The sequence below is a fragment of the Corynebacterium sp. BD556 genome (genome assembly GCF_038452275.1).
In the GTDB taxonomy this organism is placed as follows: domain Bacteria; phylum Actinomycetota; class Actinomycetes; order Mycobacteriales; family Mycobacteriaceae; genus Corynebacterium; species Corynebacterium mayonis.
This window is the reverse complement of sequence record NZ_CP141643.1, coordinates 860131-917092: the sequence shown is the minus strand read 5'-3', so window position 1 is coordinate 917092 and position 56962 is coordinate 860131. Positions and strand designations below refer to the sequence as shown.

At 60.2% G+C, this 56962-nt stretch carries 53 protein-coding genes and 7 tRNA genes (2 of these 60 running past the window's edge); 32 read left to right on the top strand and 28 right to left on the bottom strand.

All coding sequences use genetic code 11. From position 1 onward, the window contains the following. The 5 genes from hrpA to VLL26_RS04335 all read right to left on the bottom strand — a co-directional run. On the bottom strand, positions 1–307 hold the 5' end (the start) of the coding sequence (gene hrpA, locus VLL26_RS04355; RefSeq protein ID WP_342319889.1) for an ATP-dependent RNA helicase HrpA. 3596 nt of this gene lie to the left of the window's left edge; only the first 307 of its 3903 coding nucleotides appear in the window; it begins with the start codon at positions 305–307; its stop codon lies beyond the left edge, outside the window. A 43-nt stretch (positions 308–350) separates the two neighbouring features. Then, a complete protein-coding gene (locus tag VLL26_RS04350; RefSeq protein WP_342319888.1) occupies positions 351–1304 on the bottom strand; it encodes a LysR substrate-binding domain-containing protein in 954 nt (317 codons plus the stop codon). A gap of 79 nt (positions 1305–1383) precedes the next feature. Then, on the bottom strand, positions 1384–2631 hold the full coding sequence (locus VLL26_RS04345; RefSeq protein ID WP_342319887.1) for an NAD(P)/FAD-dependent oxidoreductase: 1248 nt from the start codon (positions 2629–2631) through the stop codon (positions 1384–1386). Between the two features lie 87 nt (positions 2632–2718). After that, on the bottom strand, positions 2719–5292 hold the full coding sequence (locus tag VLL26_RS04340) for a DEAD/DEAH box helicase (protein ID WP_425292289.1): 2574 nt from the start codon (positions 5290–5292) through the stop codon (positions 2719–2721). 8 nt (positions 5293–5300) lie between these two features. Next, positions 5301–6395 (bottom strand): PAC2 family protein, encoded by a 1095-nt coding sequence (locus tag VLL26_RS04335; RefSeq protein WP_342319885.1) that lies wholly within the window; start codon positions 6393–6395, stop codon positions 5301–5303. Between the two features lie 360 nt (positions 6396–6755). Between VLL26_RS04335 and VLL26_RS04330 the strand changes: the two genes are divergently transcribed. Next, complete coding sequence (locus tag VLL26_RS04330; protein ID WP_342319884.1) at positions 6756–7862, top strand: DUF4192 domain-containing protein; 1107 nt, start codon at positions 6756–6758, stop codon at positions 7860–7862. 606 nt (positions 7863–8468) lie between these two features. On the opposite strand, the gene VLL26_RS04325 is transcribed toward VLL26_RS04330, so the two are convergent. The 5 genes from VLL26_RS04325 to VLL26_RS04305 all read right to left on the bottom strand — a co-directional run bounded on the left by VLL26_RS04325 (position 8469) and on the right by VLL26_RS04305 (position 12992). Beyond that, positions 8469–9158 carry a metal-dependent transcriptional regulator gene (locus VLL26_RS04325; RefSeq protein ID WP_342319883.1) on the bottom strand — a complete coding sequence of 230 codons (690 nt, stop codon included), beginning with the start codon at positions 9156–9158 and terminating at the stop codon, positions 8469–8471. A gap of 180 nt (positions 9159–9338) precedes the next feature. Then, positions 9339–10334 (bottom strand): sigma-70 family RNA polymerase sigma factor, encoded by a 996-nt coding sequence (locus tag VLL26_RS04320; protein ID WP_342319882.1) that lies wholly within the window; start codon positions 10332–10334, stop codon positions 9339–9341. Positions 10335–10420: 86 nt separating this feature from the next. Next, entirely contained in the window at positions 10421–10855 is a 435-nt protein-coding gene (gene dtd / locus VLL26_RS04315; RefSeq protein WP_342319881.1) for a D-aminoacyl-tRNA deacylase, read from the bottom strand. Then, complete coding sequence (locus VLL26_RS04310; protein ID WP_342319880.1) at positions 10852–12402, bottom strand: DUF7059 domain-containing protein; 1551 nt, start codon at positions 12400–12402, stop codon at positions 10852–10854. Before VLL26_RS04310 ends, dtd begins: the two co-directional genes overlap by 4 nt. A 74-nt stretch (positions 12403–12476) precedes the next feature. Further along, positions 12477–12992, bottom strand: a complete 516-nt coding sequence (locus VLL26_RS04305; protein ID WP_342319879.1) for a DUF3099 domain-containing protein — start codon at positions 12990–12992, stop codon at positions 12477–12479. Positions 12993–13054: 62 nt separating this feature from the next. On the opposite strand from VLL26_RS04305, the gene VLL26_RS04300 reads away from it, so the two are divergent. Next, positions 13055–13309: a DUF3039 domain-containing protein gene (locus tag VLL26_RS04300; protein ID WP_342320145.1), complete on the top strand. Its 255-nt coding sequence runs from the start codon at positions 13055–13057 to the stop codon at positions 13307–13309. A gap of 59 nt (positions 13310–13368) precedes the next feature. After that, complete coding sequence (locus VLL26_RS04295; protein WP_425292300.1) at positions 13369–15063, top strand: DEAD/DEAH box helicase; 1695 nt, start codon at positions 13369–13371, stop codon at positions 15061–15063. A gap of 43 nt (positions 15064–15106) precedes the next feature. Here the strand turns inward: VLL26_RS04295 and VLL26_RS04290 are convergent, their stop codons facing one another. Then, the gene (locus tag VLL26_RS04290; protein ID WP_342319877.1) at positions 15107–16624 is read right to left on the bottom strand and encodes an RNA polymerase sigma factor; all 1518 of its coding nucleotides are present in this window, start codon (positions 16622–16624) and stop codon (positions 15107–15109) included. A 263-nt stretch (positions 16625–16887) separates the two neighbouring features. Next, positions 16888–17670 carry a polyphosphate--glucose phosphotransferase gene (ppgK, locus tag VLL26_RS04285; protein WP_342319876.1) on the bottom strand — a complete coding sequence of 261 codons (783 nt, stop codon included), beginning with the start codon at positions 17668–17670 and terminating at the stop codon, positions 16888–16890. A gap of 72 nt (positions 17671–17742) precedes the next feature. On the opposite strand from ppgK, the gene VLL26_RS04280 reads away from it, so the two are divergent. Together VLL26_RS04280 and VLL26_RS04275 are read left to right on the top strand one after the other, a co-directional pair. Further along, positions 17743–18621 carry an inositol monophosphatase family protein gene (locus VLL26_RS04280; protein ID WP_342319875.1) on the top strand — a complete coding sequence of 293 codons (879 nt, stop codon included), beginning with the start codon at positions 17743–17745 and terminating at the stop codon, positions 18619–18621. A gap of 166 nt (positions 18622–18787) precedes the next feature. Next, positions 18788–19081 carry a DUF4193 domain-containing protein gene (locus tag VLL26_RS04275; protein WP_342319874.1) on the top strand — a complete coding sequence of 98 codons (294 nt, stop codon included), beginning with the start codon at positions 18788–18790 and terminating at the stop codon, positions 19079–19081. A gap of 27 nt (positions 19082–19108) precedes the next feature. On the opposite strand, the gene VLL26_RS04270 is transcribed toward VLL26_RS04275, so the two are convergent. Next, positions 19109–19603: a DUF3093 domain-containing protein gene (locus VLL26_RS04270; protein ID WP_342319873.1), complete on the bottom strand. Its 495-nt coding sequence runs from the start codon at positions 19601–19603 to the stop codon at positions 19109–19111. A 161-nt stretch (positions 19604–19764) separates the two neighbouring features. Between VLL26_RS04270 and dut the strand changes: the two genes are divergently transcribed. From dut to dxs, 4 genes are all read left to right on the top strand, one after another. Continuing rightward, positions 19765–20232 carry a dUTP diphosphatase gene (gene dut / locus VLL26_RS04265; protein WP_342319872.1) on the top strand — a complete coding sequence of 156 codons (468 nt, stop codon included), beginning with the start codon at positions 19765–19767 and terminating at the stop codon, positions 20230–20232. Between the two features lie 97 nt (positions 20233–20329). Then, on the top strand, positions 20330–21226 hold the full coding sequence (locus tag VLL26_RS04260) for a DUF3710 domain-containing protein (protein ID WP_342319871.1): 897 nt from the start codon (positions 20330–20332) through the stop codon (positions 21224–21226). A 4-nt stretch (positions 21227–21230) separates the two neighbouring features. Beyond that, the gene (locus VLL26_RS04255; RefSeq protein ID WP_342319870.1) at positions 21231–22472 is read left to right on the top strand and encodes a class I SAM-dependent RNA methyltransferase; all 1242 of its coding nucleotides are present in this window, start codon (positions 21231–21233) and stop codon (positions 22470–22472) included. Between the two features lie 137 nt (positions 22473–22609). Next, positions 22610–24541 (top strand): 1-deoxy-D-xylulose-5-phosphate synthase, encoded by a 1932-nt coding sequence (gene dxs, locus VLL26_RS04250; RefSeq protein ID WP_342319869.1) that lies wholly within the window; start codon positions 22610–22612, stop codon positions 24539–24541. On the opposite strand, the gene VLL26_RS04245 is transcribed toward dxs, so the two are convergent. Both VLL26_RS04245 and VLL26_RS04240 read right to left on the bottom strand, forming a co-directional pair. Then, on the bottom strand, positions 24538–25725 hold the full coding sequence (locus VLL26_RS04245; RefSeq protein ID WP_342319868.1) for an HRDC domain-containing protein: 1188 nt from the start codon (positions 25723–25725) through the stop codon (positions 24538–24540). The genes dxs and VLL26_RS04245 overlap by 4 nt on opposite strands. Before the next feature lie 3 nt (positions 25726–25728). Continuing rightward, positions 25729–26373, bottom strand: coding sequence for a DUF3000 domain-containing protein (locus VLL26_RS04240; RefSeq protein ID WP_342319867.1), 645 nt, complete (start codon positions 26371–26373; stop codon positions 25729–25731). 133 nt (positions 26374–26506) lie between these two features. Here VLL26_RS04240 and hemQ point away from each other — a divergent pair, with 133 nt between their 5' ends. After that, complete coding sequence (gene hemQ / locus VLL26_RS04235; protein ID WP_342319866.1) at positions 26507–27229, top strand: hydrogen peroxide-dependent heme synthase; 723 nt, start codon at positions 26507–26509, stop codon at positions 27227–27229. A 40-nt stretch (positions 27230–27269) separates the two neighbouring features. Here hemQ and msrB read toward each other — a convergent pair whose 3' ends face one another. From msrB to VLL26_RS04190, 9 genes are all read right to left on the bottom strand, one after another. After that, positions 27270–27689, bottom strand: coding sequence for a peptide-methionine (R)-S-oxide reductase MsrB (msrB, locus tag VLL26_RS04230; RefSeq protein ID WP_342319865.1), 420 nt, complete (start codon positions 27687–27689; stop codon positions 27270–27272). Then, positions 27580–28929, bottom strand: a complete 1350-nt coding sequence (locus VLL26_RS04225; RefSeq protein ID WP_342319864.1) for a glycosyltransferase family 87 protein — start codon at positions 28927–28929, stop codon at positions 27580–27582. The genes msrB and VLL26_RS04225 overlap by 110 nt, the downstream gene beginning before the upstream one ends. A gap of 31 nt (positions 28930–28960) precedes the next feature. Beyond that, positions 28961–29623: a dihydrofolate reductase family protein gene (locus tag VLL26_RS04220; RefSeq protein ID WP_342319863.1), complete on the bottom strand. Its 663-nt coding sequence runs from the start codon at positions 29621–29623 to the stop codon at positions 28961–28963. Between the two features lie 64 nt (positions 29624–29687). Beyond that, a tRNA-Gly gene (locus VLL26_RS04215) sits at positions 29688–29763 on the bottom strand. Positions 29764–29800: 37 nt separating this feature from the next. Continuing rightward, positions 29801–29872: transfer RNA gene (locus VLL26_RS04210), tRNA-Val, on the bottom strand. A 31-nt stretch (positions 29873–29903) separates the two neighbouring features. Beyond that, a tRNA-Cys gene (locus VLL26_RS04205) sits at positions 29904–29977 on the bottom strand. 48 nt (positions 29978–30025) lie between these two features. Next, positions 30026–30101 (bottom strand) — tRNA-Gly (locus VLL26_RS04200). Between the two features lie 36 nt (positions 30102–30137). Continuing rightward, positions 30138–30209 (bottom strand) — tRNA-Val (locus VLL26_RS04195). Positions 30210–30231: 22 nt separating this feature from the next. Next, positions 30232–30307, bottom strand: a tRNA-Gly gene (locus VLL26_RS04190). A 250-nt stretch (positions 30308–30557) separates the two neighbouring features. Here VLL26_RS04190 and VLL26_RS04185 point away from each other — a divergent pair. The 20 genes from VLL26_RS04185 (at position 30558) to VLL26_RS04090 (ending at position 51433) form a co-directional block, all read left to right on the top strand. Beyond that, a tRNA-Val gene (locus VLL26_RS04185) sits at positions 30558–30629 on the top strand. Positions 30630–30955: 326 nt separating this feature from the next. Further along, positions 30956–31555, top strand: coding sequence for a copper resistance CopC family protein (locus VLL26_RS04180; protein WP_342319862.1), 600 nt, complete (start codon positions 30956–30958; stop codon positions 31553–31555). Between the two features lie 74 nt (positions 31556–31629). Next, positions 31630–32268, top strand: coding sequence for a copper chaperone PCu(A)C (locus tag VLL26_RS04175; protein ID WP_342319861.1), 639 nt, complete (start codon positions 31630–31632; stop codon positions 32266–32268). Between the two features lie 41 nt (positions 32269–32309). Next, positions 32310–33578, top strand: a complete 1269-nt coding sequence (locus VLL26_RS04170) for a Dyp-type peroxidase (RefSeq protein ID WP_342319860.1) — start codon at positions 32310–32312, stop codon at positions 33576–33578. Between the two features lie 109 nt (positions 33579–33687). Beyond that, positions 33688–35772, top strand: a complete 2085-nt coding sequence (gene thrS / locus VLL26_RS04165) for a threonine--tRNA ligase (protein ID WP_342319859.1) — start codon at positions 33688–33690, stop codon at positions 35770–35772. Beyond that, on the top strand, positions 35753–36337 hold the full coding sequence (locus VLL26_RS04160) for an HIT family protein (RefSeq protein ID WP_342319858.1): 585 nt from the start codon (positions 35753–35755) through the stop codon (positions 36335–36337). Before thrS ends, VLL26_RS04160 begins: the two co-directional genes overlap by 20 nt. Continuing rightward, positions 36330–36974, top strand: a complete 645-nt coding sequence (gene pgsA / locus VLL26_RS04155) for a phosphatidylinositol phosphate synthase (RefSeq protein ID WP_342319857.1) — start codon at positions 36330–36332, stop codon at positions 36972–36974. Before VLL26_RS04160 ends, pgsA begins: the two co-directional genes overlap by 8 nt. A 1-nt stretch (position 36975) precedes the next feature. Continuing rightward, a complete protein-coding gene (locus tag VLL26_RS04150) occupies positions 36976–37878 on the top strand; it encodes a phosphatidylinositol mannoside acyltransferase (protein WP_342319856.1) in 903 nt (300 codons plus the stop codon). Continuing rightward, positions 37879–38982 (top strand): glycosyltransferase family 4 protein, encoded by a 1104-nt coding sequence (locus VLL26_RS04145; protein WP_342319855.1) that lies wholly within the window; start codon positions 37879–37881, stop codon positions 38980–38982. Further along, positions 38983–39450, top strand: coding sequence for a hypothetical protein (locus VLL26_RS04140; RefSeq protein WP_342319854.1), 468 nt, complete (start codon positions 38983–38985; stop codon positions 39448–39450). It abuts the gene before it with no gap. Between the two features lie 48 nt (positions 39451–39498). Then, complete coding sequence (locus VLL26_RS04135; RefSeq protein ID WP_342319853.1) at positions 39499–40389, top strand: acyl-CoA thioesterase; 891 nt, start codon at positions 39499–39501, stop codon at positions 40387–40389. A gap of 159 nt (positions 40390–40548) precedes the next feature. Further along, positions 40549–41301: a YebC/PmpR family DNA-binding transcriptional regulator gene (locus VLL26_RS04130; protein WP_342319852.1), complete on the top strand. Its 753-nt coding sequence runs from the start codon at positions 40549–40551 to the stop codon at positions 41299–41301. A gap of 141 nt (positions 41302–41442) precedes the next feature. Continuing rightward, a complete protein-coding gene (ruvC, locus tag VLL26_RS04125) occupies positions 41443–42018 on the top strand; it encodes a crossover junction endodeoxyribonuclease RuvC (protein WP_342319851.1) in 576 nt (191 codons plus the stop codon). After that, the gene (gene ruvA, locus VLL26_RS04120) at positions 42011–42619 is read left to right on the top strand and encodes a Holliday junction branch migration protein RuvA (protein WP_342319850.1); all 609 of its coding nucleotides are present in this window, start codon (positions 42011–42013) and stop codon (positions 42617–42619) included. The genes ruvC and ruvA overlap by 8 nt, the downstream gene beginning before the upstream one ends. A 17-nt stretch (positions 42620–42636) precedes the next feature. Beyond that, positions 42637–43713 carry a Holliday junction branch migration DNA helicase RuvB gene (gene ruvB / locus VLL26_RS04115; RefSeq protein ID WP_342319849.1) on the top strand — a complete coding sequence of 359 codons (1077 nt, stop codon included), beginning with the start codon at positions 42637–42639 and terminating at the stop codon, positions 43711–43713. A gap of 193 nt (positions 43714–43906) precedes the next feature. Next, on the top strand, positions 43907–45703 hold the full coding sequence (gene secD / locus VLL26_RS04110; protein ID WP_342319848.1) for a protein translocase subunit SecD: 1797 nt from the start codon (positions 43907–43909) through the stop codon (positions 45701–45703). Between the two features lie 2 nt (positions 45704–45705). Then, complete coding sequence (gene secF / locus VLL26_RS04105; protein WP_342319847.1) at positions 45706–46878, top strand: protein translocase subunit SecF; 1173 nt, start codon at positions 45706–45708, stop codon at positions 46876–46878. 35 nt (positions 46879–46913) lie between these two features. Further along, positions 46914–48530 carry an ABC transporter substrate-binding protein gene (locus VLL26_RS04100; protein WP_342319846.1) on the top strand — a complete coding sequence of 539 codons (1617 nt, stop codon included), beginning with the start codon at positions 46914–46916 and terminating at the stop codon, positions 48528–48530. 10 nt (positions 48531–48540) lie between these two features. Then, positions 48541–49101, top strand: coding sequence for an adenine phosphoribosyltransferase (locus VLL26_RS04095; RefSeq protein WP_342319845.1), 561 nt, complete (start codon positions 48541–48543; stop codon positions 49099–49101). Positions 49102–49156: 55 nt separating this feature from the next. Further along, positions 49157–51433 carry a RelA/SpoT family protein gene (locus tag VLL26_RS04090; RefSeq protein ID WP_342319844.1) on the top strand — a complete coding sequence of 759 codons (2277 nt, stop codon included), beginning with the start codon at positions 49157–49159 and terminating at the stop codon, positions 51431–51433. A 141-nt stretch (positions 51434–51574) separates the two neighbouring features. Here the strand turns inward: VLL26_RS04090 and VLL26_RS04085 are convergent, their stop codons facing one another. Next, positions 51575–51895, bottom strand: coding sequence for a hypothetical protein (locus VLL26_RS04085; protein WP_342319843.1), 321 nt, complete (start codon positions 51893–51895; stop codon positions 51575–51577). Between the two features lie 123 nt (positions 51896–52018). Beyond that, positions 52019–52978, bottom strand: coding sequence for a peptidylprolyl isomerase (locus VLL26_RS04080; RefSeq protein WP_342319842.1), 960 nt, complete (start codon positions 52976–52978; stop codon positions 52019–52021). Positions 52979–53110: 132 nt separating this feature from the next. Here VLL26_RS04080 and VLL26_RS04075 point away from each other — a divergent pair, with 132 nt between their 5' ends. Both VLL26_RS04075 and hisS read left to right on the top strand, forming a co-directional pair. Further along, positions 53111–53758: an MBL fold metallo-hydrolase gene (locus VLL26_RS04075; RefSeq protein WP_342319841.1), complete on the top strand. Its 648-nt coding sequence runs from the start codon at positions 53111–53113 to the stop codon at positions 53756–53758. 37 nt (positions 53759–53795) lie between these two features. Further along, positions 53796–55091, top strand: a complete 1296-nt coding sequence (hisS, locus tag VLL26_RS04070) for a histidine--tRNA ligase (protein ID WP_342319840.1) — start codon at positions 53796–53798, stop codon at positions 55089–55091. An 85-nt stretch (positions 55092–55176) separates the two neighbouring features. On the opposite strand, the gene VLL26_RS04065 is transcribed toward hisS, so the two are convergent. Beyond that, the gene (locus tag VLL26_RS04065) at positions 55177–56571 is read right to left on the bottom strand and encodes an L-serine ammonia-lyase (protein WP_342319839.1); all 1395 of its coding nucleotides are present in this window, start codon (positions 56569–56571) and stop codon (positions 55177–55179) included. Positions 56572–56694: 123 nt separating this feature from the next. After that, positions 56695–56962: the 3' portion of a CE1759 family FMN reductase gene (locus VLL26_RS04060; RefSeq protein ID WP_342319838.1), read on the bottom strand. The gene runs 374 nt beyond the window's last position; only the last 268 of its 642 coding nucleotides appear in the window; its start codon lies off the right edge, out of view; the stop codon is at positions 56695–56697.

Sequence of the window (56962 nt, the reverse complement as noted above, 5' to 3'; positions counted from 1 at the left end):
GGGTGGTTTTGCCCGATCCAGTCTCGCCGGCGATGATGACCACTTGGTTGTCGCGCAGAAGCTCCATAATGTCCTCACGGCGCGAAGAAACCGGCAACTGCTCCGGGTAGGTGATCTCCGGAATCGCCGCGGCTCGGGCCTGCACTGCGGCACAGGCCTCATCAATATCGCGGGCTATTGCACGCAAAGCCTCACCAGCCCGCGCTTTTTTCAAACGGCGGCGGAAACGGCGCACCTCCGATAACGGAACCAAGTCTAAGCGGCCGTAGAGCTCAGAGGACGAAGGGAAATCAGCATGTTCGTTCATAACTGAGCGACCATCTTAGCTTCTCGCCCGCACAGGCAAACCTTCAAGAAAGCATCTCGCGGCCCTTCGCCGCCGCCAATTCATAAGCGCGGGTGACAAGGGCGCCCAGGTCGTTGTATTCCTCAACCCGCGAAGAACTAGAGCGTGACACTACACCCACAGTGCGCTGCGCGACAACCGAAGAATCGAACGAGGCAAGGCCCAAGCCGGGGCGCACACACTCGGTGGCCACCGCGGAAATAGGCACGAGGGTGGAGCCGAAACCCGCCACCACCAACTGCATGATCGTGGTTAAAGAGGACGCACGAGTCGCCGAATCCACAGCAGTTTCCGGAGCAGTGTGGACAAGGCGGCACAAATCGACGATTTGGTCGCGGAGGCAGTGGCCGTCGTCAAGCAAAAGCAAATCGAGCTCATCGAGAACCTTAAGGTTGAGGTCGCGGCGGCCAGCCAGCGAATTGTTTTCGTCGGTGACGATGATGAAGGGCTCGTCGAAAAGCGGCATCTCCATCAGACCTAAAGTCTGCGATGAAAGAGCCAAAACCGCAACGTCTATTTGGCCGTCGCGCAGTTGCTGCACAAGCCGAGGCGTTTGCTCCTCGACGATACGCGGCTTCAGATCAGGAAACTCCTGTCGGCACAAGCGCAAAAAGTCCGGCAGGAGATAAGGCGCGAGCGTAGGAATGATACCGATGCTGAGCGGACCCGCCAGAACCCCAACCGCCCCGCGCGACTGAGCGACGAAAGCATCCGCTGCCTCCAAAGTGGCTTTGGCGTAGGGAAGCAGCTCAGCGCCCGCCGGGGTGACTATGACTTTGCGCGTCGAGCGCTCAATGAGCTGGATGCCCAGCCCCGACTCCAACGCGACCAACGCTTGGGACAGCGACGGCTGGGAGATATTCAGCTTGTTCGCGGCGGTGCCGAAGTGGCGGTTCTCGGCGATAGTGACGAACGTGCGCAGTTGCGCCAGCGTCGGCCGATATTCCTTATTGCTCATGCCTATCACCGTACTTGACGGCGATAGGTGAAGATGCGGAAAACCGCGAATCGAGACCCCGCAACCGCCCCAAGTACCCTCAAAAATTGGTGAACCTACCACGCAACGGGTTGAAAGGCCGCAGGATCGGATCGACTTCTCCAGTTGCAATCTGCTTTGCCAAAAGCTTGCCCGAAACAGGGCCGAGCACGATCCCCCACATACCGTGGCCACCATTGGTAAAAACATTGGGCGCCCTCGTCGCCCCGACCAGCGGTAAGCCGTCGGGGGTAACGGGACGAGAACCAACCCACTCATCTCGGCGGCTGCCCCAGTCGACACCGCGAAACAGCGGCCTGGTGTTGTGAATGATAGATTCCACGCGACGAGGCTGGAAAGACTCATCCGGATGGAGAAACTCCATCGTTCCGGCAACCCGGAAGCGACCGTTATAAGGCGTGCAGGCCACCTTAATATTTGGCAGGTACACTGGGCAGGTCGCCGGGTTGTCAGTCTCAACGCTAAAGGAATACCCACGACCAGCCTGAATTCGGGTGGTCACACCCAAGGGTTTGGCCAACTCCGGCATCCACGCACCGGTGGCTATCACCACCACATCGGCCGACAACGACTCCCCACTGGACAATTCCACGGCAGGCTTGCGGGTCGAGGTAATCCGCACCACTTCCACACCGGTGGAGAACGTGCCGCCGCGATACTCAACAGCGTTGGCGATCGCCTGGCAAAAAGCGTCCGGCTCAATGTAGCGCTGCTTACCCATCTTGTAGATGGTCGTGAGACTATCTGACAACATTGGGGCAAGCTCACGTGCCTCATCGAGGGAAACACGCTCGAAGGGGATCTCCTGTCCGTGACGGATAGTGCCCTCAACTTCGGCCAAAAAGCCCCGCGACTGAGAATCATTTTCAAAGCCAATGATGAAAGGGGCGTGATGTGTCTCAGCCTTGACACCATTGTCGATCAACTCGTCGAAGGCGTGAAGCGATTCCAGATCGGCGGGAGTCAAACTGGCCATGGTCTTATCCCAGGCACGCGAAGTGGCGTGCGCCATGAACTCGGCGACGAACCCCCACAATCTCATATCCACCCGCAGCGGAACGTGCAAGGCGGCGTGGGGGTCAAACAATGCCGTCGGACCATAGGCCCACAAACTTTTGTTAGCCAGCGGGATAGTCTTGCCCGGCGCCAACCACCCAGCATTTCCCCAGGACGAACCCGCAGCAACACCGACGCGATCTATTACCTCAACGTCGAAGCCGTACTCCTGCAGGTGCCAGGCCGTGGACAACCCGGTCATGCCGGCACCAATGACAACAGCGCGAGACATCTTTCCCTCCTGACATACTTTTGATGCCCAACATTCTATCGGGGTAGACGCAAACACGAGACGAACCGAAGCGAGAGAAAAAGGCGCTTAGCGCTGCACGATCTCTAAAGAACTCAAACGCACCTCGCCCGCTTCGTCGGAGGCGTCGAGGTCGACCACACCCGCCAAGCGGAAGGAGTTCTCACCCTCCGGGTCCTTGAAAATCTGGGTGACCTGCCACAGGCGCCCAGACTCGTCGTTAATGCGGAAGAACTCCGGGCCGCGGGCATCCGGGCCGGTGACTAGCTCATCGTATTCGTCGAAGTAATCGTCCATGGCCGCAGGCCAGTCCGGTCGATCCGCCGGCTCCAAGTAGAGGAGCATGGTGTCCAAAGCTTCCTCCTTTTCGAACGCGAACAGTTCCACCATGCGGAAGAAGTAGTTGCGCACCATAACGCGGAAGGCCCGCCGGTTCGCTGTCAGTGCTGTTGGGTCCTCCACCCCGAAAGCGAGTTCTCGATCGAGGGCTTCTTGTGAGATCGGGGAGTTCTCGTCTGCCATGTGCGCCCACTCGTCAATCAGCGAGGAGTCCACTTGGCGGATGAGCTCACCCAACCAAACAATGATGTCCTCAAGTTCCTCGTTGAGGTAAGAATCCGGCACGGAGTGCGACAGGGTACGCCACGCATCAGTGAGGTAGCGCAAAATCACCCCCTCCGACCGTGCCAACCCGTAAGTGGCGATGACATCCGAGAAGGTCATCGCGTGTTCAATCATGTCGCGCACGACCGATTTCGGGCGCAACTCAAACTCGCGGGCCCACGGGTTGCCCTTGGAAAAAGTCTCGAAAGCCTCCTCGAGCTCGTCCTGGAGGGGCATTGGGTGGGAAATGTCCTCAACAACAGCCATGCGTTCGGTGTAGTCAACGCCGTCAGCCTTCAGCGCGGCGATCTTTTCGCTGCGGGCGGCGCTTTGCTGCGCCTGCAACATCTGACGGGGGTCGTCGAGAATCGCCTCGAAGGTGGAAATGACGTCGAGGGTGTAGGTCGACGACTCTGGATCAAGCAGCGTGAGGAAAGCCAAAGCAAAAGGAGACAAAGGTTGGTTGAGAGCGAAGTCCCGGTCAAGCTCTTTGGTCAACGTGTACGGACGCATAGCCGGCGAATCCGGAGTGCGTTCGACGACCTGAGCGTTGACCAAACCGCGGAACAATTCCACGGCCGTGAGAATATCCCGGTTTTGCTTGGCGCGGGTGTCGTGGTTGGTGCGCAGCAGGTGTTTCATGTGCTCGTAGCCGTCGCCAGGCCGAGCGATCACGTTGAGCAACATGGAATTACTCACACGGAACTGGCTGCTCAGCTCCTCCGGCTCGGCGGTGGTCAAACGCTGGAAGGTCTTCTCCGACCAGGAAACCTCCCCGTCACGCGCCGACTTTTTGCGAACCTTTTTCAACTTCTTCGGGTCGTCGCCGGCCCGGCGGCGCAGCTTGGCGTTTTCAATCTCGTGCTCGGGTGCCTCGACGACCACAAACCCCTCGGTATCGTAACCGGCGCGGCCTGCGCGGCCCGCGATTTGGTGAAACTCCCGGGACTTCAAGATGCGCTGGCGGTTGCCGTCAAACTTGGCCAGCCCAGTGAAAAGCACCGTGCGGATGGGAACATTAATGCCCACCCCGAGGGTGTCGGTGCCACAAATGACCTTCAGCAAACCTGCCTGTGAAAGACGCTCAACCAGCCTGCGATACTTGGGAAGCATACCTGCGTGGTGGACACCGATGCCGCGGCGAAGAAGCTTAGACAAAGCTTTCCCGAAGGTGGTGGTGAAGCGGAAATCACCGATCTCTGCGGCGATGCGCTCCTTTTCCTCTTTGGAGATGATGTTGATGCTCGTCAAAGCCTGCGCTCTTTCGCTGGCCTCGCGTTGAGAGAAATGGACCACGTAAATCGGGGCCTTTTTATCAGCAAGCAATTGCTCTATGGTGTCGTGCACAGGGGAGAAGACATACTCGAAATCGAGGGGAACCGGGCGCGTGGACCCGCCAACAAACGTGGTTTTCCTGCCGGTGCGCTTAGTGAGATCCTCCTCAAGCCACTCGGTGTCACCCAGCGTGGCGGACATCAGCAAAAACTGTGCCTTCGGCAGCTCCAATAGGGGCACTTGCCACGCCCACCCACGGTCGGGCTCGGAATAGTAGTGGAACTCGTCCATCACCACCTGATCGACCGAAGAATTACGGCCCTCACGCAGGGCAATGTTAGCCACAATCTCAGCGGTCGCCGCAATGATGGGCGCGTTACCGTTAACTGTGGCATCACCCGTCATCATGCCGACGTTTTCCGCCCCGAAAATCTCACACAGGGCAAAGAACTTCTCGCTAACCAGCGCCTTAATGGGGGCGGTGTAAAAGGAACGCTGCCCGCGCGCCAGGGCGAAGAAGTGGGCGGCGTTTGCCACCATCGACTTTCCCGATCCCGTCGGCGTGGCGAGGATGACGTTGTCACCCGTCAAAAGCGCCAGCGAGGCTTCCTCCTGCGCCGGGTACAGCGATATACCGCGCTGTGCGGTCCACGCGGTGAAAGTGTCCCACACAACCTCATCAAAGAGGCTTTCGGGGACGTCGTCGAGGTCAGGGAGCAAAGCGGCGAGAGTCACGCTACCTACCGTAGCGAAGACCCCCGACATGCCCGGCGCTAATCCTCGCTTGTGTCGGAATCTTCGGCGTCAAAACCTTGAGACTCGGAATCTTCAGAAGCAGGTTCCACGTCGCTGCCGATGTCGTAGTGGCGGCTGAGACGCTCGCTCGTCGATTCGTCGTAAGGCAGGCTCCGAGAGTCGGGCTTCGTGCGGCCCCGGTCCCTGTCACGGTCTTCGATCGCGGCAAGGAAGTTCTCGAAGGCTTCGCCGATTTCCTCACCGGAGGGGGTTTGCGCCTCGCCGGGCATCATGGCGTTGGGATGACGCTCCCGATACTGCTCCATCTCCCGGTCGTAATGCTGCTCAAGTGCAGAGACGACGTGCGAGATTTCTTCGGAGGAAGCAGTTTGCTCTCTGAGCTGCTCCGCGACGCGGCGCATGTCTGCTTCCAGTGCCCGCAAAGGAAAACCGAGTGAGGTGGCGTCGGAAATCGACTGCAGCAGTTGGTATGTCGCCTGCGGGTAGGGCGAGGCCGCTACGTAATGAGGCACGTGGGCGGTGAAACCGGCCACCGACCGGCCCCTGTCGTGCAGCTTGCGCTCGATCATGATTGCGGCCGAGCCCGGCACCGAAAGCATTCCGTCGAAGGTGTACATTTGGCCGACGAGGCTTGGGTCGTTGCCGTGAGCGGAAACAACCAGGGGGCGGGTGTGGGGCGCTCCCATTGGCGCCGCGTAGAGACAAATGGTTTTCTCCACGTCGAACCGCTCCACAAGATCAGCGACTGCGTCGCTAAAAGCTTCCCACCGCAGATCAGGCTCTGGGCCGGAGAGTAACAGGAAGGGAGTGCCATTGGTGTCGCGCAGCACGCGGATGTCCAACTGCAGCGAATCCATCTTCGTGATTTCGTGTTCGGCCATGGTCACCGTCGGGCGGCGGGAGCGGTAGTCGATCAGCTCGTCGTTACTGAAGGTTGCCACAGGATGGGATTCGAGGGCGATTTTCAGATGGTCGGCTGCGGACTCCACAGCGTGGCCTGCGTCGGCGTAGCCCTGCATAGCGACGATGAGGCAAGGGCCTGTCGAACCACTCCTGCGCACGTTGGGAGTTGGGTACTCCAATTCGTACATGTGTCGATCGTGCTGCGACATGTCTCAACCTCCGAAAAACTCGTCCCGCGGGGAGCTTTCCCCACGGCGCGCGGGATCAGCCGCGCACCTTCCCACTGTGCCTGAGTCTGGGCGCAAGGTGCGGATCCGACGCGGGCGGCCATGCGCGCACCTGAAGGAAGGCGATGAATATGTATCCCGTTCAACGGGGTGTGAGCCCTAAACATTCCCACCGGAAAACTCTCATTTTGCCGTGCTTTCTCCGGTGCCGCCACTGGGGTGTGTCTGGCCTGTGGACTAGCGTGCTTTATCCACAGAATTGACGGGGAATGCATCCGTGTGAGGGTTTGTGAAGCCACCTGCTAGGGAACCACGCTGGAGAGCCAAAAGTCCAACTCAGGTATGGATACAAACTATGACACTCATGACAATTTGACCGGACCATCGGAAATTATTGCATCTTTGCCGGGGATTCTTGGATTCTATCCGCAAGAGTCAGTGGTGCTGCTGGGGTTGTGCCCCACTGAAGATTCTTCGCGGGTTGTCTTGGGGCCGGTGTTGCGTGTGGATCTTTCCCACGCCGCCAACCTGTGCGCAGACATCCATCTTTTGCCTCTGGGGGACTGTGTCTTTTTCTTCGCGGTGGTAATCACCAAAATCCCCGACTCACTTTTAGCTACTCAGGCGATAGACGCGCTTTACGAAGCTGGGCGAACGTGCGCTGTGCCCCTTATCAACGCCTGCTGGCACGTCTCCGAGATCTCCACCGGCACGCCCTACAAGGTCATTTTCGGCTCTGAGGTGGGAGTGATCCCGCCGGCGTGGAGACAGGAATGGATTGGCGGAACTGTGTCTTCCGTCATGGCTTCTCCGGCGATGAGGCCGTTGCATGAAAATGGGGCGCTTCCTGAACTGGAGCGAGAAGACACGTTTCGCTTTTTCGACCGGCTGGATCCCGCAAACGAGGAAGAAGCCGAAAACCAAAACTGGCTGCAAAACTTAGCGCAGATGCGCGCCAGCGAAATGTGGAGGCGAATCAAAGGCGGTGACAGAGATCTCAAGCAGGTCGTCGAGGACGTTTGTGCTCTTTTGCACTCTGGTCAACCGCGGCCAATTCTCAGCCCGTGGGATCAAACGCAGCGCGGAGCGCTCAGGGGCGAGGAAGATGAGCTTTTCCAGCTAGCGACTCTGCTTTCCAGAAGCTTGCTTCGCGACGCCCTCATGCACGACGCCTTGCACGCGCCTTTGACTGCGGCGCGGCTTTTTCTCGGCATTGCGAAAACCTACACAGGGCTTATCCGGGCCAATTCATTGTGCTTGTGGGCCATCATCGCGGCGGACAGGGGGCTGACAACATGGGCGGTCGCGGCGCTTGTTTGTGCTCAGGAGGAGGTAGCCGGGCACACTCTTTCGGAAATGCTCGTTACGCTCATCCACTCGGGAAAAGCAAAAGAGTTCCTTGAGTTTGTGCGTGTCGCCCCCCTGGACGTATGGGCTGACCTGAACTAAGTGCAGCTGGGAAAGTTAGTCGAGCTCGCCGCGCGGAGCCCGTGCGTGTGTCGTGAAAGCTGAAACTCCAGTTGGTTGAAGCCGTCCAGCACGTGGCCTCCTTGTGCAAAAAGGTGCGGCCGGTGCTGATGGGGAAGTCTTTTTGCAGCTTCGCCGCCCCCTTAAGGGCTGTGAGGGGCACATCATGGGTGTGTACAACACTCATGTGCCACAGACCAAGCATGAAGCTGTGGGGGAAAACCGCCGGGCACTTCCAGCCACGCCGAGGGCTACTTCACGCCGAGGGCTACTTCACGCCCAGTAGGCACCGGGCTAAGAAACGGCTATTGCGCAAGCATATGTGGGCATGGATGCTATAAAACGCGCCGCCGTCTCGGTTGATGTCGCGGCGTTGATCCGCGAGCGACTCGCTGGCTTTTGTGGCACCCCAACGCTTTAGATCGCCCACCTGGGCCGCGACGGTGCCGTTGACGTGGCGCGCGGACTCCGAGGAGCTGGCACGATCAAGTTCGCACTGCTGAGAAACAAGCAGTTGGGGCGTGCGGGCAGCCCGTGGAATAGCTCCACGTGCTGCCTTTATGTTGAGAAAGGGGCAAAAGATGACAACTACTTCACATCGACACGCAGCGCGTGGGTGAGCTCTGCGCGTACGGTGACGGTGGTGCCGGCCTGGGTGTGAAGGTCGATATCGCCTTCGTTGTCGCCGGCGTGGAGGGTCACGGTGGTCCCGGCGCCGACTCCTGCGTTGTTAAGGGCGCCGAATTGAGCGCGGTCGAGCTGCAAAATCTCGCTCATCTGCACCACAGTCACCTCAACCGGCTCGCTTAAGTCAATGTCGCAGGAGCGCACACCTTGATTTAGCTCGACGGCGCCGGTGACTCCGAGAAGGTCGAGCGCAGGAATTGGGTTGCCGAAAGGGGAGCGGGTCGGGTCATCGAGTACGGCGACAAGGCGCTTTTCTACGTCCTCACTCATGACGTGTTCCCAGCGGCACGCCTCGTCATGGACTTGGTCTAAGTCGAGCTGAAGAATGTCGGTCAAAAGGCGCTCAGCGAGTCTGTGCTTGCGCATCACGGCGGTAGCGCGTTCGCGGCCAGCTTCGGTCAAAGATAGTGAGCGGTCTTCTTCGACGACGATAAGTCCGGCACGTTCCATGCGGGCTACAGTCTGCGACACCGTCGGCCCCGACTGATCCAGCCTCTCCGCGATTCTGGCGCGAAGCGGCACAATTCCTTCTTCCTCCAGTTCATACACGGTCCGGAGATACATCTCAGTTGTGTCTACAAGATCACGCACGCGGGTCATCCTTACCTGTAAAACCGCCGGGCCCGAAAGATAAGGCGTGCCTTCCGAGCGGGGCCAATCAAACGAAACTTAAGAAAAGGCACAGCCTATCGTACTCGAGGTGGAAAACGGAGGCCGTGTTTTGGGCCCGCTGTATGGGCCCAAACGCGACGCCCGGAGAGGGAACTATTTTTAAAGCGCGTAGTCACGAAGACGGTCGGCGCGCTCGCCGACGCGCAACTTGGCCATTACCTCGCGCTCAATTTGGCGCACACGCTCACGCGACAAACCAAATTCGCGCCCAATCTGGTCGAGGGTGCGGGGCACACCGTCGTCGAGGCCGTAGCGCAGGCGGATCACGTCCTGCTCCCGCCGCTCAAGCCCGTTAATGATGTCCTGAATGTCGTCATGGCGCAGGGTGGAGACAACCGCATCCTCCGCGTCCGTGGCCTCAGCATCCTCAATGAAGTCTCCCAGGGGAGCCTCCTCGTCCGCACCCACCGGCATGTCCAAGCTCACCGGGTCGCGGGACTGGCGCAACAACATCTCAATTTTGCTCTCCTCGATGCCGGATTCCTCCGACAGCTCCTCGTTCGTGGGTTCGCGGCCGAGGGATTGGTACATTTCGCGGCGGATGCGCGAGAGCTTGTTTACCTGCTCAACAAGGTGGACGGGCAGGCGGATAGTGCGCGACTGGTCTGCCATTCCGCGGGTAATCGCCTGACGGATCCACCAGGTTGCGTAGGTGGAGAACTTGAAACCTTTGGCGTAATCGAACTTCTCCATTGCACGGATGAGCCCAAGGTTGCCTTCCTGAATCAGGTCGAGCAACGGCATGCCGCGGCCGGTGTAGCGCTTCGCCAACGAAACCACCAGACGCAGGTTCGCCTCCAGGAGGTGGGCGCGGGCCTTGCGGCCTTGTTTGGCTAAAATTTTGTAGTCGCGCTTACGGGCACGGGTAAGTTTAATGTCCGGATCATCAAGAAGGTGTTGGGCGTAAAGACCAACTTCGATCTGTTGAGCTAGCTCAACTTCCTCCTCGGCACTCAGCAGCGCCGTTTTGCCGATGCCATTGAGATAAACACGAACGAGATCCGCGGAGGGATTGTCGTTCGTCTGGTTGCGGCGACTGCCTTGGTCGACCGCCTCCTCGTTGCCGGCTGCCTGTGCCAGATCCGCTTGGGTCATGTAAGCGTGCCTCCTATGCCGATGTGCCTCTAATGCCACAACGCCCCAGCGTCCCACATTGTTCCCGCCCTGTTGAGACGGGGTTTTTAAGCTTCCACGAGGACGGTGAAAGGGCCTTCGTTGACGCTGTGGACCCGCATCATCGCGCCGAAGCGCCCCTGTTGCACCACAATGCCGCGCCCGCGTAAATCGGCGGCGATTTTGTCTATCACCGGTTCCGCCTCAGCCCCGGAAGCGGCCTGCGACCAGGAAGGACGGCGACCTTTCGCGGTGGCCCCCATCAGCGTGAACTGGCTGACCAGTAAAACAGGTGCGCCGGTATCCAACACGGATAGCTCCCCGTCGAGGATGCGAAGCTCGGCAATTTTGCGTGCAACGGTTTGCCAAGCGGTGTCGGAATCGTCGCGGCCGACCCCCACCAAGGCCAAGATGCCGCCGGTGTCGGGGCAATCAATGGCTCCCACAACCTCGCCGTCGACGGTGACGGATGCGCTAGATACTCGGGTTAAAACTGCTTTCATGCGACAAGCTCCGCGATATCTGCCGGGATGACGAGGCCGTGGCGAACAAGATCAACAATCGCCGCGACTGCTGATTCGGCGACGCTGGCATCGTCGCCGGTGGCGTCGGCATGCTCGCGGCCTTCCTGCGACATCGTCCAAAGCTCAACGACATCACGCAGGGCAAGGCCCTGAGGGTGCAAGCCAGACAACAGCGACAAAAGACCTGAATCTACCTCGTGGGTCCACCGGGGACCGTCCATGCGGGTCAAACGGACAACCTTGCGGGTAAATCCCATTCCAGTTTCGCTGTCGGCAACACTAACCTCCTCCACTGCGACAGTTGGGCGAAGCAAAAAACGCGAGTCGAGGATCGACTCCGGCGAAGAATCCCGCAGCCACGCCATGCGTTCGAAAAACTCCGAAACCTCCGGGGCTAGTGGATCGCTAAAGGGGTGAGTGAGATCTTCCGCAGTGACCTCCGTGGTGGCATCGCCGATCTCGCGCAGGAAGATCCACCCAACACCAATCGCGTGGACGTTGTTGTTGCGGAAATGCTCCAGCCACCGCTGCGTCTTGTCAATGCCCTCGCGCGAGCGCGGATCAATCGACTCGTCTTTGAGCCACGTAGCTACGTACATCTCCGGATCCACCACGTCACGCTGCAACACCCAGGCGGAAATGCCCCGCGCTGGGAGCCACGAGGAAACGCGCTGCTGCCAGGAACCGTCGACGGTGTGAACCCAGGCGCCGAGTACGTGGGCTGTCGCACCGGGCGCCAAATGTTTTGGCACTGAGGAGACAACAAGCTCGCTCGCTGCGTCCAAATCCAAACCTGAGTCGCGGTAAACGTGGTCGATTTGGCCTACGCCCACCACGAATGGAGGGTTGGCCACTATTCGGTCAAATTTCTCGCCGGACACGGGCTCAAACCAGGAACCTTCCCGTAGTTCGACATTAGTGATGCAGTGGGAGGCCAAATTCGCGGCGGCAAGTGCTAAAGCCCGGGGATGGATATCGGTGGCCACCACATGGTCGGCGCAGCCAGACTGGGCAATCGCCTGCACTCCTGAACCCGTGCCGAGATCCAGCACTGTGCCCGTGGGGGTGCACGGTGAAGCACTCAACAAAGACAGAGAAGCCGCACCCACCCCGAGGACATGGTCAGCCCCTAAAGTGCGCTGGGTCGTCGAAGCGTCGAGGTCCGACAAGATCAGCCGGTTTTGCCCAGCGATGACGTGAGGGCGCACATCATAGGCAACTTGAAGGTCCCCGGAGGGCAGACGTTGGATAAGGGAAACGTCGAGAAGCGAAAGCACCAGGCGAGAAGACAACACGCTGGCGACAACCTCACCGAGCATCGGTTCGCGCAAGAGGAAAAAACGAATCAGACGCGACAACGTCGAATCGTCCCGGCAGGCCGCAAAGACTGCGCCTGGTTCGCCCCGGTAGAGCGCTTCGCTCGCCTGAGGGCCAAGGTGGGCGGAGATAGCCTCGGAAGTAAAACCCGCTTCCCGCAAAGCGTGCGCGAGCTGGGTGTAGGTTGCGGTGAAATTCTCAGCAGTCACGGGATCCCTTTTTTGCATTATCTGTGGCCGCGCCGCGGGCAAGCAAGCGGCGGGGCCGTCAACGGGGCGGTGAGTTAGTCGTCGTGCTCGATGATAGTGGGCAAGGCCCGCCGCGAGCCCGCGCCGCCCGACTCAAGCTCGCGGCGGCGCTGCATTTCCAGGCGCGTGTGTTCGCGCGCCACCGCCGGCTTGTAGACGTTGCGCGTGCGGGGATCGCGCTTTTCGCCTTGTCCGTTGCCGATCATCACCGCGACCCAGGGCAGCGGCACCGACACCACAAACAGGATCCCTGCCAGCCACCAGTTTGCCCACACCCACGCAAACAGTATGGACAAGAGGATGAAGGGCAAACGCAGAAGCTGAAGCACCATGTAAACACGTTCGCGGCTGCGGATGTTTAGCTCCGGGGAACGTGTTGCGTCGGTGATGAGCTCTGTGTGTCGCCGTCGCAGGCGAAACTTTCGGCCCCGAGGTGAGCTGGGAGATGAGCTGGCCCCGTCTTTGTCCCCCGGCTGGGCATCGACCGGCTGGGCATCGACCGTGCCTAAATCGCCGTTGGTGGGCTCAAACGGCTCAGATGGTGTGCTCATGTTGCACGAGGGTAGCCCGTTGGGAGCGCACCGACTTAAAATCTCGCCCGAATTGGGGCATGATGGGGGACGTGAATACGACGACTAAAACCTTGGAGCGCACTGATCTGCGGGAGGATACCTCGTCAACCAATGACGACGGGACCCCGAAGTTTTTCCACTACGTGAAGAAGGATCAGATCGTCGATTCGGCGATCTCAGGGAAGATGGTCGTTGCCCTATGCGGGGAGACGTTTCCAGTGAAAAAGCAGGCCAAGCCAGGTTCTCCTGTGTGCGCCGATTGTGAGCGGATTTACAAGGGGCTGCGGCGGAAGTGAACCAGCCCACCGTCGGGCCTTCGCTGCGTACTTGGCAGCAGGAGGCCTTTGATTCGTTTATGGCCTCGAAACCGCGCGACTTTCTCGCAGTGGCAACCCCGGGTGCCGGTAAGACGACCTTCGCTCTCACGCTGGCGCGTGCGCTTGTTGATTCCCGCACGGTCCAGCGCATCATCGTCGTCGTGCCGACGGAGCATTTGAAGCACCAGTGGTCGGATGCGGCGAAGCGTTTCGGGTTGTCCCTTGACTCTGCCTTTAGTAATTCCTCGGCCGTCAATCCTGCCTTCGACGGCATAGTGGTCACCTATGCGCAGGTGGGCATGCACCCCTTCAAACACCGCGCGGTGGCTTCGGCGAGGCGCACGTTGGCGATTTTGGACGAGATCCACCACGCGGGTGATGCGAAAAGTTGGGGCGACGGCGTGCGCGAGGCCTACGACGACGTTGAGCATCGCCTTGCCTTGACCGGTACCCCGTTTCGCTCTGACGATTCCGCCATTCCCTTCGTGCGCTACGAGGAAGACGGCGAGGGCCACCTGATTAGCCAAGCCGACTACACCTACGGCTATTCGCACGCGCTTGCCGACGGCGTCGTGCGCCCTGTCGTCTTCCTCGCGTACTCGGGGGAGGCCCAGTGGAAGGACTCGGCGGGCGAGGAGTACTCGGCGCGTCTCGGCGAGCCGCTTAGCCCCGAGCAAACAGCGCGCGCTTGGAAAACTGCTTTAGATCCGAAAGGCGACTGGATTGCCGCAGTGCTTCAGGCGGCGCACACCCGCCTGCTCAAATTACGCGCCCATATTCCGGATGCAGGAGGTTTGGTTATTGCGACCAACAAGACCACTGCCCGCGCCTATGCGCGCCTTTTGGAAAAGATCAGTTCCACACCGGTGACGGTGGTTTTGTCCGACGAAGCTGGAGCCTCTGAGCGCATCGACGAGTTTTCAGCTTCGGACAACGAGTGGATGGTTGCCGTGCGCATGGTTTCGGAGGGCGTCGATGTGCCCCGCCTTGCCGTTGGTGTTTACGCCACATCGGCCTCGACCCCTCTGTTTTTCGCCCAGGCGATCGGGCGTTTCGTGCGCCTGCGCCGCACCGGGGAGTCTGCCTCGGTGTTTTTGCCTTCGGTGCCGGTTCTGCTTCGCCTCGCGGAGGAAATGGAGCTCTCGCGCGATCACGTACTTGGCAAGCCGCACCGCGAGTCGGGCTGGTCCGACGAGCTTTTGGCGCAGGCGAACCGGCAGCACAACGAGCCTGATGAACTTGCGGGTTACGAGACTATCGGCGCTTCCGCCGAGCTTGATTCGTTGATTTTCGATGGCTCCACCTACGGCACCGCCACCACGGCGGGTTCTGTTGAGGAACAGGACTTTTTGGGGTTACCGGGGCTTTTGGACCCCGAGCAGGTGCGCACCTTGTTGCAAAAACGCCAAAGTGATCAACTGGATGCTCGCGAGGCGGAACTAAAGGCTCAAAAGGCCGCGGAGCGCGCCGCGAAAGAAAAAGCGGCAATTTTGGGCACGAGGATCCAGCCGAAACCCGCCTCCCAGGCCGAGGGCGGCTCGAAGGTGGCGGTCGACGAGATTGGGGACTTGCGCCGCGAGCTCAACACCCGCGTGTCGATCGTCGCCGGCAAGACAGGTCGGCCCCACGGGGCGATCCACACCGAGGTGCGAAAGGCCTGCGGCGGGCCACCTACCGCCTTGTGCAGTGCCGAGCAACTGCGTGAGAGGATCGAGTACCTGCGCAGTTGGTAGCAAGTATTGCTCTTAAACGCCCCGTAGGTGTGGAGGTGGGGTTTTAGTCCAGGTAGTCGCGCAGAACTTGGGAACGCGAGGGGTGGCGCAGTTTGGACATGGTCTTCGACTCGATCTGGCGAATGCGTTCACGGGTGACACCGTAGACTTGGCCGATCTCGTCGAGGGTGCGCGGCATGCCGTCGGTGAGGCCAAAGCGTAAGCGGACCACGCCAGCTTCACGCTCGGACAGCGTGTGCAAAACGTCTTGAAGTTGGTCTTGCAGCAGAGTAAAGGACACGGCGTCAACAGCGACGACCGCCTCGGAGTCCTCAATGAAGTCGCCGAGCTGGCTGTCGCCTTCGTCGCCGATAGTTTGGTCGAGGGAGATCGGCTCGCGGGCGTACTGCTGAATCTCGAGGACCTTTTCCTCGGTAATGTCCATTTCTTTGGCCAGTTCGATGGGCGTCGGTTCGCGGCCTAGGTCCTGAAGCAGCTCGCGCTGTATGCGGCCCAATTTGTTGATGACTTCCACCATGTGGACCGGTATGCGGATGGTGCGGGCCTGATCCGCCATGGCACGGGTGATGGCCTGGCGGATCCACCAGGTGGCGTAGGTGGAGAACTTGTATCCCTTGGAGTAGTCAAACTTCTCCACAGCGCGGATCAGGCCGAGGTTGCCTTCCTGAATGAGGTCGAGGAAGGCCATGCCACGGCCGGTATAGCGCTTCGCTAAAGACACAACGAGGCGCAGGTTGGCCTCCAGCAGGTGGTTTTTCGCTTTGCGACCATCGCGGGCCACGGCCCGCAGGTCGCGCTTGACGGCCGGGGTGAGTTTGGCGTCTTTGTCGCCTTCCTCGGCAGCACGAGCCATCTCGTCGAGGCGGTGCTGCGCATATAGTCCTGCTTCAATGCGCTTGGCCAAAGAGACTTCCTGTTCGGCATCAAGAAGCGCAACCTTGCCGATCTGCTTCAGGTAGGCGCGCACGGAGTCCGCTGAGGCGGTGAGTTGAGCGTCTTTGCGGGCTTGGCGCAGCGCCGCGGATTCCTCGATGTCCCAGACGGAGGATCCGTCGTCGGCGTCTTCTTCTTCGTCGTCTTCGGAATCTTCGTCTTCGTCGAGCTTTTCGTCTTCAATTTCGTCTTCGTTGGCGAAATCATCGTCGTCTTCTTCGCCGAGAAGGGGATCGAAATCTTCGACATCGTCTGCTTCGTCGATGCCTTGGGCGTCGATAACGGCGAGAGTTTCCTCATCGTCGCCACCCGCAGCGGCATCGGGGTGTTTCGCTGTCGCCTTTTTGGCGGTGGTCTTTTTCGCAGCCTTCTTGACCGTCTTTTTCGCAGTCTTCTTAACCGTCTTCTTGGCAGTCTTCTTCGCTGCTTTCTTGGCGGTCTTCTTCACTGCCTTCTTGGCGGTCTTCTTCACTGCCTTCTTGACGGTCTTCTTGGCGCTTTTGCGAGCCGTTTTCTTGGCGGCGGTGCCTCCGGCTGGTGCTTTGGCGCCGTCAGATGCGGAATCGCCTCCCTCGACTGTCGTTGAACTGTCGACGGTTTTCGTCCCGGAATTCTCGCTGGTTGCCACGTACGCCCTTTCGCCTCGTCGGTCACTATGGTTTCCGCACTCTTAGACCATTAAGAGTACGCAACAGGGTTTGCAATTTCATGACCGACATGTTTAACGGTCGCGGCGGTTTGTCCATTCCCTACCGGAATGCAGTGGCCGGGGAAGGCTGGCCGCCGTTGAACCTTTTGCATCTGCTGGAGCTTTTCTAATTTCGTCGCACCACCGTACAGGATTGTGCGCCGCGACGACACGTTAGGTAATGTTGGCACGCTTTTCGACGCCTACGGGTTGACGTGATCGCGCGCCGCCATCGCCGCTCCCACGATGCCCGCCCGGTTGCGCAACCGGGCAGGAAAGACGTCCGCGTTGACCTCGAGAAGTGGCACCCACTTGTCGGCCTTGCGGGAAATGCCACCGCCAACGACGAAAGCGGTGGGGTTGAGCAGGCGTTCGTATTCCTTGATCACCGTGCTCACACGCGAAGCCCAGACTTTGTAACTCAAGTCTTCCCGCTCGCGAACGGCAGAAGAAGCAAAGTGCTCCGCCTCGCGCCCGCCGATGACCATGTGCCCGAGTTCGGTGTTGGGAAATAGGGTGCCGTCGACAAGCAAAGCAGAGCCGATGCCGGTGCCGAAAGTGAGAAAGACCACGCTGCCTTGCCTGGTCTGTGGATCGCCGAAAGCGACCTCGGCAAGGCCCGCGGCATCCGCGTCGTTGAGCACAGCGTAGTCGCGATCGCCCAGATTGGTGCGTAGAAGCTCGTAGACGTTTGTGCCGATCCACTCCTGGTCAATGTTCGCCGCAGTCAGGGCGCTGCGCCCCTTGATAACCGACGGCAACGCCACCCCAACTGGGCCAGCCCACTCGGCGCGCTGCACAACCTCGGCGATGACCGCGGCCACCGCCTGTGGGGTGGCAGGTTGGGGAGTGGTGACCTTCATCCGCTCACCGACGAACTCGCCGGTGGACAAGTCCACCACAGCGCCTTTGATGCCTGATCCGCCCACGTCGACGCCGAAGGAGTACGCGTCGGAACCGAAGGTTTCAGAGGTGAGTGCAGTCATGGGCAAAAGCATACAAAAGGTCGTTAGCGTTCACGCAGGCAAAGCCCAGCCGCGGTGGGGCACTATGGGGCCATGACTTTATCTGCACATAACGCTCCAGAACCGCAGCACCTGCGAGATACAGCCATCGAACTTGTCACAGAGGCCGCCGCGCTGATCACCCGCAAGCGAGCTGAAGCCGACACGGCAGGCAGCGGACTGAAAACCGAAACCAAATCCAGCGAGGTCGACCCGGTTACGGAGGTAGATAAAGCGGCGGAAGAACTGATCACCAGACGGCTAAAAGCGCACCGCCCCGGTGATGGCTTGGTGGGGGAGGAAGGTGCCAACAGTGCATCGTCGACGGGCGTGGAGTGGATCATCGACCCAATCGACGGCACGGTCAACTTCATCTACGGCATTCCCTCTTACGCGGTCTCAGTGGGTGTGGCGGTCGACGGTGAACTTGTTGCTGGGGCAGTGCGAAACGTCGCCACCGGAGAGACCTACTCGGCGGCTCGCGGGTTTGGTGCCTGGCTTGAGGTTTCAGGTCGCACCACTGAACTTCGCGCCTCCGCCGCCGACACTCCTGCCCACGCCTTAATCGCCACCGGTTTTTCCTACTCCTCTGCCTGGCGCGCCCGCCAGGCGACCATACTTTCCACGGTTTTACCGCAGGTACGCGACATTCGACGGGCTGGGTCCGCGGCCTTGGACCTGTGCGCTGTAGCAGCGGGCAGGGTCGATGCCTACTACGAGCACGGCACCCACCCCTGGGATTGGGCGGCGGGCGCGCTCATCGCCAGGGAAGCAGGAGCGCTCGTGCAACACCCACCGATCGGCGCGCGGGCAGGCAGCGATGTTGTCTTTGCCGCCGCGCCAGGTGTTGCTGAGCCTTTGCGTGACATCCTCGGTGCAGCAGGTGCGTTCAATTCCCTCGATGACTCCGACGAACACACCTACACCGGTTAGGCTTAAGTCCTTGAGCCTCAAGCACGCAATACCCCCTCCGGCCAGCAAAGATGACAGGGTTAGCGGGATGCTTTAGTATTCCGCAGGACAGAGTGGAAAACGGGCCGGTTTTCGCGGGCAGCGAGGCGGCCGCGATGACAGCAGAACCCGTTCGAAGGAGAAGTAGATGGCTACCGATTACGATGCTCCACGCCGTCGCATGGACGACGAGCTCGAAACTGATTCGCTCGAGGGACTAAAGGCTGCCGAGGTTGCTGGCAGCAGCATGGACGATGACGGCGAGATCGTCGAGCCCTTCGACATTCCCACGCAAGACCTGTCGGGAGAGGAGCTCAACGTCACTGTTGTGCCGCGCCAAGAAGATGAGTTCACCTGCGCCTCGTGCTTTTTGGTGCAAAAGCGAACACGGTTGGCCTACACGCAGCCGGATGGCTCCAAGATTTGCCTCGACTGCGAGTAATTTTTCGACAGGTTGGGCCGAGACACCCTACGCTGGGTGCTGCTTTGGTAAAAATGCACGCAACAGGGCATCGGGGTCACGCGACGCGATGAGCCAGTAGGGGGTTGGATCCTCCGGATCGTCAAGGACCAAAAGGGTGTGCTCTTTTACCCAACCATGTGAGACCAAAAACGCCGCCGGGTCGAGTTGGCGCCCGAGCGCGTTTTGGCGGGCGGACGCTGGCACACTCATCGAGCGGGACACAACGGAGGCAGGCAGGCTGGCGTCGTTGACAAGCAGCCAGCGCTCCCCATTGGCATCGACCTCGACTTCAACCGTAGTGCGCGACAGCCAAAACATAAACCAAGTGATTAAAGCGCCCACTGCAAAAAGCGGGACGAAAAACCACCACATGTTGCGGTTTAAGGCAAACTGGCCTGCCAACAGCAAGGTCAGGGCCGCGCCAGCGAACCACATGTACCACGGTACCCACTGGCGCTCCCGGTACAGCACCTGAGCTGAGGATGTTTCTGCCTGTTTCACTCTCGCCTCTTTGCGTCCTAAATCTAGAATCTAGAGTAAGGTGTTCGCATCACGGACCTTACTTCCGCCCGCCTCTGAAAAAGCGTTTTGTTCTCACTTTAACGGAGCCTGTGCGGCTTCAACGATTGAGCGCTTCCACACTGACGTAGGCTTGTGGGGTGATGAAAGACAACACAGCTTTAAATGCTCCGGTTACGCACGTGGCGCTCAAGCGGCTCGACCCCGACCTGCCGATGCCTCACCGGGCGCATCCGGGCGACGCGGGCGCTGACCTGTATGCGGCCGAGAACCGCACTTTACAGCCCGGTGAGCGGGCGTTGGTGGGCACTGGTATTGCACTTGCACTGCCGTATGGCACTGTGGGGCTGATTCATCCCCGTTCCGGTCTTGCAGCGAAGCACGGCATTACCGTGCTCAACACTCCCGGCACGGTGGATGCGCAATACCGAGGCGAGCTGAAAGTATGCTTGCTCAACACCGACCCGGTCGAGTCCTTCGAGGTGACGCGCGGAATGCGCATTGCCCAATTGGTGGTTCAAAAGGTCGAACTACCCGACTTCATCGAAGTTGACGAGCTTGATGAGACGCAGCGCGGAACCGGAGGCTACGGCTCGACCGGCACGCACTGAGAGTGCTAACAGGCCCGACGCCGTGCGTCTTTCGGTGTCGATGGAACAATAGAGAAGAAAAGACGGCAGGAAAACACTTGAGAGAAGGTTGGGAACTATGGCCTGGTGGCCCTTCGGACAGAGCAAAAAGAACGACAGCAAACCGGCAGAATCCGGACGTGCTTCCGCGACTAGCGGTGAGACACTAGATGCGCAGGGGACCGAAGCTGGCGGCGGAGACAAGTCCGCGCAGCCTGCGAATGAAACCGCAGACCCGGTGGTCATCGAGCATGACTCCATTGGTGGGACCACAGGACCTTTCGACGGCGACTCTGTCCGGATTGAAGACTTTGACTTCTCGGATTTCTCTCAAGTCACCCTCGACTTAAGCTCGATGCGCATCCCACTGCCGAAGAAATCCCAGGTACAGGTAGAGATGGGTGAGGCGGGCCCCAAGATGGTCCATATTGTCACCCCGCACGGGCGCGCTACCCCGGTGGCCTTCGCATCCCCACGCACCGGCGGGATGTGGGAGACTTCCTCGGAAGAAATTGCGGAAGGGATGCGCGAGGAGGGCATGCCAGTAACTTTCGAGACTGGTCCTTGGGGCCGCGAGGTTGTCGGCCAAGGCAATCACGGGGTTATCCGCATTATCGGTGTGGAGGGTCCGCGCTGGCTCTATCGCCTTACTTTAGCGGCGCCTTCGGGTAAGGAAGATGACTTGACGGCTCTCGGCCACGAGATCATTGCCCGCACCTTCGTCTATCGCGGCACCGAACCGATTCTGGCTGGCAACTCCCTGCCGGTGGTTTTGCCGCAGCAGTTAGCGACGCAGGTGCAGGAGGCCGTGGCGCAGCGCGACGCGCAGCGGCAGGCTCAGCAATCCCAGCAAGAAGGTGGGTCACCCCTTAGCGGCACTCCCGCCGCGCTGCAGGAGGCGCTTCAGAAGCTGATGGAGATTCAACCGAAAAAGCAGACGGACGACCCGACAAATCCTGAGCAAAAGAACCTGTAGAAACATGTCCACTTCTTCTCTGCCGGGCGGCGTGGTGCTCGAAGACATTGAGATTACCGCCATGGCCCACGGCGGTGAGGGTCTTGGCCGCGCACCTGATGGTCGCGTCGTTTTCATCGCGGACACGGTGGTAGGCGATGTTGTCGAGGCGGAAGTTACCCGCGCCAAAAAGAGGTGGGCCAGGGCGTCGCTGACAAGGATCACTGTCCCTTCTCCACTTCGTCAACCCGTTTCCTGTCCGGCTGCGGCTGCGGGTGCTGGATGCTGCGATTACAGCCATATCCGTCCGGAGGCTCAACTTGGACTGAAAGCCGATGTTTTGCGTGGTCAGTTGGGTGCGTTGGCGAATCGTTCGGGCGTGCTCGATTCATTCGACCCTGCCGCCGATTTAGCTGTCAAAGAGTTAGACCCGGTGCGTGGGTGGCGTACCCGTGTGCGGCTTGGCGTGGATGGGTCGGGCCGCGCGGGTCTGCGCCGGGCTCGTTGCACCGAGGTTCTCCCGGGTGTGCACTGCAGCCAGGTTGTTGAGGGGATTTTCGACGGCATTGTCGGGGCTCATGCGCGTCGCTTTACTCCGGGTGCAGAGGTGGTTGTCGTGCTTGACAGTAATTCTGAACGCCACGTGGTGGAAACGACTCGCGCCCAAAGGGGCCGTCGCGTCGAGCGCATCGACACGGTCGTTGAAGGTCGCGGCTCGGTGGTTCAGCGAGTGGGGGTTTACGAGTTTGTTTTCCCTGCGACGGCGTTTTGGCAGGCGCATTGCGCGGCACCGGAGCATTACACGGCAGTCGTCGAAAAGTGGGGAGCGACCAATGATTCGCGGCGTGTTGGGTGGGACCTCTACGGCGGTGTTGGGGTGTTCGTTCCCGCGATCTCGCAGGCAACGGGGGGCGGGCATGTTGATTCGGTGGATTATTCGCCGACGGCGGCTACACCCCAACCGAGCCTTGATGGCTTCGATGTACGCCGACATAACCAAAAAGTGGAGGTCGGTTTCGACAACTTCGCCGATCCTGCGCTAGTTGTCCTCGACCCGCCGCGCTCGGGCGCAGGCAAAGAGGTCATCGGTAAAACTGCCCACCGCAGACCCAACAAAGTCGTCCACGTTGGTTGCGACCCAGCAACCTTCTCTCGCGACCTGTCGTTTTGGGGGGAACATTCCTATGCGGTGAAGGCTATGGAGCTTATCGACGCCTTTCCCGGCACCCACCATTTTGAAACGATAGCCCTGCTGGAACCGCGCTAGGCCAAGATCATTTCGTCGGTTGGGCGAAGCACCGCTAGGGGCGGTGGAGTGTAAACTTGCTGGGAAGAATCGCGGGTGTAAGCCCGGCTTGGGGTGAACCCCGAGTGCTGAACGCGTGAAGGAGTGCGGAAGTACTGATGGGACTGCTTGATACGATTGCGTCGCCAGCGGACCTCAAGGCTCTCTCCCTGGGGGAGCTGGGCGAGCTGGCCGATGAAATCCGTGTCCTGCTCATCGAGAAGGTTTCTGCCACGGGGGGTCACTTGGGCCCCAACCTGGGTGTCGTCGAGCTGACTATTGCGCTGCACAGTGTGTTTAACTCGCCGCGCGAACCGATCATCTTCGACACCTCTCACCAGTCCTATGTGCACAAAATTTTGACTGGGCGGGCCGGGGATTTCGACACCCTGCGCAAAAAGGGCGGCTTGTCGGGCTACACCTGTCGCGATGAAAGCGAGCACGACTGGACAGAATCCTCTCATGCTTCCGCGGCCCTGTCCTACGCGGACGGGCTGTCCAAGGCGCGCCGACTCAACGGCAGGGGTGATGAAAACGTCGTTGCCGTGGTCGGCGACGGCGCTTTGACCGGTGGAATGTGCTGGGAGGCGCTCAACAACATCGCCGACGGCGACCGCAATGTTGTGATCGTGGTCAACGACAACGGCAGGTCCTACTCTCCAACGATCGGTGGGCTAGCCAAAAACCTCACCCGCCTGCGCGACCAATTGGCGGCGATTCGTATGCAGCCGGGCTATGACGAGGTCATGGAGTCCGGCAAGAAGACCCTGAAGTCTATGGGCTGGGTCGGCGAGCGCACCTTCGAGGCGTTGCACGCGCTGAAGGAGGGTGTGAAAGCTCAGGTTGTGCCCACGGAGATGTTTCCGGAACTGGGGATGAAATACGTCGGACCCATCGAGGGGCACGACTTGAAGGCGCTTACTCATGCCATGAATTACGCGAAGGTCTACGACGGCCCGATCATTTTGCACGTTGTGACGGAAAAGGGTCATGGCTTTGCGCCGGCAGTTAACGATATTGCTGACCAAATGCACTCCACTGGGGTGATCAATCCCGTCACCGGCAAGTCATTGAACAAGTCCGCACCCGGCTGGACTGCTGTTTTCACAGAGGAGATCCTCGCCGCCGCCCACACACGCGATGACATTGTGGCCATCACCGCTGCCATGGCCGGACCGACTGGGCTGGCTCCTTTCGCCGAGAAGTTCCCGGAGCGTTTTTTTGATGTCGGCATCGCTGAGCAGCACGCGGTAACTTCTGCAGCGGGCATGGCGTTGGGTGGGCTGCACCCGGTGGTCGCGGTGTACTCCACCTTTCTCAACCGTGCCTTCGACCAGCTTCTTATGGACGTGGCCCTGATTAAGCAGCCGGTCACACTGGTGCTGGATCGCGCTGGTGTGACGGGTTCGGACGGGGCGAGCCACAATGGTGTTTGGGACATGGCCCTGACCTCTATCGTGCCGGGTATTCGCATCGCAGCGCCGCGTGATCCGCAGCGTTTGCGTGAGGAGTTCCGCGAAGCCATAGCTGTCGACGACGGCCCCACCATTGTTCGTTTCCCGAAGGGCACCGCCGCGGCCGATATTGACGCCGTTGAGCGTCTTCCGGGAGGAGCTGACGTCCTCTTTCGCCCCGATGAGTCGGCGGATTCGGATGAGTTCGAGGCAGTGATTGTTGCCGTCGGAACCTTCGCTGAGAGTGCCGTCGAAGTTGCCAGCCGCCTCAACGCTGAGGGGCTGCGCGTGACCGTCATCGATCCGCGTTGGGTCGTGCCAGTCCATCCGGACTTAATGGAAGTGGCGGCAAAGGCCGACATGATCGTGGTCTACGAAGATGGCATTATTAGGGCGGGTGTGGGTTCTGTCATAGCGGAGGCGCTGTCGGCCGCGCAGATCGACACTCCTGTGCGTCACCTGGCTTTCCCGGATATCTTCCCCGCCCACGCCTCACGCGATGAGTTGCTAGAGGAGTACGGCCTGGACGCCGATTCAGCGACGGACTCGGTGCGTGAATGGGCCACGGCGCTTGCGGCGGCAGACGACACACATTAAGGACAGCACAGCACACTCGCGATAACTGGTGCTGTCGCGGCGACTTGCCAGGGGCGCGCCCCGCGCGCGGCGAGAAAGACAGCTACCTCATGTGTTCGTGGCGCTAGATTGCCCTGAGCCCAAGCCCACACGGCCTCGCGCAGCAGTGCGGGAGACAGCAGGGTTGCGGCGAGCACGTCGACGTCGACGGCTCGCTCAGCAACTTTCTCACGCACGCTTTGGAGTACCTCCCACTCCCAGGGAGCTTGGTGTTTCCAGGCGTTTTTCTCAGGGATGGTGGTAGGCTCATCTGCCGCCTGTGCGGGCCACGCGGAGGCGTCTGTGGCGAGTGCTTCGCGCACGACTGCGGACCATGTCACGGCCGCCCGGCGGCGGTGCCGGGGAAAACCCTTGACGGAGGCGATGCTTGTTGAAGATGTCGGCGTGGCACGGGCGATGTCGACAAGCACCTTGTTCGGCAGGATCGAAGAAGGGGCTGTGTCTAAGGAGCGTGCCAACCGGTCACGTTCGTGCCACAGGGCTTGAGCCACCTGCAACTGGGAGGGCTTTTTCAACGTAGCGATGCCCTTGACATCCCGCCACGTTTTCGGCTCGGGTGGGCTAGCAGTGGCCACCGCGTGGGCGAACTCCTCGGTGGCCCAATCCAGCTTTCCGCGCTGATCGAGATACTCCGACAGGGCCTCTGCAAGAGGGTGGAGGTAAAGGACGTCCTCGGCGGCGTAGCGTTGCCACTCCAACGGCAAAGGCGAGCGTGACCAATCTTCGCGCCCGTAGCCCTTCTTCAAAGCGACACCCACGAAGTGTTCAACCATGGCGGCCAAATTCGGCTTATCAAAGCCGGCGAGTCGGGCTGCTAATTCGGTGTCAAAAAGTGAGGCAGGTTGCAGCTCAAGTTCTGCCAGGCTGGCTAAGTCCTCGCCAGCAGCGTGGAGAATCCAATCTTCGCCGCCTATAACTGGGCCGAGAATCCGACGGAAGGCATCGCGGTGGCCCTCGGGCGCAAGAAGGTAGGTTCCCGCGTAGCGGCGGTGAACTTGGACCAAAAAAGCCCGGTCGTCGTAGCGGAAAGTAGAGGCGCGCTCGGTGTCGATGGCAAAGGGGCCGAGGCCGCGTGAAAGAGACTCCGCGGCACGCTCAAAACCACGTGGGTCGTCGATAAGCTCGAAGCCGGAATGTACCTGCACGATCTATCGCGGGTGCAGCTCGGAGACGTCCTCCGGAGGCAACCCCGCAACATGGGCGAGCACCGTGGCAAACGCCTCGACATGGTGGGCAAGGTCAATGCCTTGCGCTGTCCAAGAAGCGCGCATTTCCAACTGGTAAGCGCGCGGCGGCCCCCCGATTTCACCGAAGCGCACAGACGCAGTCGAAGTAACCGTGCCGCCAAGGTTGGTAAAGCCCGCGCCGGCCTGCGCCAAAGACTCGTTGAGCCACTGCCAGGCGACGTCGGGAAGCAGCGGGTCGGACGCGACCGCGTCGTCCATGTCTGCCTGGATGTAGGCCACGAGGCGCATTGAACCCTCCCACGCTTCCTCGGATTCCGGGGAGTGGAGAAGAATTAGGCGACCGAAGGCGTCGCCTTCGGAGTCGACGGGAACCCGCGCGCTTGTATTCCGGTCGACCTCCAAGCCGACCGCGTGGCTAAACGGTGCGGGGCGCTGCGGCGGGCGAATCTCCCCAAGGGTGATCTCGGGACGCAATTTCGCGGCGTGCATCGACTCAACAGCCGCGGTGAACTCCGCCGGGGTGCTGGTTTGCTGGCCCGGTTCGGAAAAATCACCGCTGGCAGCCGCGAGGCCGGGAGTGCGGGAGGAAGTGTCGGAATTGGTCACGTCGACAAAGGTAGCGGTGAACCCGCCTGCAAAGGGGGAGGCGCGCCGGTTCGGGTGCCGCTGTGGGTAGACTGGTCTACGACTTTAGTTGGACTTACTCCGAATCACTCGGACCAGAAAGGATGCTGGATTCATGGCCGATGAAAAGCAACAGGGCAACGATCTCGACTACGCTGCCCTCAACCGCATGCAGCGCTACACACAGTGGGTTACTTTCCGTGCCCTCCCGGGCGCTCTCGGAACCGAGCGTGAGCAAATCAGTGCGGAGGCGAAAGAATTCTTCACCGGCTTGGAGGCCGCCGGCGATGTCGTCGTGCGTGGCATTTACGACGTCACCGGCACCCGCGCTGAATCCGACTTCATGGTTTGGTGGCACGCCGAACACTTTGAGCAGCTGCAAAAAGCCCTGGCTGATTTCCGCCGCGAGACGAGCCTGGGGCAGCTCGTTGAGCTGGGCTGGATTGGCAACGGAGTGCACCGGCCTGCCGAGTTCAACAAACGCCACCTACCATCGTTCATCATGGGTGAAAAGCCGCAGGATTGGATCACGGTCTACCCGTTCGTGCGCTCCTACGAGTGGTACATCATGGATCCGGGAAAACGCGCCGAGATCCTCCGCGAGCACGGGCAAAGTGCCGTTGACTTTCCGGACGTGCGCGCCAACACGGTGAGCGCCTTCGCGCTCGGCGACTACGAGTGGATGCTGGCTTTCGAGGCGCCTGAGCTCGGTAGAATCGTCGACTTGATGCACAAGATGCGCTACACCGAGGCCCGTTTGCATGTGCGCGAGGAAGTTCCGTTCCAGACGGGCCGCCGCGTGGAAAACATCGGAGAGATCATCAAGTTGCTGCCGTAGCAGCCCCACGTTGGTAAGGTCTTGGCCGGTCGCAGACAGATTAGTTGTCTGCGACCGGCTTTTCTTCGAGTGTAAGCGAGATCGAATTGATGCAATAACGCAGGTCAGTTGGGGTGTCGTAGCCTTCGCCGGCGAAGACGTGGCCGAGGTGGGAGTGGCAGTTCGCGCACAGCACTTCGGTGCGGACCATGCCCAACGAGCGGTCCTCACGCTCGATGATGGCATCTCCCGCTAGGGGGCTAAAGAAGGCGGGCCAGCCGCAGTGCGCGTTGAACTTCTCGGTGGAGCGGAACAGTTCGCTTCCACAGGCGCGGCAACGGTAAATACCTTCGGTCGTGGTGTCGGTGTATTCACCTATGCCGGGGCGTTGCGTTCCCGCCTGCCGAAGAACCCGGAATTCTTCCGGGTTCAGCTTCGCCCGCCATTGCTCGTCGGTCCATTCCTTGTAATTTTCGTTCATTCGAATCCTTCTCTTTCTTCGCAGTGTTGTTGGTGTGTCCCCGGGTGCACAGGGCAATGGTAGTCGCCCAGGCAGCCACAGAGACGATAAAGAGCGCCCAGCCAGCAGTGGGCAAGAAGGTGCCGAGCCAAGCGCCCGTTTGGGGAAATTTTACGCTTGTCCACTCGAGCGGGGACAGGCACAGGAAAACTCCGAGCCACGTGGTGGGTACGTGCATAGCGCTGGCGCGGCCAAGCACGGTGAAAATGGCGGGAAAGAGCAAAAGCGAATAGTAGGCCTGACCCAGGGAGGATAAAAGGCACACGCCGGCAAGCAGGACACCAGAGCTTAACGACGCCCACATCATTTCATCACTCCACCTGAACCGAGCCAAGCTGAGCACCGCAACCACGACTGCGGCAGCGAAAACCACGAAGAAGAACCCATGCAGGGCCGGGGGCATCGCGAAGTAGACCGCGAAACCGGCCAAAGAGGAGTTTGCGTAGTCGCGGGTCGTGCCGAGGTAGGGGACAAGCTTGCCCAGGTAGTCGCCGACCCCGGGGGTCAGAGGCCAGGCCGCCAGGTTCGCAACCACGGGTAGAGCCACCGCTGCCGCGGCCGTGCGCCACTGCAATCTCATCAGGGGAAGGATAAGCAGCGGGGCAAACATCGGTTTGATCAATATGGCGAGGCCCAGCGCTACACCGGCAGACCAGTGGCGCTCATTGAGCATCCAGGCGATAAAAGCAACGAAAATCAGCAGCAGGATGCCGTTGATATTGGAAAACACCAACGTGTTGGTCACGGCTTCTGAGAAGAAAGCCGCCGCCAATGCCGCCGGGAAGATGGGGTGGCGAAGCGGCAGGTGAGACAGTCGCACCAGCCACGCCAGTGCCCCGACGATGGCGAGGGCGTTGGCGGCGACGAAGATGGGCCGTGCCACCGCAGGATCGGCGATCATGCCCAGGGGTGAAAGCACCAGGGTGGCCCCGGGGCTGTAGAGGTAGTGCGGGTCAACGTAAGCGTAGTTCTCGTTGTAGACGTCGACACCTGCGACAAAGCGGCGCGTCGCTGACCAGACCGTGGTGAAATCGTCCGTGACGGAGCCTGCCCACGCCAGCACGATGAGCCGGTGAAAGATGGCGATCAGCGCCAAAGGCCACGCCGCGGCCCCAGCGGCGCTGCGCCACCCGGGACTCGCCGCGGGGGCGGGGGAGATCCACATATCGTGTAGGGTGCTCGTGCTTGTGCTGGCTTTCACGCTCCTAACCGTACCGGCTGGGTTGTGTGGCTTATGAGCGTGTCCTGCGGTAGCGGCAATAAAGCATGGAGTCCTCGTCACACTTGGCCAATTCCAGATCAAAGCGGTGGAGGAACTCGTTGGAGTTTTGAAAATCAAGCCCGGCTTTGCCGTCGTCGCTGCTTATCGACGGATCCACTGTGATGTGCAAAACATCTACCAGATCGGCTTGCAGCATTGAGGCGTACACCCGAGGCCCGCCTTCGCAAGAGATACGTGCAAAACCGGCGCTGCGCACCGCATTAATAATTTCTTGAGGCGAGCCAGCCCCAGTGTGAAGGAACTTTGCGCCCACGCCCTCTAGGGCGTGGCGCTGAGAGGCGAGCGAGGAATCCACCAACGTGCTTTCGGGGCACAGGATGTAGACGGTGGCGTCGAAAAGCGAGCTTTCCGGAGCCAAATCCAAAGATGCGGTGATCACGGCCAAAGGCGTGGAGGAAGGCCCGTAATCCTCCGCACGTACCGTTTCAGCGCCAACCACAACGCAATCAGCCCAATTCCGCAGACCTTCAAGCAAAGCGGAATCATTAGCGTTGCCGAGTTCTCTTGAGGTGCCGCCGCGGCCGAAAGAGCCGAAGATCGTCGTTGCGGCAATGGCGCGCAGCTCCGCTTCGCCGACGGGAAGGGTCGGACCAATGAGCTGTGAAATATCCATGACCGCAATTGTAGAAAAGGAAAACACCCCGGGCCCTAATGAAGACGGCCTCGGGGTGGTCGTGTGGAGCGGATGACGAGACTCGAACTCGCGACCCTCACCTTGGCAAGGTGATGCGCTACCAACTGCGCTACATCCGCATTGCACTATTCGGTTACATGAGGAGTGCAGCCTCAGTGCGCGATACTGGGATTGAACCAGTGACCTCTTCCGTGTCAGGGAAGCGCTCTCCCGCTGAGCTAATCGCGCGAAAAGCCTATCGGCCTGGAAGCTGATGGCTTGGAGGTGGATACGGGAATCGAACCCGTGTACACGGTTTTGCAGACCGTTGCCTAACCACTCGACCAATCCACCATGGATCTACCGTTAAAGTACCACCCGGCGAAAAGGCCGGAATGTACTTGGAGCGGATGACGAGACTCGAACTCGCGACCCTCACCTTGGCAAGGTGATGCGCTACCAACTGCGCTACATCCGCATTGCACTATTCGGTTAAAGAGGCGTGTAGCCTCAGTGCGCGATACTGGGATTGAACCAGTGACCTCTTCCGTGTCAGGGAAGCGCTCTCCCGCTGAGCTAAACGCGCAGACAGATTCCGCTGAGGGACCTGGAGCGGATGACGAGACTCGAACTCGCGACCCTCACCTTGGCAAGGTGATGCGCTACCAACTGCGCTACATCCGCATTGCTTTCACGTACTTTTGCCTACCTGGTGGGCAAGCGTCGTTCGCTTTGTGCGAAAACAAACCTTATCTTCTAAGCGTGTCGAAAGACAAATCAACAGGTCAGGTAGGGCTCCAACTCTGCGCTTTGCCGCGCGCCCGCCGGCGCTGAATGACAGCGGTGTCATTTGGCGCTTTTGTGGGACCGTTGCCCCTCCTGCCTGCAGATTCGTTCTATATCCGCCATCAGTGTAATGTCTTTGGGCAGCACCGGTCCTATGGCTCAGTGGAAGAGCGTTCCGTTCACACCGGAAAGGTCGCTGGTTCGATCCCAGCTAGGACCACAATCTGGCGGCTGTCCCTTGGCTCAATTGTTTCCGCAAAGGGACGGCCGTTTCCTGTTGCTTGCGCTGTTTTCCGGTTCGCTTAGGGCACCGTGGGGGAGCCGGATTTCTCCGCTGGGGAATTCTCACCAGCACCTGCTTCTTTCGGGGGTGAGTCTCGTCGCGGGAGAAGGCGCGAAGTGGCGGCGTGTGAGCCCTTGACCGCAACGCGATTTCGCAGACAGTGGCCCACGCCACAAATCGGCGGGGAACTTCACCCAGTTGTTAACCGACTATTCATGTATCGGATGCCTATTGCATTCGAACTTTTTGTGAGGAGAGTTTCTATGAGCTTTGTTCCATCGCTGTGCGGCCCGGTCAGATGGGGTGCGGCCATCGGCGTTCTCGCCGTCGGCCTCAATGCTGACCTCGCAGTTGCCCACGACGCAGTCGTGGGCGCCGACCCGGCAGACGGTGCGGTGGTTGCAGAGTTCCCGAACTCCTTGAGGCTGACTTTCTCGGGGTATCCGCAGGAGGGATTCAACACCCTCGCGTTATCCAACTCGGACACCGGCGAGGTCATCTTTTCGGGGCAACCGCATCTGGATGGCCGCGAGCTTGTGCTCGACCTGCCTAGCGGCATAGACGCGCAGCCCGGCAACTATCGCATCGGTTTCCAGATCGTTTCTTCCGATGGCCACTCGACGAAGGGCATGACTTCTTTCCGCTTTGCACCGGAAAAGGAAAACTCCGAGGCGCAACCGGCCTCAACGCAAGCTGCTGTTGAGCATGATGCTGGCACCGGCGACACGTACCTGCCGTGGATTGTGGCAGGTGCTGGGGCGCTGTTAATTGCGGCAGCGGCGATTGTGGTCGCCGCTGGCCGACGCCGCGCGAATGCCCCTTTCAGTAGCGACGAAAGTGCCGACGCGGACCTCAAAGCCTAGATTCACAGCCTTCCACCCATACACTCGGCGCCTCACCCTATGACAGCGGGGGCGCAAGAATTGGAGTATTAACCATGATTTCTCGTACCGCTTTTGTTGCACTTTGCGCCGCAGCCGGATTGGCTTTAACTGCCTGCTCGGGCGAAGACAAAGCCGAAACGGCCGAATCGACCGCGAGTGCAATGTCTGCGACGACCGTCACCGAGTCTGCGGCGCAGACCACCACCGCAGCCGAGCAGGCCGTCCAGGGCGAGGGCGATATTGTGCTTGAAAATGGCGCCGTGCGCGCCAAGACCGATCCGGAGATGAGCATGACCGCGATCTTCGGCACCCTGCGCAACACCACCGATAAGGACATCATTGTCACCGGCTTTACGTCCTCTCTCGGCGCGGCCCGCTATGAGATGCACGAGACTGTCGATGGTGTCATGCGCCCGATCGAGGGTGGTTTTAAGGTGCCCGCCGGCGCTACCCACGATCTCGCACCGGGCGGAGACCACCTGATGATCCTCGACTACGCCGAGGAAATCCCAGCAGGCGAAACAGTCGATCTGGTTCTTGAGACTTCCACCGGTGACAAGATTGACATTCCGGGCGTTGCAGTGCGCACTATGCTCCCGGGTCACGAGGACTACGGCGCGCACGGTGAGATGATGGGCCATGAGATGCCGCACGGAGCAACCATGGAAAACAAGGGACACGAAGGACACTAAGAGCCTGACTCGACCTGCTCCACCTCCATGAAAGGGAAACAATGTCTGTGTCACGGCGCCGCTTCCTGACTGGTTCTGCCACTGCTGTCGCTGCTACCGGCATAGCAGGCTGCGCGCCCTCCAAGGAGGCGGAAACAGCACGTTCCGCCACCCCTGCCTCCGCCTCCGCCTCCGCCGAAGACCGTGAACCGCTGACGGAAGCGGTCGTGGCCTTCGACGGCGCCAATCAAGCCGGTATCGCCACGGCGCCACAGGCAACGATCAACCTGGTCGGCTACAACCTGAAAAGCTCCGTGGATGCCAAAGGTGTGGCACGGCTCATGCGCGTGTGGACCGAAGACGCCCGCGCTTTATGCGCTGGCCTGACGCCCTTAGGCTCGCTGGAACCAGAAATGAACGCGTGGCCCGCCAATCTGACCATCACGGTGGGCTTCGGCGAGCGCATCTTCGACATTGCCGCCCCAAAGAAGAAGCCGCAGTGGCTGCACGACATCCCAGCTATGACCCGCGATCAACTGTCGCCAGAGTGGGGACAGACCGATCTCGTGTTGCAGATCTGTGCTGATGATCCCATCATGGGGGCGTGGGCGATGCGGCACATGACTCGCGCCGGAATGGACTATGTTGACACCGCGTGGGTGCAGCAAGGCTTCAACCACGCCTTCGGGGCGGTACCTAAAGGGCACACCCCGCGCAATCTTTTTGGGCAGGTCGATGGCACGGTCAACCCTCACAGCGACAGTGAGTACCACGAACAGGTGTGGGCTGCGGGACCGGAGGGCTTCGCCGGGGCAACGTCCATGGTGGTGCGCCGCATCAACATGAACCTGGACACGTGGGAGCTGCTCGACAGGCATTCGCGTGAGGCCTCGGTGGGCCGCACGCTTAGCGACGGTGCGCCCCTTACCGGGGGAGGAGAGTTCGACGAGCCGGACATGGACGCCACCGACGAGTACGGCCTGCCCGTCATCGACAAAAACTCGCACATGGCTCGCTCCCGTCCCCCTGCGGACCACCCGGAGCAGCGCTTCAAGCGTCGACCCTACAACTACAACCTGCCCCCCGAGCCGGGCTCTGGGCAGATGTCCAACGCGGGGCTGATCTTCATTGCCTTCCAAAAAGACCCGGATGTGCAATTTACGCCTGTGCTGCAAAGGCTCGATGAATCAGACCGGCTCAACGCGTGGATCACTCACATCGGATCCGCCGTGTACTGGATTCCACCGGGCACGCGGGTCGGGGCGTCGAGAAGCGAAGGCGATAGCTACTGGGGCCAGACTGTTTTGAGCTCAACCGCGGGGGTAGACTAGGCGGCTGTGTCTGCCCCCAGCGACCGGAGGGGCATTGCCACGAAACATGCAACAGATGAGAGGTGCGGCCAGGTATGTCGCACTTCACGAGCGCAAAGGAGCGCACTACATGGCCGATGCAACCAACACGGATGAAGCAAAGCAGCCGACCGCTGTCGCCTTCGGGCCTTTCGAGGTCCCGTCTGGCACCGCTGTCGGGGCGGCGATGCGCGAACTGGGACTGCCCAACAAAGGCCCCGACGCCGTCGTCGTCGTCCAAGACCCAGAAGGCAACCTAAAAGACCTCTCCCACGTGCCGGAGCACAACGCCACCTTCACCCCCGTCGCCGCATCATCCGAGCTGGGACGCTCGGTGATCCGCCACTCCTGCGCCCACGTGTTGGCACAAGCGGTCCAAGCTGAATTTCCCGGCACCAAATTGGGCATTGGCCCCGCCATCAATGACGGCTTTTACTACGACTTCGACGCCGCCGAACCTTTCACCCCAGACGACCTCAAAGCCATTGAGCGTCGGATGAAGAAGATTCTTAAACAGGGCCAGAAATTTGAGCGGGGAGTCTACGCCTCCCAAGAAGAAGCAGCAGAAAAACTCAAAAACGAACCCTACAAACTCGAACTGGTTCACGACAAGGGAAACGTCGACCCGAACTCCGACGAGGCCACCGAAGTCGGCGCAGGCGAACTGACCTACTACGACAACGTCAACCCCCGCACTGGCGAGGTTGAGTGGAGTGATTTGTGCCGCGGCCCGCACGTGCCCACCACCAAATACATCCCGGCGTTTACGTTGACTCGCTCCTCAGCGGCCTACTGGCGCGGCGATCAAAACAACGCAGGGCTGCAGCGCATCTACGGCACCGCCTGGGAGTCCAAGGAGAAACTCGACGAGTACATGACCATGCTCGAGGAGGCTGAAAAGCGCGACCACCGACGCCTCGGCAACGAGATGGATCTGTTTTCTTTCCCCGACGAGGTCGGCTCCGGGCTGCCCGTTTTCCACCCCGACGGCGGCATAGTGCGCATGACAATGGAGGAACATTCCCGTCAGCGCCACGTCGAAGCCGGCTACTCTTTTGTCAACACTCCGCACGTGACCAAGGGCGAGCTTTTTGAAAAGTCTGGCCACCTCGACTGGTACGCCGAGGGCATGTTCCCACCAATGAAGCTCGACGGCGAAACCGACGACAAGGGCAACGTGACCAAGCAGGCCGTCGACTACTATGTCAAGCCGATGAACTGCCCGATGCACAACCTCATCTTCGACTCCCGCGGGCGATCCTACCGTGAGCTGCCCTTGCGTCTGTTTGAATTCGGCACCGTCTACCGCTACGAGAAATCTGGTGTTGTCCACGGCCTTACCCGCGCCCGCGGTTTCACACAAGATGACGCGCACATCTACTGCACTGAAGACCAGCTCGAAGACGAGCTGACCAGCGTGCTGGAGTTCATCATCTCCCTGCTCAAAGACTACGGCCTCGACGACTTCTACCTGGAGTTGTCCACCAAGGACCCAGAGAAATACATCGGCGACGACGAAATCTGGGAGCGCTCCACAAATATCTTGCAGTCCGTGGCGGAAAAGTCCGGCCTCGAGCTAGTTCCAGACCCAGCAGGCGCCGCCTTCTACGGCCCGAAGATTTCCGTACAGGCCCGCGACGCTATCGGACGCACCTGGCAAATGTCTACCGTGCAGCTCGACTTCAACCTTCCGGAGCGCTTCGACTTGGAGTACACCTCCTCCGACGGCTCGAAGAAGCGCCCCGTGATGATCCACCGCGCCTTGTTCGGCTCAATCGAGCGCTTCTTCGGCGTTCTCTTGGAACATTACGCGGGAGCCTTCCCCGCGTGGCTGGCCCCGCACCAGGTCGTGGGCATCCCAGTCGCCGAGGACTTCGGTGAGTATTTAGAGCAGGTCGTCGCCAAGCTACGCACCCGCGGGATCCGGGCCGAGGTCGACCATTCTGACGACCGCATGCAAAAGAAGATCCGCACGCACACCACGGGCAAGGTCCCATTCATGCTGCTTGTTGGAGGCCGCGACGTAGAAGCCGGCGCGGTTAGCTTCCGCTTCCTCGACGGCTCCCAGATCAACGGGGTACCCGTCGACGAGGCCGTTGAACTAATTGGCAACTGGATCGCAGACAAACGCAACGAGCAGCCAAACGAGGATAACTTTGCAGCCCTTAGAGGATAAGGCGCAGGCGGATGTCGAATTCGGCGTGGGTGATCCCGACCGCCTCATTAGGCTGTGGGCACCGTACCGGGCTAGCTACATCACCAAGGGGGCGTCGACAAGCAGTTCTTCCCACGAACCTTTTGTCGACGCGCCGAAACACAGCGATGAAGACGCACTGATTATTGCCAGGGGAAAATCCGTCTACGCCTTGCTCAACCTGTACCCCTATAACGCTGGCCACCTCATGGTCGTGCCGTACCGCAAGGTCGCAGATTTAGAAGACCTCACCCGGCAAGAAGCGGCGGAGCTTATGCACTTTGCCCAGCTTGCGGTACGCACCCTCAAACACGTCTCGCACCCCGAGGCAATCAATGTGGGCCTGAACCTGGGCAAGGCCTCCGGTGGTTCGGTGGGCGACCACCTGCATCTGCATGTGGTTCCGCGGTGGGCTGGGGACGCCAATTTTCTCACAGTCGTCGGCGGCACCAAGGTGCTTCCTCAGCTATTGCACGACACCCGCGCGCTGCTTGCAGAAGGTTGGGCTCAGGTAGCGGATTCCGACGAGGGCGGCACCGATGCTTAGCGTGTACGGGCGCAGGCCCGCCTCCGTGGTTGTCGAGCCGGTGGCTCGTACCTTTCTGCGCGCGGGACTGACAGCAAACCTTGTCACCATCATTGGGACCACCGCGACGGTACTGTTCAGCGTCATCCTCATTCCAGCGGGGCACCTGGTTGCCGCTGCAGCACTTGCACTTCTTTTCGCCGCTTTCGACATGGTCGACGGCACCATGGCGAGGTTGAGCGGCGGGGGAACCGCCTACGGGGCAACCCTCGACGCCTCCTGTGACCGCATCACTGACGGCGCTTTATTCGGCGCGATCGCCATGTGGCTGATTTATGTTGACCATGCTCCACCGGCAACGGTGGCCGCTGCCCTTATCGTGCTGGTGTTGTCGCAGGTAACTAGCTATGTCAAGGCCCGTGGTGAGGCCGGCGGACTGAGAATCGTCGGGGGCCTCGTGGAACGCCCCGAGCGCCTCATCATCTCCCTGGTGAGTCTCGCCCTTGAGGGCTTCGGCGTGCCCTGGGCGCTCGAGGTGGGGTTGTGGCTGCTGGCCTGGGGATCAGCCTTCACCGTGGTGCAGCGCCTCCACTTCGCGGCCCGGGACGAGCGCGCCCACGCGCCACTTCCACCGCCGGCTGGGGCGGAGCGCAATTAAGATGCTCACGCGCGAAAACGCCACCGCCTTAGGCTATCTCGCCGGGTGGAAAATTTTCGGTAGATTGCCGGACGGGCTGGTTTCCCCCGTGTTTCGGGTCGGGGCAGATGTAGCTTCAGATTCCGGTCGCGGCATGGACATGCTCAGGCGCAACCTAACGCGCGTGGTCGGGCCCGAAAATGTCACCCGCGAGCTTGTGCGCGACGCGGTGCGCTCCTACGCAAGGTACTGGAAAGAGGCTTTCCAGTTGCCGCGGCTTGCTCGCGACCCGGAGCTGATTGCGCTGCTTCATCAAAGTGTGCGCGGGGCGCAGCACATCGATGCAGCACGCGATGAGGGCAGGGGGGTGATCCTCACTTTGCCGCACTCGGGCAATTGGGACATGGCCGGATTGTGGGCGAGTGCTCGCTACGGAGGCTTTACCACGGTCGCTGAGCGTCTTAAGCCGGAGGCACTTTTCGACGCTTTCGTTGACTTCCGCCACTCACTGGGTTTCGAGGTGCTGCCGCTGACTGGTGGTCAACAACCTCCGATGCGCCGCCTTGAGGAGGTGTTGCGCTTAGGAGGTATCGTGTGTCTTTTGGGGGAGCGTGATATGTCGCGCAGGGGGGTGCCGGTGACGTTTTTCGGTGCGGAAACCACTTTCCCCGCCGGCCCCGTTCGTCTCGCCGAACGCACGGGAGCCGACCTTCTCGTCGCCCACTCGTGGTTCACCGGCACCACACGCAAACCAGGGTGGGGTTTTTCGATCTCGGGTCCCGTACAGGAAGAATCGCTGGAGAAAGCAGCGCAAAAAGTCGCGTCGTTGTTCGAAGAAAACATTGCCGCCCACCCAACGGACTGGCACATGTTGCAGCCGCTGTGGCCAGGAGACATTGAAAAACGGGCGAGGCGGCGAGCGTAGATGCGCGTAGGGATTGTCTGTCCGTACTCCTTTGATGAACCCGGTGGGGTGCAGGCGCACGTACTTGAGCTCGCCGATGTGTTGCGTGGCCGGGGGCACGAGGCACGTGTGTTGGGCCCCGCCTCTCGGGCGACGGCGCAGTCTTTGCCGCAGTGGGTTACTCCGGGTGGGCCGGCGGTGGCCTTGCGCTATAACGGCTCGGTCGCGCGCTTAGCTTTCGGCCCGCAGGTCCGCTCGACTACGAGACGTTTCATTCAAGAGGGAGATTTCGATGTTTTACACATCCACGAGCCGAACGCGTTGAGCTATTCTTTGGCCTCCCTGTTGCTTGCTGCTGGCCCCATCGTTGCGACCTACCACGCTTCGGCGTCGTCGTCGTTGGCGCTGCGGGCAGCCCTGCCAACTTTGCGACTTGGTTTGGAAAAGATCCGCGGGGGCATCGCTGTCAGTGAGATGGCGCGGCGTTGGCAGGTGGAGCAAGTCGGTTCGGATCCTGTTTTGATCCCGAACGGGGTAGACACAGCCCGCTTCGTGGCGGCCCGCGAGAAGGCTTTTGTGGATGATGGCGGGCCTGCCCACATTGTCTTTTTGGGCAGGATCGATGAGCCCCGGAAGGGTTTGCGGGTTTTGCTTGCCGCGCTGGAGCAGCTTGGGCGTGAAGTGCGAGTCACGGTCATTGGTGGCGGTGAGCACCCTGCTGTGCAAGGCGTCGACTTTGTTGGTCGTGTTAGTGATACGGAAAAGGCCCGTATCTTGGGAAGCGCGGACATTTTTGTCGCGCCAAACACGATGGGGGAGTCTTTTGGCATCATCCTTGTAGAGGCGATGGCCGCGGGTTGCGTCGTTGTCGCTAGCGACCTTGAGGCTTTCGCTGCTGTGTGTCAGGCGGATACGTCGGAACCGTCAGGCATCATGTTTCCCGTCGGCGACGCGACGGCTCTTGCTGGGGTGCTGCGCTCGCTTGTCGACGCCCCCCAGATCCGCGACACCTTTGCAGCGCGCGGCACCGCCCGCGCCCGTGATTACGACTGGTCCACCGTAGCGGAAAGGATCCTGGCAGTCTACGAAACAGTCTCCCTCAATGAGAAGGTCACGGTGGCGTAGGTGGAACTAATTGGGGTGTGGGTCGTTGTGGCGGCTGTCGCGGGTGCTTTATTGGCCTGGGCGGCGCTGACCGCGCAGCGGCTGGACCGGCTTCACATTCGGGTGGATCGCTGCCGTGATGCCTTGCAGGCGGCGCTGGACAGGCGCTGTGTAGTCATCGCCGCTTACTTGCCGCAGTTGGCTGACCAGGCCCACGCCACCGAGGCGGTGCAGCTTCGCGCCCGCGACATGGAGGCTCGTTTGGCTGCCGAGGATCTTCTGCGCGGCCAAATAGACCTGATCGACCTTGAAAACCGGGCGGCGCATGCTATTGCGGAGGCCGACACCCGGGTGATGTTGGCGCTGCGCTTCTACAACGAAGCCGTCACGGACACCCGAGCGCTTCGCCTTCAACCGCTTATCAGGGTGCTGCGGCTTGGGGGAAGTGCCGCTTTGCCCCAGTTCGCATCCCTGCACGACCTCGGATAAAGGGACTGTAGCCAATTGTTGCACGGCAGACGCACTACGCTTGCTGCCATGAACACTCCGGCAATCCAAGCGGTGCTCGACCTTGAGCGCATTGACAAAGACATCTACCGCGGACGTGCGATGGACTCCGATATCTTTGTTCGCACCTTCGGTGGGCACGTAGCGGGACAGGCCCTCGTCGCGGCGACCCGCACGGTCAGCGAGGACAAAAAGGTTCACTCGTTGCACGGGTATTTCTTGCGCGGTGGCGTGGCGAAGGCCGAAACGGTCTACAAAGTTTCGCGGCCGCGTGACGGGCGTAGTTTCGCCACGCGCACCGTCGAGGCGGTGCAGGACGGGGAAGTGATTTTTTCCATGCAAGCGAGTTTCCACGTCACCACCGACGAAGGTCCTGAGCATTTCGACCCGGTGCGCACAGTGCCGAAACCGGAGGAGCTTCCGCCGGCCGGCGCTGGCGTGGCCGAAAATCTCAAAGGTCTGAAGAAAGAATGGAAAGACTGGGACATTCGCCTTGTTCCGCCGAACGCCTACCAGCACGACTCGAACTCTGCGGGCCAGCAATTGGTGTGGTTTAGATCGCGTGTGCCCCTGCCGGACAATGACACCTTCCACGTGTGCACACTCGCCTACATGTCGGATATGACGCTGCTTTACACTGCGTTGGTGCCGCACCCCGGCCACAAAGTGCAGATGGCTTCGCTCGATCACGCGATGTGGTTTCTTCGTCCATTCCGCGCTGATGAGTGGCTTCTTTATGATCAGTCCTCTCCTTCGGCGCACCACGGTCGAGGCCTTGCGCAAGGCAAAATCTACGATTCGCGGGGCAACCTAGTTGCGGTGTGTATGCAGGAGGGACTGACCCGCTCTTTGCGTGAAGGGGCGACGACGTTGCCTGAGGAATCTCGTGAGCGGCAGGCTTCGTCCTCAAGCAATAGCTAAGTGCCAACCTTTAGTAGCGGCGGCGAGCTGCGTATACTGGTGTGCTGTTCAAACAATCCCGCGTGCGGCATTTGATGGCCCCATCGGGCGATCGCGAGGGCCCTTTCGGTCGCTTCAGCCAAACGTGCGGGAACCATCAACGGGAAAGGGGAGCTTGATATGGCAGGCCACTCAAAATGGGCGACAACCAAGCATAAGAAGGCCGCCAATGACGCCAAGCGCAGCAAAATGTTCGCCAAGATGATTAAGGACATCGAGGTGGCGGCGCGCTCCGGTGGTGGCGACCCTGCGGCCAACCCAACGTTGGAGACGATGATTGCGAAAGCGAAGCGTGCCTCTGTGCCCGCCGACAATATCGAGCGGGCCCGCAAACGTGGATCTGGCGAGGAAGCTGGCGGCGCTAACTGGGAGTCGGTGATGTACGAAGGGTACGGCCCCAATGGTGTCGCTCTGCTCATTGAGTGCCTGACCGACAACCGCAACCGCGCCGCTACTGAGGTGCGTACCGCCATGACGAAAAACGGCGGAAATCTGGGTGAGTCAGGTTCGGTGGGCTACATGTTTTCGCGCACCGGCATCGTGACGGTCAAGAAGGGCGACTTGACTGAGGATGATGTCCTCGTCGCGGTTCTGGAGGCTGGCGCCGAAGAAGTCAACGATCTCGGCGAAGTCTTCGAGGTCACCTCACAGCCGTCCGATATGCATGCCGTGCGTGACGCGCTCACCGCTGAAGGTTTCGAGGTAGAAGATGTCGAACAGGACTTTCGCCCTTCGACCGAGGTCGAGCTCGACCTAGAGGGGGCGAAGAAGCTGCAAAAGCTGATCGACGCCCTCGAGGACTCCGACGACGTCCAAAACGTCTATAGCAACTCCTCAATCAGCAGCGAAGTCGCAGCTCAAATGGAGGCATAGGCCTCGTTTTTGTGTCCTGTGAGCCCTGCCCGATTTTTCCCCGGGCAGGGCTTCGGCGGTTTTTGGGGCAGGCGGCAAGCAATGGGCAAGAACAACTGTGGTAGAACATATGTGTTAGAGGCAAGGAGGTGTGCGGGGCGCATGCAAAGTGGCGGTGTTGAAGGTCTGCGCGTGATGGGTATTGACCCCGGGCTAACGCGCTGTGGCCTGTCCATCGTCCAAGCAGGCAAAGGCCGCTCGATAATTCCGGTCGCCGTCGGCGTGGTGCGCACGCCGTCAACGGCGGAGCTTTCGGAGCGTCTCGTGCGGCTGTCGCGGGCCGTGAGCGAATGGATCGACGATTACCAGCCGGATGTGGTGGTCATGGAGCGCATCTTCGAGCGCGGCAATGTCTCCACCGTCATGCACACCGCGCATGCGGTGGGGGTGATGGTCCTCGCTGCCGCTGAGCGCGACATTCCAGTCCACATGTACACACCCTCCGAGGTGAAGAAGGCGATTTCCGGCAATGGTCGGGCGGATAAAAAGCAGATGACCACTATGGTCACCCGAATCCTGGGTCTGAGCGAGCCGCCGAAACCAGCCGACGCCGCCGATGCCCTCGCTATCGCGGTGTGCCACTGTTGGCGCGCACCCCTTCTCGCCCGCAGCGCCGCGCTGGCGAATCTTCACTTAGCCAACACTCACAACAACCTAAGCAGGTCACAACATGATTGATTCCCTCAACGGCGAGGTTATAAGCATTGGGCTCGACCATGCAGTCATCGAGTGTAACGGGGTGGGATACCGCTTCCTTTCTGCGCCACCTACGCTGGCGCGGCTGACACGTGGCGAGCGCGCCCGCGTGATGACAGCGATGGTGGTCAAAGATGACGGCGTGACGCTTTATGGTTTCGCCGACGACGACGCACGCTCAATGTTTCACAAGCTTCAAACGGTCAGCGGCCTCGGCCCGAAACTGGCCATCGCGTGTTTGTCGGTGTTTGATCCGGCGGAGCTCGCAGGCCACATCGCCGGAGATAACGTCAAGGCCATACAGACCATCCCGGGGGTGGGAAAGAAAATGGCGGAGCGCATGATTTTGGAACTCAAAGACAAACTCGACGCTTTCTCATCTGCGCCGCCAGACGCCGCTTCGGCTACCCCTAGCGGGGCCGGGAGCGCGTTGGTCACCGAGCAAGTGGTAGAAGCCCTCGTGGGGTTGGGTTTCAACGAACGTGTTGCGCGTCCGGTCGTCGACAAGCTCGTTGAGGCATCCCCGGAGGAATCATCTTCGGCTTTGCTGCGCGCGGCGCTTAGCCAGCTGGGCAAAAAGTAGGCGGTAGGGTTAAATCCATGTCGGACGTCGAAAAGACTGAGTTTTCTCTGCCTTCCGGGCCCACTCGCCCCGCACATTCGCTTGTCGACGCTACCGAGAAAGCCGAAGACAAAGACGTCGAAAAATCCTTGCGCCCGAAGTCAATTGATGAGTTCATCGGCCAGCCGAAGGTGCGTGAACAACTCAATTTAGTGCTTGCCGGGGCCCGCCAACGCAACGTCACCCCTGACCACATCCTGCTCTCCGGGCCTCCCGGGCTAGGCAAAACCACCATGGCCATGATCATTGCCCAGGAGCAAGGGACGTCGCTTCGCATGACTTCAGGTCCTGCACTGGAGCGCGCGGGTGATCTCGCAGCGATGCTGTCAAACCTCATGGAAGGCGATGTTCTTTTTATCGATGAAATTCACCGCATTGCCCGCCCCGCCGAAGAAATGCTCTACATGGCAATGGAGGATTTTCGCATCGATGTGATCGTGGGCAAAGGCCCGGGTGCTACCTCAATCCCGCTGGAGATTCCGCCTTTTACCCTCGTCGGCGCCACCACACGTGCAGGCATGCTCACCGGACCGCTGCGCGACCGCTTCGGCTTTACCGCCCAGATGGAGTTCTACGACACCGCAGACCTTACAGATGTGATTACGCGCGCCGCGGGGATTCTCGATGTCGGTATCGACGGGGACGCGGCAGTAGAAATCGCTTCGCGCTCGCGTGGCACGCCACGCATCGCCAACCGTCTGCTGCGCCGCGTGCGTGACTGGGCTGATGTCAACGGCACTGGGCGAGTTGACTTAGAAGCAGCTCAAGCTGCCTTGGCGGTTTTCGATGTCGACGAACTTGGGCTTGACCGCCTTGACCGCGCAGTGCTGTCATCTTTGATTCGGGGCCACGGTGGCGGCCCGGTCGGGGTGAGCACGCTCGCCATTGCAGTCGGGGAGGAACCTGCCACGGTGGAGGAGGTCTGCGAGCCTTACCTCGTGCGCGCCGGATTGATGGCGCGTACTGGCCGTGGCCGCGTTGCCACCGCCGCGGCGTGGAACCACCTCGGATTAACCCCACCTCCAGAGGCCCCCGGTCAACTGAATCTTCTCTAGCAAGCTCACGGCCAGAAGGCGACATACGCCACTTTTCACCCGAGGAACCCTGGGGCGAGCATGGATTTACCCCACGCATGCCGTAGCATTGCGCGATGGGCGCTTCGCCCCTTTCTTGCCGTGCCTGTCTGCGTAGGTCAAGGTGAGGAGCGAGGCAGTGTAGCAGTTTTTGAAATATGGAGGAGTTGCCTCAATGTCCGGAGTCAAACGGCGTTCGAGCGGCGCAGGAGTGAAAAGGACCTGGCCTGCACAGGCCCTGGCCCTTTTCGCCCTGATCGTGGTGATCGTCTACTCCCTGGTGTTTTTCACCGGGGACAAGTCGCCGACGCCGAAGCTCGGCATCGACCTGCAAGGCGGCACACGCGTCACCCTCGTGCCACAGGGAGAAGAACCGACTCGCGAGCAGTTGTCCGATGCCCGCAACATCATTGAAAACCGCGTCAACGGCATGGGTGTCAGCGGCGCTTCCGTCGTCGTCGACGGCAACACGCTGGTAATCACGGCGGCCGGCGATGACACCTCCGCGGTCCGCAACCTCGGACAGACTTCCCAGCTTGCGTTTCGCCCGGTACTTGACCAGCCCGCTGCCGACCCAACCCAGGTCGGTCCCGTCTTAGCCGAAACCGCTAACACGTGGGTCACATACGGGGTGCTGAGCAAGGACAAGGCTCAGGAGCGCCTCGGCCAAGTAGAAGGGACCGGTGAAGGAGAAAGCCCGACGATTACCGCCGAGCCTCTCGAAGACCCGGACGGGCCGGTGGCTGCCTCGCAGCGTCGCCAAGAAATCACAGAGATGCTGCGCGAGACTCGCCAGTCCGAGGACCCAGCCCAGCAATTCGCTGCAGTCCTATTGATGTCAGCCGTGTGTGCAGAGCAACAGACCGACCCGCTGGCCGGCACCGACGCACACGACGTGCCGCTGGTCGCCTGCGATTCCGCCACCCTGCAACCGCTCCTTTTGGGCCCGGTTCCACTGCTCAACGATCAAACCGATCCGGACGGTAAGCGATTGACCGGAGATCAGATTGACACCAAGCGCCCCATCACCGGCGGTTTCAACCCGCAAACCAGCCAGATGGAGATTAGCTTCGCCTTTAGTCAGGCGGGTGAATCCAACGGCTCCCAAACGTGGTCGCGCTTAACTCAAGACATGTTGGGTAAACAAATCGCCATCACGCTCGATTCGCAGGTCATTTCCGCCCCCGTCATCCAGGGAGCGACCCCGCCGGGCTCAGCGACCTCAATCACTGGTAATTTCACCCAGGCAGAAGCCGAAGGGTTGGCCAACAACCTGCGCTACGGCGCGCTGCCTTTGTCTTTCGCGGGCGAAAATGGAGAGCCAGGCGGCACCGCCCAGACCGTGCCGCCTTCCCTCGGCCTCGCCTCTTTGAAGGCTGGTCTGTACGCAGGTATCGCGGGATTTGTGCTTGTTGCCCTGTTCGTATTCTTCTACTACCGCCTCTACGGGCTGATCTCCCTGTTTAGCCTCATCGCTTCCGGCGCGTTGGTCTACGGCGCTTTGGTGCTTTTGGGCCGCTGGATCGGCTACTCTCTCGATCTGTCCGGCATCGCCGGCTTGATCATTGGCGCCGGAGCCATCGCCGACTCCTTCGTGGTTATCTACGAACGCATTAAAGACGAATTGCGCAAAGGCAAGACTTTCCGTTCGGCATCGGCCAACGGCTGGCAACGTGCCCGCGACACTATCGTCACCGGCAACATAGTTACCCTGATCGGTGCCGTGACCGTTTACCTGCTCGCCGTCGGCGATGTCAAGGGATTCGCCTTCACCATGGGCCTGACAACCATCTTCGGTCTTGTCGTGACTTTCTTGGTCACAGCCCCGTTGATGATTCTGGCCTCGCGCAGCGAGTTTTGGTCCAAGCCGGCAGTCAACGGCCTGGGCAAAGTGTTTCGCCTCGTCGAGGAGGAACGCTCCAATGAAGTCCCCGCCAACACCGTCACCACCGAACACGGTGAGGAGAAGTAACCATGGGTAGCACAACAACGTCCACCGCTAACTCGGCCACTCACATGCAGCCCCGCACGCGCTCGCGTTTTGACCGCCTTTACACCGGCGACGGCGCCATCGACTTCATTGGCCGCTCCAAACTGTGGTACACCATCTCCCTCGCACTGTTGACAATTTCGCTTTTAGCCATGATCTTCCGCGGCTTCAACCTCGGCATCGATTTCGAAGGTGGCACGAAGATGACCATGCCGGCAGGCGACCTCGTTGCAGAGCAGGTGGAGGAGACATTCATCGAAGCCACCGGCACAACTCCGGAGCTGACCCAAATCGTCGGCGCCGGTGACAGCCGCGTGTTGGAGATCAACTCCGCCCACCTGTCGCAGGAGCAGATCGACGCGGCCCGCCAGGCCATTTACGAGACGTACCAACCGGTCAACGCGGAGGGTGAGGCGAGCGCGGATGCGATCGGCGACTCGACGGTATCGGAGTCTTGGGGCTCGACCATCACCAAACGCATGCTCATTGCCATGGGCGTGTTCTTCATCGCCGCCGCCTTCTACATGGCGTTGCGCCTGCAACGCGATATGGCTATCGCCGCTATGGTTACCCTTTTCGCTGACGGGTTTTTAATCGTGGGTGTCTACGCCTTGTTCGCACTCGAGGTAACTCCGGCGATGATCATTGGCCTGCTCACCGTGTTGACCTTCAACATCTACGACAAGGTCATCGTCTTTGACAAAGTGAAGGAAAACACCACTGGCGTCTTAGACTCGCGCCGCTCTACCTTCGCCGAAGAAGCGAACCTGGCCATCAACCAGACCGTCATGCGCTCAATTTCGACCTCTGTCATTTCTGCCTTACCGATCATCGCCCTCATGGTCGTCGCCGTGTGGCTGCTTGGTGTGGGCACTCTCCGAGATTTGGCTTTGATCCAGCTCATCGGCGTTATTGAAGGCATTGTTTCCTCGCTGTTTTTGGCCACCCCGCTGTTGGTAACAATTGTCAACCGCCGCGAAAAGTACCGCAAACACAACGAAGAGGTGCAACGCTTCCGCAACGGTGAGATCGACAACGACGGATCCTCTGAGGAGGCGCCCCGACGCACCATCGACAGCCCCGCCGTTGCCGCAGCGAATTCGCCTTCACAGGTGCCAACGAACGCGACGGCGACATGGAGGCCGAACACACGGTAAAAGGGGAGCGCAGAAGCAGCGTGGAAGGATCGAAGATGAAAAAGATGCGCGCCATCGGCGCTATCGTGGGGGCGGGTCTTGTCCTGTCGAGCTGTTCCGAGTCTGCCCGCCCAGCAAGCGACGATTCGAGCAGGGACCACTTCGGCTACGAATTGCCTGTCAACGTCACCACCACTAACGCGGGCACCTTGGTTGGCTCGACCGAACTTGCACAGATGCTCTCGGGTCGGCTTTACCCAGGCGTGTTCGTGCCGGGGCCGAGCGGCCAGATGATTCCGAACACTGATCTTGTGACCACCCAGGTGTTGCCGGGAGCTCAACGCCGTGTGATCTACAAGTTATCTGCGGATGCGCATTTCTCAGATGGTACTCCGGTGACCTGCACCGACTATTTGCTTGCCTCGACGGCTGGTACGATGCCGGAGATCTTTGGCTCACACATGCCGCTTTTTAAGGAAGTAGATGAGGTAGTTTGCGAGCCAGGGGCCAAGGAATTTACCGTCATCTTCGAAACCGGTGGAGGTGGCCTTTGGCGAGGTTTGTTTGAAGCTGGCACCGTAGTGCCGGCCCATGTGGTGGCGCGCAAGGCGGGTGTGGAGCCGAGCCAGCTGGTGGAGGCGTTGAGTTCGCGTGATCCGGTAGCGTTGCAGCCGATCGCTGAGGCCTGGCGCAACGGCTTTAACCTTGACGGGTTTGACCCAGCCATGCACGTCTCCTTTGGCCCGTACCGGATTGAAACCGTCGGAGAATCGGGTGAAGTCACGCTAGTGACCAATGATTCCTACTATGGTGACCCGCCGCGCACCCCGAAACTTGTGGTGTGGCCTGATAGCACCGATTCCGAGCAGCTCGTCAAAGAAGGTGCGCTTCGGATCGCTGACCTGTCGCAGCCGCACCCACAGTGGCTTGACCTCAATGCGGAAGACAACCCCTTTGACGTAGAACGCGTCGCCGGCGACCTGACCGACACGCTGACTTTTGCACCTGCCGGTGTGTGGTCCTACCCGTTGAACCGGCAGGCGCTTGCGGCTTGCATCGACCCGTCCGCTGCGGCCCGAGCTTCTAGTGAGGCCAGTGGGGTTGATGTGCCGCCCCACCTGGTGCATGTGGTGTCTGCGAATGATGTTTTGGCGGGCAAGTTTGCAGACATCGTGGACCGCCACGCCACGGTGGACACGAATTTGGCAAGCGCTTTGGCTGGAATGGAGGTGCGGGTGGGCTATCTCGGTTCCAGCCCCCATTATCCGGCTATGGTGGAGGCGTTGCGCGTTTCCTGCGAACCGGCGGGTGTCAAAATTGTGGACGCGGGGGCTGGTAAGACGCTTGGTGATCTGCCGCATGTTCAACTTGGCGAGTGGGGCCAAGAAACGGTCACGGAAGGCTCGATTGATCTTCTTTTGCATCCGGTCGACCCAGGCACCCAGTACAGTGGCGGCGGCGCTCGGGCCCAGGATGTTCCCGCCTTGCGCGAGCGGGAAGGCAAGCTGTGGGAGGAGCTTTCCTCTTTTCCGTTGGCGGCTCAACCCCGCAACTTCGCGGTGGACCGCCATGTGGGTAACGTGAGTGTGTACACCGGAAGCGCGGGCCTTGGTTGGAACATGGATCGATGGCAGATCGCGGCCCCGCAGCCGTCCAGCACTACCGAGAATTAGCGAGGACGACGTGGTTGACAACACACCAGGTTCGACTTTTTCCACTGCCGCGCAGGCGCTTCGCGCGAAGATCCGCAGGGTCGCGGATTTTCCTGAGAAGGGGGTTCTTTTTGAAGACCTGACGCCGGTGCTTGCCGACGGCCCCGCGCTCAACGCCGTCATCCGTGAGCTCGCCGAGCGCAGTCGAGAGTTAGGGGCCGACATGATCGGCGGCCTCGACGCCCGCGGCTTTTTGTTGGGTTCTGCAGTGGCCTATGAGCTGGGTCTTGGGGTGTTGGCCATCCGCAAGAAGGGGAAGTTGCCGCCGCCGGTTATCGCCCAGGAGTACACCACCGAGTACAGCTCGGCTGCCTTGGAGATTCCCGCTGAGGGCATTGATTTTCGGGGGCGCAAGGTGGTGCTTGTCGACGATGTCCTCGCAACCGGCGGCACTCTCGTGGCCGCTACTGACTTGATTGAACGCGCCGGTGGTAGCGTCGTTGGGTACGTAGTGGTCCTTGAGGTCGATGGCCTCGGGGGCAGGGAGAAACTTTCCGGTGCGCCGCTGGTAGTTCTAGCGGAGAACGGCTGAATAGTTCGCGGGCCGGAAAGGGGACGCTCCTTTGTAGAGGCGGAAGGGTTTGCCAATGACGAACGAAAAGATGGCCAAGCGATCCGGCACGAGCGTGCGCAGTGTGTCCGCGCGGCTAGCGCGTTCTCTCACTGGCGGTCGGGTCAAAGTTAACCCGGTTCTTGACCCGCTAATGTCGCTGCACAGGACGTATCATCCGAAGGCTGATGCGGAGCAGCTCAACCGTGCCTACGACACGGCTGAGCGCCTGCATGAAGGTGTCTTTCGCAAATCGGGTGATCCCTACATCACCCACCCACTCGCCGTGGCTACAATTTGCGGCGAGATCGGCATGGACACGACAACTTTGGTTGCCGCCTTGCTGCATGACACCGTCGAAGACACCGACTATTCCTTGGCGGATCTGACCCGGGATTTCGGGCCCGAAGTAGCTCGGCTTGTCAACGGCGTGACAAAACTGGACAAGGTTGCGTTGGGGGCAGCGGCCGAGGCGGAAACAATCCGCAAGATGATCGTCGCTATGGCCGAAGATCCCCGCGTTTTGGTGATCAAGGTTGCCGACCGTCTCCACAACATGCGCACGATGCGTTTTTTGCCGCCTGAAAAGCAGGCAAAGAAAGCGAAGGAAACCCTCGACGTCATCGCCCCGTTGGCGCACCGGCTGGGGATGGCCTCGGTGAAATGGGAGCTGGAGGATTTGGCCTTCGCCATCCTCTATCCGAAGAAGTACGAGGAGATTGTGCGGCTTGTCGCCGACCGTGCGCCCTCGAGAGACCGCGCGCTTAAGGAGATTACTCAGCAGCTCCAGGCGGAGCTTAAGTCCAACAACATCAAAGCTGAGGTGATGGGCCGGCCGAAGCATTACTGGTCGATTTACCAAAAGATGGTCGTGCGAGGCCATGAGTTCAATGAGATTTTCGATTTAGTTGGCCTGCGTGTGTTGGTTGACAATGTCCACGATTGCTATGCCGCGATCGGTGTCGTCCACTCGCTGTATTCCGCGTTGCCGGGCAGGTTCAAAGACTACGTGTCTAGCCCGCGTTACGGCGTCTACCAGTCGTTGCATACTACGGTGATTGCCGAGGGAGGTCGGGCGCTCGAGGTGCAGGTGCGCACCCATGAGATGCACTACAACGCGGAGTTCGGTGTCGCTGCGCATTGGCGGTACAAAGAATCGAAGGGTTCCCACAAGGGCGATCAGGCGGAGATCGACCAAATGGCGTGGATGCGTCAACTGCTGGATTGGCAGAAAGAAGCTGCGGATCCGAACGAGTTCCTCGATTCTTTGCGCTACGACCTGAGCAGTCAGCAGATTTTCGCTTTCACCCCAAAAGGCGACGTGATCAACCTCCCGGCAGGTTCTACACCCGTCGACTTCGCTTATGCTGTGCACACTGAGGTGGGGCACAGGTGTATTGGCGCCAAGGTCAATGGCAAACTTGTCGCGCTTGAGTCGAAGCTCAACTCCGGCGACAAAGTTGAGGTGTTTACCTCCAAGGATGTCAACGCTGGTCCTTCGCGCGACTGGCAGGAGTTCGTGGTTTCGCCGCGAGCAAAGGCAAAGATCCGCCAGTGGTTTGCCAAGGAGCGCCGTGAGGAGCACTTGGAGGCAGGCCGGGACGCGCTTGCGGCGGAGGTGCAGCGCGGTGGTTTGCCGATGCACCGCCTGTTCACAGCGGATTCGATGCGTAGTGTAGCCGCCCAGTTGCATTACCCGGATGTTGATTCCCTCTACACCGCGATCGGCGCGGGCAACGTGTCGGCGCAGCACGTGGCCAAGCTTCTGACTGATTTGTTCGGCGGGGAGGGCGATGCTGTGGACGCGCTGGCGGCGCGCACCCCGATGTCCGAGCTGGTGCGCCCTGAGATCCGTGACTCAAGCGTAGGCATTTTGGTGGAGGGCAGCCCGGATGTGATGGCGAAGTTGGCGAAGTGTTGCCAGCCGGTGCCGGGAGACGAAATTTTCGGTTTTGTCACTCGCGGTGGAGGGGTGTCGGTGCACCGTTCGGATTGCACAAACGCAGCGAAGCTCAACGAGGAACCGGAGCGACTTATTTCTGTGGCGTGGGCGGGGGCTTCCAGCGCCGGCTCCGCGACGATGGCCACCTTGAATGTTGAGGCTTTGGACCGGCAGGGACTTCTCGCGGAGCTAACGGGAGTACTGTCCGAACAAAAGCTTCCCATTACCGCTTTGAGCTCGAAGATTGGCAACGATAACATTGCCAACATTCGGTTTACCGTCGGTGTTTCCGACACCAAGCAGCTCGGAGCCTTGATGAATCAGGTGCGCAACATCGAGGGTGTTTTCGATGTTTTCCGTGTGACTGCCTAGAAAAAGAAATTTTCACGGGCTCAGGCGCAATGAAGGGGCGTCGCTACTGCCTCGCTGCCGCCCCTGAGAAGTTCTGCGGGATAAGGAAAGCCACCCAGTCCGTGGTGGAGAGGGTGGCTTCAGGCTCACTAAGTTGAGTCTTTAGAACATCGTGATGTACTTGGCGGCGAAGCCACCAATGGCGCTGAGCACACCGATGATCGCGGTGATGACGCTGAGCCAGGACTTGATTTCCTCAGCCTTTTCCTTGCTGTTCTTCTCGTTCCAATCATCGGAGGAACCAAAAGAAGACTCGTTCTTCGCGGTCGGCGTGGGTTTCGCCGGCGTCGTGGGAGCCGGAGCGGCGGCGGTGGTGGTAGCGGTGGTGGTGGCGGTGGTCTGAGCCTGTGCCGGAAGAGCAACACCAGCGGTAACCAGTGCGCCTGCAGTCAGTGCAGCAACAATGCCGTTGCGAAGCTTCATGAGTGATCCAATCTTTCGGAGCATCGAAATTACGCAGCTCACTCTAACTCCCATCGTACAAATGTGCAACACATTTGTGTTGCTAACTACCTGCCGGCGCGCTGCTTTCTTGCTTAAGCACCGTTAAGCGATGGTGGCTTTGACAATTCTGACTTCCTCGACAGGTGCACCATCAGGCAGGCCGTCTTCAGCACCGACCTGAGCTATTTTGTCCAGTGTCGCCAAACCTTCGTCGGTGATCGTCCCGAAGTAGGTGTAGCTCGGCGGCAAGGTGGAATCGCCGTAATTGAGGAAGAATTGGGAGCCGTTGGTGCCCAATCCAGCGTTGGCCATAGCGATCGTTCCTCGTTCGTAGACCACGGGGGTTTCGCCTTGCAGCAACTGGCCCTTGAACTGTTCTAACTGTTCGGCGGGAAGCCCGTCGGGAAGTTGGGATAAGTCGACCTTCTCTAATGCCTCATCGGTGGGGTACTCGTTGGCAAAGGTAAAGCCTGGCCCGCCCGAGCCGGTTCCGGTGGGATCGCCGCACTGCAGAACCTTCAAACCTTCGCTGGTGGTGAGACGGTGGCAGACGGTTTCGTCGAAGTAGCCTTGGGAGGCGAGGTATTCGATCGAGTTGACGGTGCAGGGGGAAACCGCACGGTCAAGTTCCATGCCGATTGGTCCGGCGCTGGTGTCAAGGTTGATCGTTACCGTGCCCTGCGCAGAAATGTTGTCAGTTGCGGGGGTGCCCACGTCCCTGCCGGGCTCACCTGGGGATGCTTCGTAGGCGCAACTTACAGTGTCTCCGAGAGGGGTGGCGCGCTTTTTTGTCAAAGGCTCGCCGGTGATCGGCTCGGCTTCAATCGTTTCCTGCTCAGCAGATTCTGTACGGGATTGCGCGGCGGAGGTAGCAGCGTCAGTGTCTGAGTTGTCGTTGTCCTGGTTGGCCAAAAAGAAGATGCCGCCACCTGCAGCAAGCACCACGACGGCAGATAGTGCGGCGATTGTCCATGGTGCGGACTTTTCTTTGCGGTCGCGGGAGTTCAGTTCGCGCTCCAGGTGCTTCAGGGCATCTTTGCCTCGCTGTTCGTTGTTTGCCACGGTGTCATTACCTCGCTATAGCAGTTGAGTGTTGAAGATTTGCTGAGCCGGGGCAGCCCGGCAGATGTGAAAAGAAAGCTTAGCAGCCAGATGTGGGCTGATTCCGGTGCAGCAGCTATTAGGCTGTCGTCCATGAAGATCACCGGTTTTGCTGCGGGACCCTTCCAAACGAATTGTTATGTTTTTATCAATGAGGATTTGCCGGGCAACCCCGCTTTCGTCGTCGACCCGAGCCTCGGGGCGTATCCGAAGGTGATGGAGGTTGTCCAGCAGGAGGATGCTTCGTTGTGTGCGGTGCTGTTGACCCATGGGCACATCGATCACACTCGTGATGCTGGTTTGTTTGCTCTGCCCACACACATCCACCCGGCGGACGAGTTCATGTTGGACGGCGGTGAGGGGGTGTCGTTGCGCCTGCGGCTGCCTTTCGACGTGGACAACATGAAGCCGATCGCGGATGTGCGCCATGTTCAGGATGGGGAAAACCTGACCCTTGCCGGGATCACCTTACGTGCTCGCCACGCCCCTGGGCACTCGCCGGGGAGCACACTTTTCGTCGGTGCCGGCTTTGTCATCGCGGGAGATGTGTTGTTTCGCGGCTCGGTCGGGCGGACGGATTTACCGCACTCGGACCCTGACAAGATGCAGGATAGTTTGCGCGGGCCCGTGTGGGAGATCGACGACGACGCTGCCGTTTTGCCCGGCCACGGTCCTACTACTGTGATGGCTCACGAGCGCGCCACGAATCCTTTCCTGCTCGCTGCCTGTGCGGGACGGTAGACGCTGGGGTAAATCGGCGGCGCTAGAATCTTTTGCTATGACCGAGAGCAACACAGCGCCCCAGCGCAGCAACCAAGTATCTTTGTCCGCGCCGAAGGGCGTGCCGGATTATATTCCGCCGGCGTCTTCGACGTTTATTCGTGTGCGCGACGAGTTTGCGCGTCAGGCGCGTGTGGCTGGTTACCAACATATTGAGCTGCCCATTTTTGAAGACACCTCGTTGTTTGCTCGGGGTGTGGGGGAATCGACTGACATTGTGTCGAAGGAGATGTATACCTTTAACGATCGTGGGCAACGCTCGGTCACGCTGCGCCCTGAGGGTACTGCGGGTGTGATGCGCGCGGTGGTTCAGCACAATCTGGATCGTGGTTATTTGCCGGTGAAGCTTAACTACTATGGGCCGTTCTTTCGCTATGAGCGTCCGCAGTCGGGGCGTTACCGCCAGCTCCAGCAGGTTGGTGTTGAGGCGATTGGTGTGGACGATCCGCTTTTAGATGCGGAGGTTATCGCTTTGGCTGATCGCTGTTACCGCTCAGTTGGTTTGACAGGATTTCGCCTTGAGCTGACCAGCCTCGGTGACAACACTTGTCGGCCGCAGTACCGCGAGAAACTGCAGCAATTTTTGTTCAAGCTCCCGCTCGACGAGGAGACGCGGCGCCGTGCGGAGATCAACCCGTTGCGTGTCTTGGACGATAAGCGCGGTGAGGTGCAGAATTTGCTTGTCGACGCCCCCCTGATGCTCGATCACCTCTCCGCTGAGTCCCGCGTCCACTTTGAAACGGTCTTGGGCACCCTAGACGATCTTGGGATCGAGTACACGATCAACCCGCGCATGGTGCGTGGGTTGGACTATTACACGAAGACGACGTTTGAGTTTGTCCACGATGGTTTAGGGGCCCAGTCCGGCATTGGTGGGGGCGGACGCTACGACGGTTTGATGGCACAGATCGGTGGCCAGGATCTTTCCGGGATCGGTTTCGGCCTTGGCGTTGATCGCACCGTTTTAGCTCTGGAAGCTGAGGGTGTCACCCTTGATGGTGTAGACAGCCGCGTCGACGTTTTCGGAGTTGCCATCGGTCTGGCCGCTAGCAAACGCATGAGCACGCTTATCGACGCTATTCGGGCCGCCGGAATCAGCGCCGACATGAGCTATGGCGGGCGCGGACTGAAAGGGGCGATGAAAGGCGCTGACCGTGCCCAAGCGCGCTATGCGTTAGTTCTCGGCGAGCGCGAGTTGGAGGCTGGGACCGTCGCGGTAAAAGATCTCGCTGCGCATACTCAAGTTGATGTCGCGTTGACGGTCGATGCCGTAATTGAGGCGGTTCGTAGATAGTTTCAGTCAAACCTGGGGCGAAAGGATTCACCAAGCTACAGCATGGCGCCGGCATGCTGGGGGCACGTGGGATTGTGGGGCTAAGTTAGCATTCCGTGATGTTGACGGGCATACCCAACTGCACCGCTAGTCCTCCCATCGACGTTTCTTTGTACTTGGTGTTCATATCCCGGCCTGTTGCGGCCATTGTCTCAACGACATCATCGAGGGCGACGATATTTGTGCCGTCGCCAAGCTTGGCCAAACGCGCTCCGTTGATCGCCTTGACTGCGCCGATGGCATTGCGTTCGATGCACGGTACCTGCACCAGACCGCCCACCGGATCGCACGTCAAGCCGAGGTTGTGTTCAAGGGCGATCTCGGCTGCGTTTTCGACCTGCTGGGGCGAGCCACCCAAAAAGGCGCACATGCCTGCCGCCGCCATCGCGGAGGCGGATCCAACTTCGCCCTGGCAGCCGACTTCCGCGCCCGAAATGGAGGCATTGTTTCGAATGATGACGCCGATAGCGCCTGCGGTGAGCAAGAACTCACGGGCGCGTTCGATGGTGAAATCGTCGGTGAAATCACGGCAATAATGCATAACCGCGGGAATGATGCCGGCTGCGCCGTTGGTTGGGGCGGTGACCACCTGGCCGTGGGCCGCGTTTTCTTCGTTGACGGCTAGCGCATACAGGTTGACCCACTCCATTGCGTCGAGCCCTCGCGACGTCGACGACTCACATTCGGCGGTGAGCAGGCGATAGAGCCGTGGCGCGCGGCGCGTCACGTTGAGGCCGCCAGGCAAAACACCCTCCGACTTGACACCTTTCGAGACGCACTCTTGCATCACGTTCCACACCTCATCGAGGTGCAGGCGCAATTTATCCCACCCGTGAAGGGCTTCTTCGTTGGCGCGCATGACCTGGGCAATGCTAAGTCCATGTGCTTCACAGATCGTGAGCAGTTCCTCGCCACTATGAAACGCGAAGGGGACGGTAGGCGTGCCCTGGGCGGAAAAGATAGCTGCTTTTTGCCCTTTCGCTTTGATCCCGGCGGAATCAAGGATGAATCCGCCGCCGATGGAGAAAAACTCCACGCGGGAGGCAACCTGGTTGCTCTGCTCGTCCCAGGCGTCAAAAATTAAGCAATTGGGGTGTTGTGGAACAGGGGTTGGATCGAAGACTATTTCATACTCGATGCTGCCAGCGGGGCCTTCCACAGTGCCTGAGGCAGGGATGGCTTCACCCGGCAAAGGGCGCACATCCGAGGAAATGGTCAATGGTGTCCAGCCAACTAGGCCAAGGAGGACGGCGCGGTCGGTGCCGTGACCGATGCCGGTTGCTGCAAGGGAGCCACGCAATTCCACACGCACGCGGGCGGGAAGCGCTCCCAGGTCCTCCACGAATTGGTTAGCGGCTCGGATCGGGCCGACAGTGTGGGAAGATGATGGGCCGATACCGATGCTGAAAAGGTCAACAACGCTGACGGTGCTGCGGGGCATGCGCAAAACTTTACCTCACCGTGGTGCAGTTCACGGTGGGGCGAGGTGCGTTGCACCAACGCAGGCAAAAAGCGTCCGGGGTGGCCTTTCGGCCAGTCCCGGACAGCTATTCTGGTAGCGCGCTTAGCTTTCAGCGTCGCCGTGAAGCAAATTCCTGAAAGGGACGAAATCTTCTTCCGGGTCGACTCCGTTTCGGCGCGGGCGGGCGGCGCTTCCTGAGCCCAAGCCAGGGTTTGCAATCATGAGCCCAACAAGCTCGCTGGCGGCGCGGTTGATGCGCTCCTGCATCTCCCGGCCCTCGGCACCGCCGAAATCCTCAGTGGCGGCAAAGACGGAAGTAGGCACAACCACCGCACGCATAAAGGTAAACAGAGGCCGCATTGCGTACTCG

Bases quoted from the DNA above. Each gene is read 5' to 3' on its own strand.
- VLL26_RS04090 (WP_342319844.1), top strand. From the start codon at position 49,157: ATGACGAACGAAAAGATGGCCAAGCGATCCGGCACGAGCGTGCGCAGT.
- ruvC (WP_342319851.1), top strand. From the start codon at position 41,443: ATGCAAAGTGGCGGTGTTGAAGGTCTGCGCGTGATGGGTATTGACCCC.
- VLL26_RS04100 (WP_342319846.1), top strand. From the start codon at position 46,914: ATGAAAAAGATGCGCGCCATCGGCGCTATCGTGGGGGCGGGTCTTGTC.
- ppgK (WP_342319876.1), bottom strand. From the start codon at position 17,670: ATGACTGCACTCACCTCTGAAACCTTCGGTTCCGACGCGTACTCCTTC.
- VLL26_RS04150 (WP_342319856.1), top strand. From the start codon at position 36,976: ATGCTCACGCGCGAAAACGCCACCGCCTTAGGCTATCTCGCCGGGTGG.
- VLL26_RS04350 (WP_342319888.1), bottom strand. From the start codon at position 1,304: ATGAGCAATAAGGAATATCGGCCGACGCTGGCGCAACTGCGCACGTTC.
- VLL26_RS04085 (WP_342319843.1), bottom strand. From the start codon at position 51,895: ATGAAGCTTCGCAACGGCATTGTTGCTGCACTGACTGCAGGCGCACTG.
- VLL26_RS04345 (WP_342319887.1), bottom strand. From the start codon at position 2,631: ATGTCTCGCGCTGTTGTCATTGGTGCCGGCATGACCGGGTTGTCCACG.
- msrB (WP_342319865.1), bottom strand. From the start codon at position 27,689: ATGAACGAAAATTACAAGGAATGGACCGACGAGCAATGGCGGGCGAAG.
- hisS (WP_342319840.1), top strand. From the start codon at position 53,796: ATGACCGAGAGCAACACAGCGCCCCAGCGCAGCAACCAAGTATCTTTG.
- pgsA (WP_342319857.1), top strand. From the start codon at position 36,330: ATGCTTAGCGTGTACGGGCGCAGGCCCGCCTCCGTGGTTGTCGAGCCG.
- VLL26_RS04175 (WP_342319861.1), top strand. From the start codon at position 31,630: ATGATTTCTCGTACCGCTTTTGTTGCACTTTGCGCCGCAGCCGGATTG.
- dxs (WP_342319869.1), top strand. From the start codon at position 22,610: ATGGGACTGCTTGATACGATTGCGTCGCCAGCGGACCTCAAGGCTCTC.
- VLL26_RS04260 (WP_342319871.1), top strand. From the start codon at position 20,330: ATGGCCTGGTGGCCCTTCGGACAGAGCAAAAAGAACGACAGCAAACCG.
- secF (WP_342319847.1), top strand. From the start codon at position 45,706: ATGGGTAGCACAACAACGTCCACCGCTAACTCGGCCACTCACATGCAG.
- VLL26_RS04295 (WP_425292300.1), top strand. From the start codon at position 13,369: ATGGCCTCGAAACCGCGCGACTTTCTCGCAGTGGCAACCCCGGGTGCC.
- ruvA (WP_342319850.1), top strand. From the start codon at position 42,011: ATGATTGATTCCCTCAACGGCGAGGTTATAAGCATTGGGCTCGACCAT.
- VLL26_RS04135 (WP_342319853.1), top strand. From the start codon at position 39,499: ATGAACACTCCGGCAATCCAAGCGGTGCTCGACCTTGAGCGCATTGAC.
- VLL26_RS04335 (WP_342319885.1), bottom strand. From the start codon at position 6,395: ATGTCGCAGCACGATCGACACATGTACGAATTGGAGTACCCAACTCCC.
- VLL26_RS04220 (WP_342319863.1), bottom strand. From the start codon at position 29,623: ATGGATATTTCACAGCTCATTGGTCCGACCCTTCCCGTCGGCGAAGCG.
- VLL26_RS04330 (WP_342319884.1), top strand. From the start codon at position 6,756: ATGGATACAAACTATGACACTCATGACAATTTGACCGGACCATCGGAA.
- VLL26_RS04275 (WP_342319874.1), top strand. From the start codon at position 18,788: ATGGCTACCGATTACGATGCTCCACGCCGTCGCATGGACGACGAGCTC.
- VLL26_RS04130 (WP_342319852.1), top strand. From the start codon at position 40,549: ATGGCAGGCCACTCAAAATGGGCGACAACCAAGCATAAGAAGGCCGCC.
- VLL26_RS04075 (WP_342319841.1), top strand. From the start codon at position 53,111: ATGAAGATCACCGGTTTTGCTGCGGGACCCTTCCAAACGAATTGTTAT.
- VLL26_RS04065 (WP_342319839.1), bottom strand. From the start codon at position 56,571: ATGCCCCGCAGCACCGTCAGCGTTGTTGACCTTTTCAGCATCGGTATC.
- VLL26_RS04145 (WP_342319855.1), top strand. From the start codon at position 37,879: ATGCGCGTAGGGATTGTCTGTCCGTACTCCTTTGATGAACCCGGTGGG.
- VLL26_RS04170 (WP_342319860.1), top strand. From the start codon at position 32,310: ATGTCTGTGTCACGGCGCCGCTTCCTGACTGGTTCTGCCACTGCTGTC.
- VLL26_RS04300 (WP_342320145.1), top strand. From the start codon at position 13,055: ATGGGGGACGTGAATACGACGACTAAAACCTTGGAGCGCACTGATCTG.
- VLL26_RS04340 (WP_425292289.1), bottom strand. From the start codon at position 5,292: ATGTCGGGGGTCTTCGCTACGGTAGGTAGCGTGACTCTCGCCGCTTTG.
- ruvB (WP_342319849.1), top strand. From the start codon at position 42,637: ATGTCGGACGTCGAAAAGACTGAGTTTTCTCTGCCTTCCGGGCCCACT.
- secD (WP_342319848.1), top strand. From the start codon at position 43,907: ATGTCCGGAGTCAAACGGCGTTCGAGCGGCGCAGGAGTGAAAAGGACC.
- VLL26_RS04255 (WP_342319870.1), top strand. From the start codon at position 21,231: ATGTCCACTTCTTCTCTGCCGGGCGGCGTGGTGCTCGAAGACATTGAG.
- hemQ (WP_342319866.1), top strand. From the start codon at position 26,507: ATGGCCGATGAAAAGCAACAGGGCAACGATCTCGACTACGCTGCCCTC.
- VLL26_RS04305 (WP_342319879.1), bottom strand. From the start codon at position 12,992: ATGAGCACACCATCTGAGCCGTTTGAGCCCACCAACGGCGATTTAGGC.
- VLL26_RS04280 (WP_342319875.1), top strand. From the start codon at position 17,743: ATGACTTTATCTGCACATAACGCTCCAGAACCGCAGCACCTGCGAGAT.
- VLL26_RS04180 (WP_342319862.1), top strand. From the start codon at position 30,956: ATGAGCTTTGTTCCATCGCTGTGCGGCCCGGTCAGATGGGGTGCGGCC.
- VLL26_RS04320 (WP_342319882.1), bottom strand. From the start codon at position 10,334: ATGACCCAAGCGGATCTGGCACAGGCAGCCGGCAACGAGGAGGCGGTC.
- dut (WP_342319872.1), top strand. From the start codon at position 19,765: ATGAAAGACAACACAGCTTTAAATGCTCCGGTTACGCACGTGGCGCTC.
- dtd (WP_342319881.1), bottom strand. From the start codon at position 10,855: ATGAAAGCAGTTTTAACCCGAGTATCTAGCGCATCCGTCACCGTCGAC.
- thrS (WP_342319859.1), top strand. From the start codon at position 33,688: ATGGCCGATGCAACCAACACGGATGAAGCAAAGCAGCCGACCGCTGTC.